The sequence below is a fragment of the Streptomyces sp. NPDC045431 genome, from assembly GCF_040646655.1.
Classification (GTDB): Bacteria; Actinomycetota; Actinomycetes; order Streptomycetales; family Streptomycetaceae; genus Streptomyces.
In genome coordinates this window covers 1-43607 of record NZ_JBEZAQ010000031.1, presented here as the reverse complement: position 1 = coordinate 43607, position 43607 = coordinate 1, and the positions used below count along the sequence as shown (strand labels likewise).

The window sequence follows — 43607 nt, the reverse complement described above, 5'->3', positions numbered from 1 at the left end:
CGAGGAGTTCTTGAACGCCGCGCTCGAAGAGGGCGGTTTCTGGGACAACGGCAAGATCATCACTCCCTCGATCGCCAAGCAGTTCGCGGAGCTCGCCTCCGCCGCCTGCAACCCGATCGACGACGTACGAGGCACGGCCAAGTACCGCCGTCACGCCGTCGGGATCATGGCCCGCCGCACGCTCGGCTGGACCTGGGAGCAGTACCGCGGCACCGGCCGCACCCTTGAAGGAGCTGCATAACCATGCGCGTCAATTTCACGGTCAACGGACGTCCCCAGGAAGCCGACGACGTCTGGGAGGGCGAGTCCCTCCTGTACGTCCTGCGTGAGCGCCTGGGCCTGCCCGGCTCCAAGAACGCCTGCGAGCAGGGCGAGTGCGGCTCCTGCACGGTCCGCCTGGACGGCGTCCCGGTGTGTTCGTGCCTGGTCGCCGCCGGCCAGGTCGAGGGCCGCGAGGTCGTCACGGTCGAGGGCCTCGCCGACTACGCCAAGCAGCGTGCCGAGCACAGCGGCGCGTGCGGCACCGGCGCGTGCGGCTCCGCCTCCGCCGACGGCAAGGAGGGCACCCCCCTCCAGGCCGCCCAGCAGTGGTCCGCCAAGGGCACCGACTCCCAGACCGGCGAGGGCGGCGAGCTCTCCCCGATCCAGCAGGCCTTCATCGACGCGGGCGCCGTCCAGTGCGGCTTCTGCACCCCGGGCCTGCTGGTCGCGGCCGACGAGATGCTGGAGCGCAACCCGTCGCCGTCCGACGAGGACATCCGCGAGGCGCTCTCCGGCAACCTCTGCCGCTGCACCGGTTACGAGAAGATCCTCGACGCGGTCCGCCTGGCGGCCGCTCGTCAGGGAGAGGCAGTCTGATGGCTCAGAACACCCGAGTCGCGTCCGCCCCGGCGGGCACTCCCACCAAGGTCACCCAGGGCGCCCAGACCAAGGGCGGTATCGGCGAGTCGACGCTCCGCCCCGACGGCACCCTCAAGGTCACCGGCGAGTTCGCCTACTCCTCGGACATGTGGCACGAGGACATGCTCTGGGGCCAGATCCTCCGTTCGCCCGTGGCGCACGCCGAGATCGTCTCCATCGACACCTCCGAGGCCCTCGCGCAGGCCGGCGTCTACGCCGTCCTGACCTACGACGACCTGCCCACCGAGGTGAAGAACTACGGCCTGGAGATCGAGGACACCCCCGTCCTCGCCCACGGCCGGGTGCGCCACCACGGTGAGCCGGTGGCCCTCGTGGCCGCCGACCACCCGGAGACCGCCCGCCGCGCCGCCGCGAAGATCAAGGTCGAGTACAAGGAGCTGCCCGTCGTCACCGACGAGGCCTCCGCGCTCGCGCCGGACGCCCCGCTGCTGCACCCGGGCCGGGACGACCACCACGCCGGCCACGTACCGCACCCGAACATCGTGCACCGCCAGCCGATCATCCGCGGCAACGTGGAGGAGGCGCGCAAGCGCGCCGACGTGATCGTCGAGGGCGAGTACACCTTCGGCATGCAGGACCAGGCCTTCCTCGGCCCCGAGTCCGGCCTCGCCGTGCCGTCCGAGGACGGCGGTGTCGACCTCTACGTCGCCACCCAGTGGCTGCACTCCGACCTCCGCCAGATCGCCCCGGTCCTCGGCCTGCCCGAGGAGAAGGTCCGCATGACGCTCTCCGGCGTCGGCGGTGCCTTCGGCGGCCGCGAGGACCTGTCGATGCAGATCCACGCCTGCCTGCTGGCGCTCCGCACCGGCAAGCCGGTGAAGATCGTCTACAACCGGTTCGAGTCGTTCTTCGGCCACGTCCACCGGCACCCGGCGAAGCTCTACTACGAGCACGGCGCCACCAAGGACGGCAAGCTCACGCACATGAAGTGCAAGATCGTCCTGGACGGCGGCGCCTACGCCTCCGCCTCCCCGGCCGTGGTGGGCAACGCCTCCTCGCTCTCCGTCGGCCCGTACGTCATCGACGACGTCGACATCGAGGCCATCGCGCTCTACACGAACAACCCGCCGTGCGGTGCCATGCGCGGCTTCGGTGCGGTCCAGGCGTGCTTCGCGTACGAGGCCCAGATGGACAAGCTCGCGGCGAAGCTGGGCATGGACCCGGTCGAGTTCCGCCAGCTCAACGCCATGGAGCAGGGCACGCTCATGCCGACCGGCCAGCCGGTCGACTCCCCGGCCCCGGTCGCCGAACTGCTGCGGCGCATCAAGGCCCGTCCGCTGCCGCCGGAGCGCCAGTGGGAGACCACCGAGGGCGCCGACGTCCGCGCGCTGCCCGGCGGCCTGTCGAACACCACGCACGGCGAAGGCGTCGTCCGCGGCGTCGGCTACGCGGTCGGCATCAAGAACGTCGGCTTCTCCGAGGGCTTCGACGACTACTCCACCGCCAAGGTGCGCATGGAGGTCATCAACGGCGAGGCGGTCGCGACCGTCCACACCGCGATGGCGGAGGTCGGCCAGGGCGGCATCACCGTCCACGCCCAGATCGCCCGCACGGAGCTGGGCGTCACCCAGGTGACGATCAACCCGGCCGACACCCAGGTCGGCTCCGCCGGCTCCACCTCCGCCTCCCGCCAGACGTACATGACCGGCGGCGCGGTGAAGAACTCCTGCGAGCTCGTCCGCGAGAAGGTGCTGGAGATCGGCCGCCGCAAGTTCGGCACCTACCACCCCGCCTGGGCCACGGCTGAGCTGGTGCTCGAAGCCGGCAAGGTCGTCACCGACGGCGGCGAGGTCCTCGCCGACCTGGTGGACGTCCTGGAGGACGAGGTCGTCGAGATCGAGGCCGAGTGGCGTCACCGCCCGACCGAGGCCTTCGACCTGCGCACCGGCCAGGGCAACGGCCACGTCCAGTACTCCTTCGCCGCGCACCGCGCGGTCGTGGAGGTCGACACCGAGCTGGGCCTGGTCAAGGTCATCGAGCTGGCCTGCGCCCAGGACGTCGGCAAGGCCCTCAACCCGCTCTCCGTCGTCGGCCAGATCCAGGGCGGCACCACCCAGGGCCTGGGCGTCGCGGTGATGGAGGAGATCATCGTCGACCCGAAGACCGCGAAGGTGAAGAACCCCTCCTTCACGGACTACCTGATCCCCACCATCCTCGACACCCCGACCATCCCGGTCGACGTGCTCGAACTCGCCGACGACCACGCGCCCTACGGTCTGCGCGGCATCGGCGAGGCCCCGACCCTGTCCTCCACCCCGGCCGTCCTCGCGGCGATCCGGAACGCGACGGGCCTGGAGCTGAACAAGACGCCGGTCCGCCCCGAGCACCTCACCGGCACCCTGTAGAACCCTCGGGGCCGCAAGGCCCCGGGGCCCCGCAAGCCCTCCGGGCGGTGCGTGCCTCCCAGGAACGTCACACTTCCCAGCCCGCACCGCCCGGAGTAGCAACCGCACCGCTCGCGGTTCCCCCCACGCTTCACCCCCCACCCATCCCCCGCCCCCCATCGACGAAGTACCCCCCACGCAGTACCCCGTTCGTCTCGGGCCGTCCCCCGGGTCGTGCAGCCAACGCACCATCCCAAATCCCGCAGCTTTATGCCCCTGTGCATGCGGGTGCCCCTTTGAACCTTGGGAGTAGGCACCATGACCCAGTCGTCAGTGGAGCCGAAGACCGTCGCCGAAGACGCGGGCTCCGGCTCTCGCGTCCCCGCCGGACGGTCTTGGCTCGACCGGTACTTTCACATCACCCACAGAGGATCCACGGTCGCGCGTGAGGTGCGCGGCGGCATCACCACCTTCATGGCGATGGCCTACATCCTCCTGCTCAACCCTCTGCTGCTCGGCGGCGAGGATTCGCTCGGCGACAAGCTGAGCCAGCCCGCGCTGATCACGGCCACCGCCCTCGCAGCAGCGGTCACCACTCTGGCGATGGGTTTCATCGGCAAGGTTCCGCTCGCCCTCGCGGCGGGCCTGAGCGTCGCGGGCGTCATCTCCACCCAGGTCGCCCCCGAAATGACCTGGCCCCAGGCGATGGGCATGTGCGTCGTCTACGGCGCCGTGATCTGTCTGCTGGTGGTCACCGGCGTCCGTGAAGTCATCATGAACGCCATACCGCTGGCGCTGAAGCACGGCATCACGATGGGCATCGGCCTCTTCATCGCGATGATCGGCTTCGTCAACGCCGGCTTCGTCGGCAAGGGCGAGGGCGGCGGTCCCGTCACCCTCGGTGTCGGAGGCTCCCTGACCGGCTGGCCGGTCGCGCTCTTCGCCTTCACGCTCCTGCTGATCTTCGCGCTCCAGGCCCGCAAGATCCCCGGAGCCATCCTGCTCGGCATCGTCGTCGGCACGGTCATCTCCGTCATCGGCACCGCGACCGGCCTCATCGATGAGAAGGCGTGGGGCGGCAAGGCGCCGATCCTGCACGGCAGCCCGGTCTCCATGCCGGACTTCTCGCTCTTCGGCGATGTCAGCTTCGGCGGCTGGGACAAGCTGGGCTACGCGGCCGTCAGCATGATCGTCTTCACCCTGGTGCTGGCCGGCTTCTTCGACGCCATGGCGACCATCATCGCCGTCGGCCAGGAGGCCAAGCTCGCCGACGCCCAGGGCAAGATGCCCGGCCTCAACAAGGCGCTGTTCATCGACGGCGCGGGCGGCATCATCGGCGGTGGCACCGGTGCCTCCGGCCAGACCGTCTTCATCGAGTCCGCCACCGGCGTCGGTGAGGGCGCCCGTACGGGCCTGTCCGCCTCGGTCACCGGTCTCTTCTTCGCCGCGTGCCTGTTCTTCACCCCGCTCACCCAGCTGGTGCCCGGCCAGGTCGCCTCCGCCGCCCTGGTCGTCATCGGCGCGATGATGCTGCAGAACGCCCGGCACGTGGACTGGACCGACTGGTCCGTCGCCGTCCCGGTCTTCCTCACGGTCGTGCTGATGCCCTTCACCTACACCATCACCACGGGTGTCGGCGCCGGCGTCATCGCGTACTGCGTCATCAAGGCCGCTCAGGGCAAGTGGCGCGAGCCGAGCGTCCTGATGTGGGTGCTCTCGGCAGTGTTCATCTTCTACTTCGCCATGGGTACCGGACACTGACAAAAGGCCGGGCCCTCCACACAGAAGCTCTCTCGAAGGAGGCCGACATGCTGGACATCGCCGAGGAACTCACCCGGTGGGTCGAGCAGGGACGCGACTTCGCCGTGGCCACCGTGGTGGCCGTCGGCGGCAGCGCGCCCCGGCAGCCGGGCGCCGCTCTCGCCGTCGACAGCGAGGGCACCGCGATCGGCTCGGTCTCCGGCGGATGTGTGGAGGGCGCGGTCTACGAACTGTGCCGGCAGGCGCTGGCGGACGGCGAGACCGTCCTGGAGCGCTTCGGCTACAGCGACGAGGACGCCTTCGCGGTCGGCCTGACCTGCGGTGGCATCATCGACATCCTCGTCACCCCGGTTCGCGGCGGGGTCTACCCCGCCGCGCTGGCGGCCGCCGCCGGAGGGGAGGCGGCGGCCCTCGCCAGGATCACGGAGGGACCGGCGGAGCTGCTCGGTACGGCTCTGCTGGTCCACCCGGACGGCTCGTACGAGGGCCGCCTCGGCGGCCACCCCGAGCTGGACCGCACAGCCGCGGGCGAGGCCCGCGCCATGCTCGACGCCGGCCGCACCGGCACGCTCGTCATCGGCGAGGACGGCTCCCGCTGCGGGCAGCCGCTCACGCTGCTGGTCGAGTCCAGCGTCCCCGCACCCCGCATGATCGTCTTCGGCGCCATCGACTTCGCGTCGGCGCTGGTACGGGTCGGCAAGTTCCTCGGCTACCACGTCACCGTGTGCGACGCCCGCCCCGTCTTCGCCACCCCCGCCCGCTTCCCGGAGGCGGACGAGGTGGTCGTCGAGTGGCCCCACACGTACCTGGAGTCCACCGAGGTGGACGGCCGCACCGTGCTGTGCGTGCTCACCCACGACGCCAAGTTCGACGTGCCCCTGCTCGAACTGGCCCTGAAGCTTCCCGTCGCGTACGTCGGCGCGATGGGCTCCCGCCGCACCCACGAGGACCGCAACAAGCGGCTGCGCGAGGTCGGCGTCACCGAACTCGAACTCGCCCGCCTGCGCTCCCCGATCGGCCTGGACCTGGGCGCCCGTACGCCCGAGGAGACGGCCCTGTCGATCGGCGCGGAGATCGTCGCCGCCCGGCGCGGCGGCAGCGGCGTCTCCCTCACCGGCGCCCACACCCCCATCCACCACGACGGCCCCGACGCCCCGGCGGGCCGCATCGGCTCCGTCGCCTGAGAGCCCGCCGCCTGAGATCCCGTCGCCTGAGATCCCTCAAGGCCCCCCGGAGGCCCCCGCCCGGCCGACCGCGTCCCGCGGAGGCACGTACGCCAGCTGCACCCGCCGGGACGCGCCGCGCCGGTCCGTCATCGTGCAGCGGCCCGGGCGGTCGCCGGAGAGCGTGATCTCCTGGGCGCCCTGCTCCCGCACGCCCTGCGTGAGCGGCTCGTACATCGCCCGTGAGGCCCGTACCGAACTGCGGCACAGCACCAGACGCAGCCCGAGGTCCCGGCCGAAGGGCAGGAACTCCAGCAGCGGGTGGAGCGGGTTGCCCGAGGCGGTGGCCACCAGCTCGTAGTTGTCCACCAGGACGAACAGGTCGGGGCCCGTGTACCAGCTGCGGTTGCGCAGCTGCTCCGCCGTGACGTCCACGCCCGGCATCCGCTCCCGGAGGACCGCCGCCAGCTCGGCCACCGCCTCCTTGAGCTGGGCGCCGCTCGCGCAGTAGTGCGTGCGGTCGGCGGGCAGGTCGTGCAGCAGCGAACGCCGGTAGTCCGCGACGACCAGGCCCGCCTGCCGCTCCGCGTACCGCGAGGTGATCTGCTGGGCGATCAGCCGCAGCAGGGAGGACTTGCCGAACTCGCTGTCCCCGACGACGAGGAGGTACGGGTCCGACTCGAAGTCGATGGTCACCGTCGACAGGCTCGCCTCGTCTATGCCGATGGTGATCTCCCGACCGGGGTCGTCCTCCCGCTCCCGCCCCAGCTCCTCCAGCGGCAGCAACGCCGGCAGCATCCGCACCGGCGGCGCCGGCGGACCCGCCCAGGCCTCCCCGATCGCGGTGACCAGGTACGTGGTGGCCGCCTCCGCCGACGCGTCCGGGCCGTCCGGGCCTCCGCTCAGGCGCGGTACGGCGGCGAGGAAGTGGTACCCGCCGGGACTCAGGCCGCGGCCGGGGACGCCGACCGGGACGGTCTCCGCCTTGCCCCGGTCGATCTCCGACTCCTTGGGTTCGGCGAGCCGCAGCTCGACCGCGGGGCCGAGCCGGTCGCGCAGGGCGGGCCGTACGTCGGCGTAGCGCGGTGTCGCGAGCAGCAGGTGGACGCCGTGGGCGGGGCCGCGCGCCGCCAGGTCCACGATGGTGTCCTCCAGCTGCTCGTAGTCGCTCCTGAAGGCCGACCAGCCGTCGATGACCAGGAAGACGTCGCCCCACTTGTCCTCGGCCCACTCGCCGGTGCCACGGGCCCCGCGGTACTCCTCCATGGAGCCGATCCCGTGGGCGCGGAAGAACTCCTCGCGCTCGGCGAGGACGCCGGCGACCTCGGCGACCGTACGGCGCACCTGCTCCCCGTCGAGCCGGGACGCCCGCCCGCCCAGGTGGGGCAGGCCGTCCAGCAGGCGCAGGGAGCCGCCGCCGAAGTCGAGGACGTAGAACTGCACCTCGCGCGGCGTGTGGACGAGGGCGAGCCCGCAGACCAGCGTGCGCAGCAGCGTCGACTTCCCGGACTGCGGCCCGCCGACCACGAGCGCGTGACCCGTCCCGCTCGCGAAGTCCGCGTACCGCACCTCGCGGCGCTGCTCCTCCGGCTTGTCGAGCAGCGCCATGGGGACGGAGAGCGCCGGCCCCTGGCGGCCGTCGGCGGTGCGCTGCGGGTGAAGTCCGCGCTCCGCGTCGGTGACCAGGGGCGGCAGCAGGTCGGCGAGCGCCGGGGGCGTGTCCAGCGGCGGCAGCCACACCTGGTGCGCGGGCGGTTCCTGGCCGCGCAGCCGCCGTACGGCGACGTCGAGCAGCGAGTCCTCCGACGGGCCGGCCGCGCCGGAGACGTACGCCCCCTTGAAGCGGACGAGTGTGTTCGTGCCGGACCGCAGGTAGCCGAGGCCCGGGTCGCTCGGCAGGTGGTACGCGTCCGCCACGCCGATCGCGGCGCGCGACTCGGCCGCCGAGAAGGCGCGCAGGCCGATGCGGTACGAGATGAAGGGGTCGAGGCCGCGGAGCCTGGCCTCCTCCAGGCGCTGCGAGGCGAGCAGCAGGTGGATGCCGAGCGACCGGCCGAGCCGGCCGATCCGCACCAGCAGGTCCAGGAAGTCGGGTTTCGTGACCAGGTCGCCGAACTCGTCCACCACGAGCACCAGCGACGGCAGCGGGTCGAGGGGGGTGCCGTCGGCGCGCGCCTTCTCGTACGCGGCGAGGTGCGGGAAGTTCCCCGCCTCGCGCAGCACGTCCTGGCGGCGGTGCAGCTCGCCGGTGAGCGCCTCGCGCAGCCGGTCCACCAGGGCGGGGTCGTCCGCCAGGCCGCTGACGACGGCCGAGACGTGCGGCAGATCCGCCAGGCCGGCGAACCCCGCGCCGTCCTTGGCGTCCACGAGGAGGAGGTTGACCGTCTCGGAGGAGTGGGTGACGGCGAGCGCCAGCACCAGGGCCCGCAGCAGCTCCGTCTTGCCGGAGCCGGTCGCCCCGACACACAGGCCGTGCGGGCCCATGCCGCCCTGGGAGGCGTCCTTCAGGTCGAGGTGGACGGGCCCGCCGTTGTCGTCCAGACCGAGCGGCACCCGCAGCCGCTCCTCCGCCCGGCGCCGGGGGCGGGCGCCGCCCTCCAGGCCCAGCAGTGCGGCGTAGGCGGTGACCGGGTCGGGCCGTGTGGTGGGGTCGCCGCCCCCTTGGGCGCCGAGCCACCGCTCGCGCATCCGCAGCGTCGTGTCGGCCAGGGCCCGCCGGGCCTCCGCCGTACTGGACGCCTCCTCCAGCCGGGGCACGGCCACGCGGAAGCGCCGGCGCCGGGCCAGCGCCCAGCCGACGCCGATGCTGGAGGCGAGACCGGCGTCGACGTACGACTCGGAGGGATCCTCCAGGGCGAGCTCGACCCGGGTGCCGAGCAGCCCCAGCAGACCCGAGCCGAAGTCGCTCCACCGGCGGGCGGAGACCAGGAGGTGGACGCCGTAGTTCAGCCCGGTGTTGACCAGGCGGTGGATGGTGGCGGCGAAGGCGGGGTTCTCCCAGTGGAAGTCCAGCCAGCCGTCGATCACCACAAAGATGTCGCTGCCACTGCCGTCCGGCAGCTCACCGGCGGCGCGCAGCTCGCGGAACTCCTCGACGGAGTCGATGCCCCGGTCCCGGAAGAGCGCGCGCCGCGCGGCGACCGCGTCCTGCACGGCCGAGAGGACCTGCTCGACCGCGCTGTGCTCGTGCGGCGCGGCCACCATCCGTACGTGCGGCATGGACCGCAGCACCCCGAGCCGGTTGACGGCCCCCTCCAGGAGGTAGAACTCCACCTCGTGCGGGGTGTGGGTGAGGGCCAGGGACATCGCGATCACGCGCAGCAGGGTCGTCTTGCCGCTGCCCAGCCTGCCGACCACCGCGGCGTTGCCCTCCCGCCCGGCCAGGTCCAGGAACATCGGCTCCCCGCCCGAGGTGGCCTCGGTGCGCCCGATGGGCACCAGCAGCCGGGACGCGCCCTCCCAGGAGTCGCAGATGAACCCCCGGTCCGGGGTGTCCACCGGCGGCGGGAGCAGCGCGCCGAGCAGCAGCTCGTCGACCTTCGCGGTGCGGGCGGCGAAGGGCCCCGCCGCGGCGTCGATGACCGGGGCGTACGCGAGCGGCACATGCCCCTCGTACTGGCCCGACTTGGTGGGCGTCTGCTCCGGGCCCCCCTGGTTGACCACCGCGTCGTGGACGTACGTGTACAGCTCGTCGGGCGTGATCACGCCGTCGCGGTCCAGGTCGGCCAGGCCCGTGCCGAGCCCTTCGTTGACCGCCGCCGTGAACCGGGAGCCCGGGCGGGCGTTGTCGAGGGTGAGCTGGTCGCCCTCGTACGCGTACTCCAGCGCGGTGGAGGCGGTGATCACGAAGGTGCCGCGGCCCGCCAGGGCCGACTCGACGTCGACGGGGGCGGGCGACATGGGGGTGCCGCGGTGGAAGAGGCCGCTGTAGCAGCAGTCCAGCAGCACGATCTTGGCACGGGCCTCGCACTCGTCGAGGAGGTGGTGGACGAGGTCGGCGCGGACGGCGGTGGTGTGCGGGCGGCCGAGGTCGGTGCCGATGGTGGCGAAGAAGAGCCGGCCCGTGTCGTTGCGGACGCCGTGGCAGGAGAGGTAGAGCAGCACCAGGTCGTCCGGGGCGCGGTGGGCGAGCAGCGCCTCCATCTCGCCCTCGATCTCCTCCTTGGGGCGGTTGGAGAGCGTACGGACGAAGTCGAAGCGGCCCACCGCCGGGTCCCTGAGCAGCGCCTCGAGCTCGCCGGCGCCGCGCGCGGGGGAGCGCAGCTGGTTCAGACCCGGGTCGACGTACCCGTCAGTCGCGACCAGCAGCGCGATTCTGCGTCCCGCCATCGCCGTCCCCCGTGCCGTTTCCCGTGCGGTCCGCGCCAGTGCGGTCCGTCCCCGTGTCGGCCGCGCTCGCGGCGGCCGTGCCCGTGCCGTCCGTCCCCGTGCCAGCCGTGCCCGTGCCGTCCGTCCCCGTGCCGTCCGTGCCCGCCGCGATCCGGGCCGCCACCACCTCGACGAGCGCCGCCTGGTCCTTGGCGGACAGCGCCTCGAAGGAGCCCTTGTGGCCGTCGAACTCCCACGCGACGGAGCGCGCCTTGGAGCGCTGGACGTACGCCACCAGCACATTGCTCACCGCCTTCACGGCGGCGGCCGAGAAGGCCCCGCTGATGACCAGGACCCCGAGCTCGTACCCCGCCGAGGCCATGGACCCGCCCGGGGCAGGGGCCGGCTTGCGCCGGACCTGGAAGTGCCCGAGCGCGCGCAAGTCCCGGTGGAGGGAGGTGACCTGTCGGTCGATCTGCTCGGCGGAGGCCGAGGGTCCGGCATCCACCCTCAGTTCCATCTCGTACATTCCGCCTCCCTGGGCCCCGGGGTCACGCCGATCGGAGTCGATCGTATAGCGGGGCGGTGACAGTGCGTCAGTGCTTCGCCACGGATGGGCGTCGACCGGGGCCAGGACCCGGGGCAGGAACCGGGCAGGACCGGGGCGGGCCCCGGGTCCGGGTTCAAGCCGGGTTCGACGGGAACTCGCCAGATCCCGGTGGGGGGCGGTGCGCGGCCTGCCCGGACCCGGGATGATGGGCGTCCCGCGTGGTCCCCGCCGGATGCGATGGAAAGGTGGTTTCCGTTGCGCACTGTCGGAGTGGAAGAGGAACTCCTGCTGGTGGATCCGTACAGCGGCGAGCCACGGGCGCTGTCCATGGCCGTGCTGGCCCTCGCCGCGAAGGAGAGCCGGGAGGGCAGGGAGCAGGCCTTCCAGAAGGAACTGCAGGGCCAGCAATTGGAGTTCGCCACGCACCCGCGCTCCGGCATGCGGGAGCTGCACGCCGAGGTGGAGCGCTGGCGCGCCGAGGCGGCCCGCCACGCGGCCAGGGTGGGTGGCGCCGTCGCGGCCCTGGCGACCTCGCCCCTGCCCGCCGGGCCCGCCTTCACCGAGGGCGACCGCTACCGCTGGATGCAGAAGAACTTCGGCCTCACCGCCCAGGAGCAGCTCACCTGCGGTTGCCACGTCCACGTGTCGGTCGAGTCCGACGAGGAGGGCGTCGCCGTCCTCGACCGCATCAGGCCCTGGCTGCACGTGCTGCTCGCGCTGAGCGCCAACTCGCCCTTCTGGCAGGGCCACGACAGCGGGTACAGCAGCTACCGCAACCGCGTCTGGGGCCGCTGGCCCTCGGCCGGCCCGGTCGAGCTCTTCGGCTCCGCCGACCGCTACCACCAGCAGGTCCGCGACCTCCTCGGCACCGGCGTCCTGCACGACGAAGGCATGATCTACTTCGACGCCCGGCTGTCCCGCGCCTACCCGACCGTCGAGGTCAGGGCCCCGGACGTCTGCCTGGACGCGTCCACCACCGCCCTGATCGCCACCCTCGCCCGCGCTCTGGTCGACACCGCGGCCCACGAGTGGCGCGCGGGCCTGCCCCCGGCCCGCCACACCGTCAGCCTGCTGCGCGCCGCGTCGTGGCGGGCGAGCCGCTCCGGTGTGGACGGCGAGCTGCTCCACCCCGTGACCATGCGGCCCGCACCCGCCGAGCAGGTCGTGCACGCGCTGCTCGCCCACGTCGAGGAGGCGCTGGAGGCCAACGGCGACCTGCCCGACGCCCGCAAGGGCACCGCCGAACTGCTCGCCCACGGCAACGGCGCGCGCGTCCAGCGCGAGCTGCTGCGCCGCACCGGCAGCCTGCGCGACGTCGTCCTCGCGTGCGTACGCCGTACCCAGGAGCACGTGTACTGAGGCCGCGTCCCGCGGAGCGAACGGGGTGGCATGATCCGCGGAACTCCGGGCAGGCGGCGGGAGCCCCGGCCGGGTCACGCCCCGGCCGCCGCACCGCTGCCCTGTCCCCGGTCCCAGGAGAACCGCTCATGAGCACCCATCCCTCCCGCCCCGGCTCGCCGATATACGACCAGCTGGTCGAGGAGCACGGAGACGTGATCAAGGAGGCGAGAAGACTGGCCGAGCTCACCCACCGGCAGGCCGACCGGGTGCTCAGGTGGGACACGCCGTCGCTGGGCTTCGCGGAGTGGGAGGATGCGGAGCGGACCTGATGCGCCGGGTTTGTCCGAGTTTGTGCCGGGGCACAAGTCCTGTCGTCGGGGGGACGGCTCGGTAGTGAGGAGTGCGACCGTGACCAGGAACAAGAAGACGCCCGGCAAGATCGAGCAGGTGAAGGGTGCGGTCAGGGAGACCCTCGGCCGCGCGTCCGGCAACGAGCGGACGACCGCGAAGGGGCGTTCGGAGCGGACCAAGGGCGATCTGCGCCAGATGGGCAAGAAGGCCAAGGACATGTTCAAGCACTGAAGAGGTGGCGAGCGGCAGCCGATGGCGGCGGGCCCGGCGGATCCTCCGCCGCGCCCGCCGCCCTGCCGCGCCCCCCGGCCCCGCCGCCCTGCTGGCGCCTCCCTGGTCCCGCCGCCCTGCCGGGGCCTCCCTGGTCCCGCCACCCCGGCCCCGCGACCGAAACCGCGCTTCGTGCCGTCGCGCCCCGTCGGCCCTCCGCAGCGCCGACGCCGGGGGTTTTGCGTCCCGCGCAGTGCCGCCGCAGGTTCCGTTCGCCGCAGCGGCCCGCCTTCCGTGCCGGCACCGCGGCCCGCCGCCGTGCAGGCCGCCGCGGCGCGGCGGCGCGTCCGCCGGGCCGCCGTCCCTCCCGGTGACCGGGCCCCCGCCGCTTCGTCCGGAATGCCGGGAGGTGTGACCTGTTCCAGTCTGGATACGCGATCAGGCGTAGCGCCTGACTTACGGATCAGGCCGGAGCAGGACAGGGGAGCCACGCCATGGGAACCGAAGAATCGATGGGGGACGAGGTCTACCAGCCCGTCGCCGAGGACCGGGAGGACACGGGCATCCTCGACCCCGAGGACACCCTGTCGGACCGCGAGGCCGACCCGTACGACGAAGGCTGGTCCCCGCCCGAGCGGCCGCTGGCCGTCGACCACACCGGCACCACGGCTCGCGAGCAGCGCGAGCGCGAGAGCCTGGACCAGCGGCTGGCCGAGGAGGTTCCGGATCCGGCGCTGCAGCCGGAGGACCCCGCGACCGCGTCCAACGGGATCGGGGACCTGCCCGGCGGGGACGGCGAGCCCTACGACGATCAGGTGGGGCGCGAGCGCTCCGGCCGGCTCGTCGCGCCGGACGAAGGCGCCCACCCCGACACCGAGAAGGACGTCGTCGCCCGCGACGTCGGCATCGCCGGTGCCGCGGCCTCCGCCGAGGAAGCCGCCATGCACACCGTCCCCGACGAGGGCGACGAGGTCTACTGATGCCGGCCGTGCCGTCCTCGAAAGCCCCCACCCACTCGCGCGTCACCCTCACGGTGAACGGCGCGCCGCACACCCTCGCCGTCGACCACCGCGCGACGCTGCTCGACCTGTTGCGCGAGCGCCTCGGCCTGACCGGCGCGAAGAAGGGCTGCGACCACGGCCAGTGCGGCGCCTGCACCGTGCTCGTCGACGGCCGGCGGGCCAACAGCTGCCTGCTGCTGGCCGTCGCCCAGGACGGCCGCGACATCACCACCGTGGAGGGCCTGGCCGCCGACGGCGACGGCGACGGCGAGCCGCACCCGCTGCAGCGCGCCTTCCTCGACCGGGACGCCTTCCAGTGCGGCTACTGCACCCCCGGCCAGCTCTGCTCGGCGGTCGGCGTCCTCGACGAGGCCGCCGCCGGCCACCCCTCGTACGCGACCGACCCCAGCGCCCCGCCCGCGCAGGGCCCCGTCCGCCTCACGGCCGACGAGATCCGCGAGCGGCTGAGCGGCAACCTCTGCCGCTGCGGCGCGTACCCGAACATCGTCGCCGCCGTCGAGGACGTCAGCAGCAGCACGTGAGGACGTGATCCGCGGATGAAGCCCTACGCGTACGTACGCGCCACCAGCGTCGAGGAAGCGACCGCCGCCCACGCCGGGAACCCCGGCGCCCGCTACCTCGCCGGCGGCACCAACCTCGTCGACCTGATGAAGCACGGCGTCGAGCGCCCCGACACCCTCGTCGACGTCAGCCGGCTCCCGCTGGACACCGTCGAGGAGCTCCCGGACGGCGGGCTGCGCGTCGGCGCGACCGTACGCAACAGCGACCTCGCCGCCCACCCCCTGGTGCGCACCCGCTACCCGGCCCTGTCGCAGGCGCTGCTCGCGGGCGCGTCGGGGCAGCTGCGGAACGTCGCCACCACCGGCGGCAACCTCCTGCAGCGCACCCGGTGCCCGTACTTCCAGGACACCTCCAAGCCCTGCAACAAGCGCGAGCCGGGCGCCGGTTGCGCCGCCCGCGACGGCGTCCACCGCGACCACGCCGTGCTGGGCCACTCGCCGCACTGCATCGCCACACACCCCTCCGACATGGCCGTGGCGCTCGCCGCGCTCGACGCCACCGTCGAGCTGCGCGGCCCCGACGGCGGGCGGACCGTGCCGGCGGCCGAGTTCCACCGCCTGCCCGGCGACCACCCGGAACGGGACACCGTGATCCGCCCGGGCGAGCTGATCACCGCCGTCGCGCTCCCGGCGTCGACGGCCGGACTGCCGTCCGCGTACCACAAGGCCCGCGACCGGGCCTCCTTCGCCTTCGCGCTCGCCTCCGTCGCGGCCGTCCTGGACGTGGACGACAGGGGGCTCGTACGCCATGTGGGGCTCGCCTTCGGCGGCCTCGCGCACCGCCCGTGGCGCGCCCGCCTCGCCGAGGCCGCGCTCCTCGGCCACCCGCCGAACACCGCGAACATCGGCCACGCGGTCAACGCCGAACTGGCCCTCGCCGAGCCGCTCGGCGACAACGCCTTCAAGGTGCCGCTCGCCCGCAACCTCGCCCGCCGCGCCCTGGCGGAGCTCGCCCAGGCCCGGGAGCTCGCCCACCGCTGACCGCTGCCGCAGCCACCGACCGCGACCGCAGCCACCGACCGCCGACACCGACCACCACCACGGACGGACGAACCCGACCCGCCGACCGGATCCGGAGAGCCGCGATGCGCCCCACCCAGACCACCTCCGGCGCCGCCGCCGCATCGACGACCGCCCTCGCGGGCGGAGGACTCGGCGCCCCCGCCGAGCGCCTCGAAGGCCGCGACAAGGTCACCGGCACCGCGCGGTACGCCACCGAGCTCGCGCACACCCCGCCCGACTGCGCGTACGCCTGGCCCGTCCCCGCCACCATCGCCCGCGGCCGCGTCACCGCCGTCGACACCACCGCAGCCCTCGCCACGCCCGGCGCCCTCGCCGTCCTGACGCCGTGGACCGCGCCCCGGGTCGCCGAGCCGGACGACCCGGCCCTCGCCGTGCTGCAGAACGACCGCGTGCCGCACCGCGGCTGGTACGTCGCCCTCGCCGTCGCCGAGTCCCTGGAGGCCGCCCGCGCCACCGCCGAGGCCGTCCGGGTCACGTACGCCGCCGAGCCGCACGACGTCACCCTCCGCCCCGACCACCCGGACGCGTACGAGCCCGACGAGGCCAACGGCGGCAGCGCCGCCCGCCGGGTGCGCGGCGACGCCGAGGGGGCCTGGGCGGCCGCGCCCGTACGCGTCGATGCCACCTACCGGATACCACCGCTGCACAACCACCCCATGGAGCCGCACGCCGCCTACGCCCGCTGGGACGGCGCCGACGGCTCCGGCCACCTGACGGTGTACGACTCCAGTCAGGGCGCGGGGCCGGTGCGCGCCGTCCTGGCAGGGATGTTCGGCATTCCGGAGGAACGGATCACGGTCGGCTCCGAGCACGTCGGCGGCGGCTTCGGCTCCAAGGGCACGCCCCGTCCGCACGTCGTGCTCGCCGTCATGGCCGCCCGGCACACCGGCCGCCCCGTGAAACTGGCGCTGCCCCGCAAGGACCTGCCGACGACCGTCGGGCACCGCGCGCCCACCGTCCAGCGCGTCCGGCTCGCCGCCGACCGCGACGGCACGCTGATCGCCGTGGCCCACGAGGTCACCACGCAGACCTCGCGCGTCAGCGAGTTCGTCGAGCAGGCGGCCGTCCCCGCGCGGGTCATGTACGCCTCGCCGCACAGCCTCACCAGCCACCGGGTCGTGCCCCTCGACGTGCCGTCGCCGTCCTGGATGCGCGCCCCGGGTGAGGCGTCCGGCATGTACGCGCTCGAGTCGGCCATGGACGAGCTGGCCGACGCCCTCGGCCTCGACCCCGTCGAGCTGCGCGTCCGCAACGACCCCGCCACCGAGCCGGACACCGGCCTGCCCTTCTCCAGCCGCAACCTCGTCGCCTGCCTGCGCGAGGGCGCCCGCCGCTTCGGCTGGCACGACCGCGACCCGCGCCCGGCGGCCCGCCGCGGCGGCCCGAAGGGGCGGTGGCTGACCGGCACCGGGGTGGCCGCCGCGACCTACCCCGTGCTGCTCTCGCCGTCCACGGCCACCGCGACCGCCCTGCCGGACGGCACGTACGCGGTCCACGTCAACGCCACCGACATCGGCACCGGCGCCCGGACCGTCCTCGCCCAGATCGCCGCCGACACCCTCTCCACCGACCTCGGCTCCGTCCGCATCGGCATCGGCAGCACCCGCCTCCCGCGCGCCCCCCTCGCCGGAGGCTCGTCCGGCACCGCCTCCTGGGGCTCGGCCGTGCACCAGGCGTGTACGCGGCTCGCCGAGCGGATCGCCCGCCACGAGGGCCCGCTGCCCGCGGGCGGCCTGACCTCCACCGCCGACACCACCGAGGAGGCCGAGCGCACGCCGCCGTTCGCCCGGCACGCCTTCGGCGCCCACTTCGCCGAGGTCGCGGTCGACACCGCCACCGGCGAGGTCCGGGTGCGGCGGCTGCTCGGCGTGTACGCCGCCGGGCGCATCCTCAACCCGCGCACGGCCCGCTCCCAGTTCATCGGCGGCATGGTCATGGGGCTCGGCATGGCGCTGACCGAGCACTCCACCGTGGACCCGGCCTTCGGCGACTTCGCCGAGCGCGACCTGGCCGCGTACCACGTACCGAGCCACGCCGACGTGCCGGACGTCGAGGCGCACTGGGTCGAGGAGGAGGATCCCCACCTCAACCCGATGGGCAGCAAGGGCATCGGCGAGATCGGCATCGTCGGCACCCCCGCCGCCATCGGCAACGCCGTCCACCACGCCACGGGCGTCCGCTTCCGCGAGCTGCCCCTCACCCCGGACCGGGTGCTTCCGCGGCTGGGCTGACCCGTACTGTGTGGGCGTGTCACCGCGCTTCGCCTCCGTCCTCGACCGCATCGCCGCCGAGATCGCCGCCGTCCCCGACCGGGACCGCGGCCGCCCCGCCGACTACATCCCCGCGCTCGCCGAGGCGGACCCGGGCCGCTTCGGGATGGCCGTCGCCGAGCTCGACGGCACGGTGTACGGCGTGGGGGACTGGCGCACGCCCTTCTCGGCGCAGTCCATCACCAAGGTCTTCACCCTCGCCCTGGTGCTGTCGGCGGACGGCGAGGCGCTGTGGGAGCGGGTAGGCCGCGAGCCGTCCGGCAACCCGTTCAACTCGCTGGTGCAGCTGGAGTACGAGAACGGCATCCCGCGCAATCCGTTCATCAACGCCGGCGCCCTCGTCACCACCGACCGCCTCCAGGCCCTGACCGGCGGCGACGCCTCCGGGGCGCTGCGGGACCTCCTGCGCGCCGAGAGCGGCAACCCCGGGCTGGACTTCGACGAGAAGGTCGCCGCCTCCGAAGCGGCGCACGGCGACCGCAACGCCGCCCTCGCGCACTTCATGGCCTCGTACGGCAACATCACCAACCCGGTCCCGGAGCTCTTGGAGCAGTACTTCCGCCAGTGCTCCGTCGAGGCGTCCTGTGCCGACCTGGCGCTCGCCGCCGGGTTCCTCGCCCGCCACGGCATACGGGCCGACGGCTCGACGCTGCTGACCCGCAGCCAGGCCAAGCAGATCAACGCCGTGATGCTGACCTGCGGCACGTACGACGCCGCCGGGGACTTCGCCCACCGGGTCGGCCTGCCCGGCAAGAGCGGTGTCGGCGGCGGCATCATCGCGGTCGTGCCCGGCCACTGCACCCTGTGCGTCTGGTCCCCGGGCCTGGACCGGCGCGGCAACTCGGTGGCGGGCGTGGCCGCCCTGGACCGGTTCACCACCCTGACCGGCCTGTCCGTTTTCTGAGCCCCCGCGGACTCACTCCAACGGGACGCGCGTGAAGCGCCCCACCACCGCCAGGTCCGCCTCGATCCGGTCCGCCGCCGCCCGCAGCTCGGGCAGCACCTGCGCGACGCACTCCTCGGCGCTGCGCCGCACGCTGTGCATGGCGACGTTCGCCGCCGCGACCACCGTCCCGGCCCGGTCGCGTACGGGGACGGCGATGGACCGCAGGCCCTCCTCCAGCTCCTCGTCGACGAGCGCGTAGCCCCGGGCGGCGACCCCGTCCAGGACCGCGGCGAGCTCGGCCGGGTCCGTGACGGTGTACGGGGTCAGGGCGGTGAGCTCCGCCCGGGCGAGCCGCTCCCGGCGCTCCCCGCCCGGCAGCCCCGCCAGCATCACGCGGCCCATCGAGGTCGCGTACGCCGGGAAGCGCGTACCGACGGTGATGTTGACGCTCATGACGCGGCTGGTGGCGACGCGCGCCGTGTACCGGATGTCGTCCCCGTCGAGCACGGCCAGCGACGCCGAGTCGTGCACGCGCGTGGCGAGCGCCGCGAGGTGCGGCGCGGCGATGGCGGGCAGCGTCGTGCGGGACAGCGGGGGATACCCGAGGCCCAGCACGCGCGGTGTCAGCCGGAACGTCCGCTCGTACGCCGTGACGTAACCGAGGTGCTCCAGCGTGATCAGCGCCCGCCGGGCGGTCGCCCGGGCCAGGCCCGTCGCCTCGGCCACGGCGCTGAGCGTCAGCGCGTCGCGGCCCTCGCCGAAGGCGGTCAGCACGGTCAGTCCCCGGGCGAGGGACTCGATGAAGCCGCGGCCCAGCTCTTGCTTGGAGCCGCCCGTCCAGGCGGCGAGCGCGTCCGGGTGGGGCCCCGGACGCGGCGGCGGCGCCTCACGCAGGGCGCGCTCCATGCCGTCCACCGCCGCGCGCAGGCGGGGGAGCGTGGCGTCGCGCAGCGAGGAGGCGCTGTGCCGGCTGGTGTGGCTCACCGCGCTGAGCGCGCACGCCACGCCGCCGTCGGGGGCCCGCACCGGCACGGTGACCGCGACCAGGCCCGGCTCGATGAGCTGGTCGTCCAGCGCCCACCCCTGCTCGCGGGCCCGCGCCACCCGCTCCTCGAAGTCCACCTCGCGGTGGCGCGGCGGTACGGCGGGAAAGCCCCGGTCCTCCGGGTCGGCGGCGCGGCGCTCGCGCCACCGGGCCCACTCCGCCGCCGTCCACTCGGCGGCGAACAGCGGCCCGGGCCCGGTGCGTTCGACGGGCAGCAGGTCGCCGATGCGGAAGCTCAGGGACATGGCGCGGCGCCGGGTCGCCTGGTGGACGAAGCGGATGCCGTCGCCGTCGCCCACCGCCAGCGAGACCGACTCGTCCAGTGCGTCGGCGAGCGCGTCCGCGTGCGCCCCCAGCAGGTCGGGCAGCCGGATCGCGGCGAGGTAGGCGTTGCCGAGTTCCATCAGGCGCGGGGCGAGCGTCGCGTCGCGGCCGTCGAGGCGTACGTACCCCATGCGCGCCAGCGTGGCCGCGACCCGGTCGACGGTGGCGCGGGCGAGGCCGGTGGCGCGCTCCACCGCGCTGAGGCTCAGTGAGCCTCCGGCGTCGGTGAGCCCGCGCAGGACGGCGATACCGCGCATGAGCGGGGCGACGGCCTCGGGCGGCGGGCCCGGAGGCGGGGCGGAGGGGCTGGTGGAAGGCATCGGCTCTCCGTCGTACTCAGGGCGGTGACGCGGGCGTTGACAGCGTCGGGCGGCGGGCGCACACTCGGCGCACCCGATTCCGTGAAGTTTACTTCACCACGCGAACAGGAGAGCGCATGCACACCACCGTCGGGATCATCGGCGGCGGCCCGGCCGGACTGCTGCTCGCCCGGCTGCTCCACCGCGCCGGTGTCGACAGCGTCGTGCTGGAGAGCCGCGACCGCGCGTACGTCGAGCGCCGCCAGCGCGCCGGGATCCTGGAGCAGGGCACCGTCGACGTGCTGCGCGCCGCCGGCGCCGGGGCGCGCCTCGACCGCGAGGGCCTGGTCCACGACGGTATCGAGCTGCGCTTCGACGGGCGCGCCCACCGCCTCGACTTCCCCGCCCTCACCGGCGGGCGCAGGGTGACGGTGTACGCCCAGACCGAGGTCGTCAAGGACCTCATCGCCCTCCAGCTCGCCGACGGGGGTCCGCTGCTCTTCGAGGCCGAGGTCCACGCCGTCGACGGCGCCGACACCGACCGCCCCGCCGTCCGCTACACCCACGAGGGTCGGGAGCAGACCCTCACCTGCGACTACGTCGTCGGCTGCGACGGCTTCCACGGCGTCGCCCGCACCGCCGTACCGGAGCACCTGCGCACCACGTACGAGCGGACCTATCCCTACTCCTGGCTGGGCATCCTCGCCGAGGCGCCGCCCGTCTACGACGAGCTGATCTACGCCCATTCCCCGCGCGGCTTCGCCCTCGCGAGCATGCGCACCCCGGCCGTCAGCCGCCTCTACCTCCAGGTCACGAACGGCACCGACCCCGCCGACTGGCCCGACGAGCGCGTCTGGGACGAGCTGGACGCCCGCTTCGCGCTCGACGCCGAGCCGGACTGGCGGCTGGAGCGCGGTCCGGTGACGCAGAAGGCGGTGCTGCCGATGCGCAGCTGGGTCACCGAACCGATGCGTCACGGGCGGCTCCTCCTCGCCGGGGACGCCGCGCACATCGTGCCGCCGACCGGCGCCAAGGGCCTCAACCTCGCCGTCGCCGACGTGGTGGTGGTCGCCCGCGCCCTCGCCCACCGGGTGGACACGGGCTCGGACGAGCTCCTGGAGGCGTACTCCGCCACCTGTCTGCGCCGGGTGTGGCGGGCGGAGCACTTCTCGTACGCCATGACGACGACGCTGCACGCCGACCCGGACCAGTCGCCGTTCGACACGCGCCTCCAGCTCGCGCAGCTCGACCGGATCACCGCCTCGCCGCACGCCGCCGCCGAACTGGCCGACAACTACACCGGTTTGCCGATGGGCTGAGCGGGCCCGGTCCGCGGGGCGCGCGCGGCGAGCGGGACGCACGCGATGGCGGCGGCGCCCACCAGCCCGGCCAGGGCGAACGCCGTGAAGCCCCAGCCGTCGTGGCCGCTCGCCGCCAGCACCCCGCCCAGCCACGGGCCGAACACCGCGCCCGTACGGCCCACGCCGGTCACCCAGCCGAGGCCGGCGGCGCGCTCGCTGTCGCGGTAGACGGTGTTCGTGGCCGCGTACACCATCACCTGCGCGCTGAAGAGCACCACACCGGTGAGCGCCACGACCACGTACGTCCAGCCCAGCGGCAACCGCGCCCCCAGCAGCAGCGCCCCGGCGGCGGTGAGCACGAACCAGATCGCCGACACGCGTACCGGGCCGAACCGGTCGGCGGTGCGCCCGGCGACAAGCATGCCGACGATGCCGCCCGCGTTGATGACCAGCAGGAAGCTGACGGAGGACCCGACCCCGTAACCGGAGGCGCGCATCATCTGCGGCAGCCACGTCGACACCCCGTACACCAGCAGCAGTCCGCAGAAGGCCGCCAGCCACAGCAGCGGCGTCGCCCACCGCGACTCCGGCCGGAACAGCGCCCGGACGGCCTCCAGGCGGCCCTTCGCCCCGGCCGCCGGCGCCTCCACGGGCGTCGGCCGCGCGAGCCCGTACCGGTCCGCGACCGCGTCCGCCCGCTCCCGCTCGCCCCGCGCGAGGAGCACCCCGGGCGACTCCGGCAGCAGCCTCAGCAGCAGCGGTACGGCGATGACGGCGGGCACCGCGCCCGCCCAGAACACCCAGCGCCACCCGAAGGCGGGCGCCAGCGTCAGCCCGAGGCCCGTCGCCGCCATGCCGCCCGCGTGGTACGAGGTCATCAGCAGCCCCGTCGTCAGGGCGGCCCGGCGCGGCGGCGCGAACTCCATCACCATCGCCAGGCACAGCGGCATCAGCCCACCGAGCCCGAGGCCCGACACGAACCGTCCGAAGCCGAAGGAGGCCGGGCTGCCGGCGAGGGCGCAGAGCGCCGAGCCGAACGAGAAGAGCGTGATGCTGGCGACCAGCAGGGGCCTGCGCCCGAGCCAGTCGGTGACGTTCCCGGCGGCGAGCGCGCCGATGAGCATGCCGAAGGTGGTCCAGCTGCCGATGGTGCCCGCGCTCCCCTTCGTGAGGCCGAGGTCCGCGTCGTCGAGCATGTGCGGCATGACGGCGCCGTAGATGTTGACGTCCATCCCGTCGAAGAAGACGGCCAGCCAGCACAGGGCCAGCACCGGGAAGACCGTGCGGAAGGTGCGGGGCGGGCGGAGCCCGGGGGTGGTGCGGGAAGAGGTCATGACCGTCCCTGGGGAGCTCGTTCGCGTGGTGAAATCAGTTTCACTCGCATGGCGGCGAAAAGTCTCGGCGCGCGGCCCACGGCTGTCAACGCATCGGACGTCCACCGGGCGGACGTGCAGCACAGAGGGGAAGGTGGAAGGACGCGCACCACCGCCACGGACGCGCACCCCCGACTCCCAGGGAGCCCCATGAACCGCCCCGACGGCCCGGCGCTCTGCCTCGTCACCGGCGCCACCGGCTACATCGGCGGCCGGCTCGTCCCCGAGCTGCTGGCCGCCGGCCACCGCGTCCGCTGCCTGGCCCGCTCACCCGGCAAGCTCCGCGACCACCCCTGGGCCGACCGGGTCGACGTGGTCCGCGGCGACGTCACCGACGAGGAGTCGGTGCGCGCGGCGATGAGCGGCGTGGACGTGGCCTACTACCTGGTCCACGCCCTGGGCGGCGAAGGGGACTTCGAGCGGACCGACCGCGCGGCGGCCCGGATCTTCGGCCGCGCCGCCCGGGACAGTGATGTACGGCGCCTCGTCTACCTCGGCGGGCTCACCCCCGCCGGCGTACCCGAGCACGCCCTCTCCCCGCACCTGCGCTCCCGCGCCGAGGTCGGCCGGATCCTGCTCGACTCCGGCGTGCCCACCGCCGTCCTGCGCGCCGCCGTCGTCCTCGGCTCCGGCTCCGCCTCCTTCGAGATGCTGCGCTACCTCACCGAGCGGCTGCCCGTCATGGTCACCCCCAGCTGGGTCCGCACCCGCATCCAGCCGATCGCCGTACGCGACGTCCTGCGCTACCTCGTCGGCAGCGCCGGCCTGCCCGCCGACGTGCACCGCAGCTTCGACATCGGCGGCCCCGACGTCCTGACCTACCGCGACCTGATGCGCCGCTACGCCGCCGTGGCCGGGCTGCCCCCACGGCTGATCCTGCCCGTGCCCGTGCTCACCCCGCGCCTCTCCAGCCTCTGGATCGGCCTCGTCACGCCCGTACCCCCCGGCATCGCCCGGCCGCTCGCCGAGTCGCTGCGCCACGAGGTCGTCTGCCGGGAGCACGACATCGCCGCCCACGTCCCCGACCCGCCCGGCCACCCCATCGGCTGCGACCAGGCCCTCGCCCTCGCCCTGCGCCGGGTCCGCGAGGCCAGGGTGACCACCCGGTGGTCCTCCGCGTCCGTACCGGGCGCGCCGAGCGACCCGCTGCCGACCGACCCCGACTGGGCGGGCGGCAGCCTCTACACCGACCGGCGCGCCCGGCCGGTCGACGCCTCACCCGACACCCTGTGGCGGGTCATCGAGGGCATCGGCGGCGAGAACGGCTGGTACTCCTTCCCCCTCGCCTGGGCGGTGCGCGGCTGGCTCGACCGGCTCGCCGGAGGCGTCGGACTGCGCCGCGGCCGCCGGGACGCGCACCGCCTCCGGGTGGGCGACTCGCTGGACTTCTGGCGCGTCGAGGAGATCGAGCGCGGCCGACTTCTGCGGCTGCGCGCCGAGATGCGGCTGCCGGGCCTGGCCTGGCTGGAGATGTACGCCGAGGACGACGGCGAGGGCCGCAGCCGCTACCGCCAGCGCGCCGTGTTCCATCCGCACGGCCTCCTCGGGCACGCCTACTGGTGGGCCGTGTCGCCCTTCCACGCCACCGTCTTCGGCGGCATGGCCCGCAACATCGCCCGCGCCGCGGAGGACGAGGAGCGCGCCCGCCGCCGGTCCCGGCCGCGGGCGGCCCGGACCCCCGGAGCGGCACCGTGAGCGGCGCCACCGGCCCCGCCGCCGCCACCGCCGCCACCGCCGTCTCCGTCGTGCTCTTCACGGGCGACCTGCGGCTCCACGACCACCCGCCGCTGCGGGCCGCCCTCGCCGCCCGCCCGGACGCGGCCGCCCGTGACTGCGCCCCGGCCGCTGCCCAAAACGAGTGACGTGGCCACGGCCGCGCGAGCCCAAACCGTCCGTGCAGCGCGGCACTGCGTAGCGTTGCGGCCCATGGTGACTTCGACCGAGCCCGTCGCCCCGGCACCGGTCTCCTCCTCCGCCTGGCGCCGCCGGGGCCGCGCCCTGGTGGGGTGGCTGACCACGACGGACCACAAGAGGATCGGGCACCTGTACCTGGTCACCTCGTTCGGCTTCTTCCTCTTCGCCGGGGCGCTGGCCCTGGTGATCCGCGCCGAACTGGCCCGCCCCGGCATGCAGCTGGTGACCAACGAGCAGTACAACCAGGCGTTCACGCTCCACGGGACCGTGATGCTGCTGCTCTTCGCCACCCCCACCTTCGCCGGGTTCGCCAACGCCATCATGCCGCTGCAGATCGGCTCGCCCGACGTGGCGTTCCCGCGCCTGAACATGCTGTCGTACTGGCTGTTCCTCTTCGGCGGCCTCATGGTCGTCGGCTCCCTGCTGACCAACAACGGCGCCGCCGACTTCGGCTGGACCGCCTACGCCCCGCTCAACCGGCGGGAACACACCGCCCAGGTCGGCGCCGACCTGTGGATCATGGGCCTGGCGCTCTCCGGGTTCGGCACCATCCTCGGCGCGGTCAACTTCGTCACCACGATCATCGGGATGCGGGCCCCCGGGATGACGATGTTCCGGATGCCGATCTTCACCTGGAACGTCCTGCTGACCTCGGTCCTCGTACTGCTCGCCTTCCCCGTGCTCGCCGCCGCGCTCCTCGCCCTGGAGTCGGACCGCGCCTTCGGCTCCCACATCTTCGACCCCCGCAACGGCGGCGCGCTGCTGTGGCAGCACCTGTTCTGGTTCTTCGGACACCCCGAGGTGTACATCCTCGCCCTGCCGTTCTTCGGCGTGGTCACCGAAGTCCTGCCGGTCTTCTCGCGCAAGCCCCTCTTCGGCTACATCGGGCTCATCGGCGCCACCATCGCCATCACCGGCCTGTCGGTCGTGGTGTGGGCGCACCACATGTTCGCCACCGGCGCGGTGCTCCTGCCCTTCTTCTCGCTGCTCAGCTTCCTCATCGCGGTGCCGACCGGCGTGAAGTTCTTCAACTGGATCGGCACCACCTGGAAGGGTTCCATCAGCTTCGAGACCCCGATGCTGTGGGCCGTCGGCTTCCTCGTCACCTTCCTCTTCGGGGGACTCACCGGCGTCGTCCTCGCCTCGCCGCCGATGGACTTCCACGTCACCGACACGTACTTCGTCGTCGGTCACTTCCACTACGTGCTCTTCGGGACGATCGTCTTCGCGATGTTCTCGGGGTTCCACTTCTGGTGGCCCAAGATGACCGGGCGCATGCTCGACGAACGGCTCGGCAAGATCCACTTCTGGACGCTGTTCGCGGGCTTCCACCTGACGTTCCTGGTCCAGCACTGGCTGGGCGCCGAAGGCATGCCACGCCGGTACGCCGACTACCTCGCCGCCGACGGCTTCACCGCGCTCAACATGGTGTCGACCATGGGCTCGTTCCTGCTGGGCCTGTCGACGTTCCCGTTCCTCTACAACGTGTGGAAGACCGCCCGCCACGGCGAACGGGTCGACGTCGACGACCCCTGGGGCTACGGCCGCTCCCTGGAGTGGGCCACCTCCTGCCCGCCGCCGCGCCACAACTTCACCACCATGCCCCGCATCCGCTCCGAATCGCCCGCCTTCGACCTGCACCACCCCGCGATCGTCGAGCGGGAGCGCGAGGAGACCCTCGGCCGCCGCCGCGACGTGGTGGAGCCGGGGCCGGGCGAGCAGTAGGCCGGGCGAGCAGTAGGTCCACGGGCGGGGCCGCCCGCCGGGGCGTGCGGACCCGGGCCCCGGTGGCTACCGTAAGGACAGGGTGCCCTTCGACCGAAGGGACGGTGCCTCATGTCCGAGAAGCATTCCGAGGGCCACGGCCACTGCTGCGGGGACATCGGCCGCCGCGTGGCCGCCCGCCGCCAGGAGCTCGGCCTCAGCCGTGAAGAGGTCGCCCTCCGCGCCGGCTCGGCGCCCGGCTACATCCAGTACCTGGAGGAACAGCCCGCCACCCCCGGCATCGGCTTCCTGCTGCGCCTGGCCGACGCCCTGGAGACCAGCGTCATCGAGCTGGAGGGCGGCACCACCGACCTGCCACCCGGCTTCGGCGTCCCCGCCCAGCGGCCGATCCTCACCGAGCTGAGCTCCGACGAGTGCGGCGTCCTGCTCGGCACGCACGGCGTCGGCCGGGTCGCGGTGACCAGACACAGCCACCCCGCGATCATGCCGGTGACCTACGTCGTGGCCGACGGCGAGGTGGCGTTCCGGACACCGCCCGACGCCCTCCCGGCCACCGCGCCCGGCGGCGAGCTCGCCTTCGAGGTCGACCACATCGACGACGTCGTGGGCCGTGGCTGGAGCGTCCTGATCGTCGGCCGGCCCCGCCCCGTCACCGACGCCGAGGCCGTACGCCGTCTCGACCGGCAGGCGTACCGCGCCCCGTGGCCGGACTCCGAGGGCGCGCGGTGGGTCGCGCTCACGCCCACCGAGGTCACCGGCCGCAGGGTCGACGTGTGGGACGCCCACCGGCACGTACGCCGACGCCTCGAACAGGCCTGATCGGGCTCGGCTTGATCCGGCTCACCGCGCCACCGGCAGCGGCAGCTCGCATTCCTCGCCCGGCTCCACCAGCACCGCCCGCTCCGGCAGCAGCTCCACGTTGATCGGGTCGCGCCCGGAGCCCGGCACGGCGATGTGCAGGCTCCCCGGCGCCATCCGCAGCGACACGCCCCAGTGGCCCCGGTAGCGCAGGGTGAAGCAGAACTCGGACAGCTCCGGCAGCGGCACCGGGTCCAGCCGCAGCGCCCCGCCCCGCGTCTCCAGGCCGGTCAGACCGCGCTGGACGAGGTCGAGGGTGCCCGCCATCGCGCCCAGGTGGATGCCCTCGCCCGTCGTACCGCCCTGGATGTCGGCGATGTCGCCCTCCAGCGCCTCCTGGCAGAACCGCCATGCCTCCGACCGCCGCACCCGCGCCAGCACCCAGCCGTGGACGAGGCCGCTCAGCGTCGAGCCGTGGCTCGTGCGGTGCAGGTAGTAGTCGACGGTGCGGCGCCACATCTCCTCGTCGAGGACGTAACCCAGCCGGCTGAACAGGGTGCGCAGCTCGGCCGGCGAGAACAGGTAGCCCAGCATCAGCACGTCGGCCTGCTTGGACGCCTTGTAGCGGTTGACGCTGTCGCCCTCCGCCTCCAGGATCCGGTCCAGCCGCCGGATGTCGCCGAACCGGCGCCGGTGTCCCTCCCAGTCGAACTCCGCCAGCTCGCCGAACCCCTCGAACTGGCTGATCACCCCGGAGTGGAACGGCACGTGCAGCATCCGCGACACGTCCTCCCACAGCTCCAGCTCCCCGTGGTGCAGCCCGGTGCGCTCCACCAGTTCCAGCCGGCGCGGCTCGGGCAGCGAGCGCAGCAGGTCCAGCGTGCGGGCCAGCACCCAGGCGGCCGTGACGTTGGTGTACGCGTTGTCGTCGAGCCCCGGCTCGGTCGCGCCCGGGTAGGCGTCGTGGTACTCGTCGGGCCCGACCACCCCGCGGATGCGGTAGCGGCCCAGCGCCGGGTCCAGCTCGGCCCGGCAGGCCCAGAAGCGGGCGATCTGGAGGAGCATCTCCGCGCCCTTGGTGTGCAGGAACTCGCTGTCGCCGCTCGCCTCGCAGTACTGCCACACGTTGTACGCGATCGCCGAACCGACGTGGTGCTGCAGGTGCGAATGGTCCGGCACCCAGCGCCCCGAGCGCGGATTGAGGTGCAGCCGCTGCGCCTCCTCACGGCCGTCGCTGCCGCTCTGCCACGGGTACATCGCCCCGGTGCACCCCGCGTCCAGGGCGCTGAAGCGGGCCCGCTCCAGACGCCGGTAGCGGTAGGTGAGCAGCGCCCGGGACACCTCCGGGAAGTGCAGGTTCAGGTAGGGCAGCACGAACAGCTCGTCCCAGAAGATGTGGCCCCGGTACGCCTCACCGTGCAGCCCGCGCGCCGGTACGCCCACATCGAGGTCGGCGGTGTGCGGGGAGAGGGTCTGCAGGACGTGGAAGAGGTGCAGCCGCAGGATCCGGCCCGCCTCGTCGGGCACCTCCAGCTCGGCCCGGCGCCACAGCTGCTGCCACGCGGCGCGGTGCGAGGCCAGCAGCTCCTCGAAGGGCCCGGCGCGCCGCACCCGGTCGACGGCCGCGTGCAGCGGGTCGCTGATCGCCGGGTCGCGCGAGGTGTGCAGGGCGACCGTCTTGTCCACGACGGCCGGCCGCCCCGGCTCCAGGGCCAGCCGCATCCGCTGCACCGCGCGCCGCTGCGGGTGGTGCGACGCGGCGTCCACGCCCGGCGGCGCGGCGGTGCGGGCCGCCATGCCGACGCGGATGTCGGAGGTGCTGGTGCGGCAGCGCAGCCACACCGTGCCGGCGGCGGCGTCACCGGTGTGCACGTGGATGAGGTGGCGGGTGGTCAGCTGCCGGTAGCGGGCCACGCCCGTGTTCTCGACCGACCCGTCGAGGGCGGCCTCCACCTCCAGCGTGCCGGCCCAGTTCTCGGCGGTGAACACGGTCCGCAGGGCCGCCAGGTGCGGGTCTCCCATGTGCACCAGCCGGTGCTGCCGCACGGTCAGCCGCCGCCCCTGCTCGTCCTCGTACCGCGTCACCCGCTCCAGCGTGCCCTGCCGCAGGTCGAGCGTCTGGTGGTGGTCGAGGAGCCGGCGGCTGTCCGGGGTGAGCCACGGGCCCGGCCGGCCCTCGCCGTTCAGGCGGTAGCGCAGCACCAGCCAGTTGGGCAGGTTGACCAGGTCCTCGTTCTCGACCGTGCGCCCGGCCACCTCGGACGTGAGGCGGTCGTAGCACCCGGCCACGTACGTACCGGGGTAGTGGGTGCCGTCGGCCGCGCACTCCGTGGCGGCACCACGGGTGGCGAAGTAGCCGTTGCCGAGGGTGCACAGGGACTCCCGGAGGCTCTCCCGTTCCGGCAGGTAGCCCTCGTACTCCCACATCCAGTCGGTCACGTCCGTGCTCCCTCTTCCGTGGGCAGGAGCTCCGCGAGGTCGCGTACGACGAGGTCGGCGCCCGCGCGCAGCAGCGCGTCCGCCGTGCCTGGGCCGGCCCGCCGGTCCACACCCACGACCAGGGCGAAGCCGCCGCGCCGCCCCGCCTCGACGCCCGCCAGCGCGTCCTCGACGAGCGCGCACCGCCCGGGCGGCACCCCCAGCCGTCGGGCCGCCTCCAGGAACAGCGCGGGCTCCGGTTTGCCGGGCAGCCCCAGCCGCGCCGCCTCGGCCCCGTCCACCACCGCGTCGAAGAGGCCGATGACGTCCGCACGCGCCAGCACCTCGCGGGCGTGCCGGGACGCCGACGCCGCCGCCAGTGGCACCCCGGCCGCGCGCAGCGCCCGCAGCAGCCGCACCGTGCCGGGGTAGGCGGCGATGTGCCGCTCCCGCAGCAGCCCGGTGAAGAGCCGCTCCTTCTCGGCCGCGACCTCCGCCACCGCGGCGGCGTCCGCCGGCAGGCCCCGCGAGGCCAGGAACGCCGCGGCTCCGTCGGCGCGGGACCTGCCGTCCACGTGGCGCGCGTAGTCCTCGCCGGGGTCGAAGGGGCGGCGCTGCTCCGGGTCGGGCGGCGGATGGTCGCGCAGGAAGGCGTCGAAGGCCCCCTGCCAGGCCGCCGCGTGCACCCGGGCCGAATCGGTGATCACCCCGTCGGTGTCGAGCACCACGCCCCGCACCGTGCCCAGCGCCGGCACCCCTGCGGTCATGGCACCTCCCTCGGCCGGTGTGCTCCCGGGAGATGCGAGTCCCCAGGAACGCCCGCCGTACCCGTCCCGGCGCGGCCCGCCCGCCGCCGGGTGGGTCAGGGCCCTGTCACAGCGGCGCGAGGCGGGGCAGCGTCCCGTTGAGGTAGTGGTCGCCGATGTCGCGCAGGCGCCGGGCCGGCGAGGTGTGCGCGGTCAGCACGCGGGCGTTGCGCCAGAAGCGGTCGAAGCCCGCGCTGTCGGTGAGTTCCAGGACGCGGGTGGTGATGTGCAGGGCGGACCTGCTGGTGACGGCCTCCGCCGCGGCGACGAGTACGGCGATGTCGGCGTGGCCCTCCACGTCGAGCGCCGCGCCCGCCCGCAGTCCGCGCGCCAGGGCGTCCGTCGCGCCCTCGACGACCGCGGCCGCGGTGTGTGCGGCGGTCGCCAGCTCTCCGTAGGCGAGGAGGAGGTACGGGTCCGCGCCGTCCGCCGCGGGCGGCCGGGCGGCCTGTGCGGCCCGGCTGACGTCGCGCGCCTCCGCCAGCGCGCCCTCCGCGACGCCCAGGGCCACGTGGACGCGCAGCAGCCGCAGCGCGAGCGGGGCCAGGGCGGTGAACGGCGCGACGGCGTGGTCGTCGCGCGGGACCGTTCCGAGGACGTCCGCCGCACCGATCGGCACGCCGTCGAAACCGACGGTGCCGCCACCGGACAGGCGCTGTCCGACGCGGTCGGCCGCCGGCTCGACGCCCACCCCGGGGTGCGCCGGGTCGGCCAGGACGACGAGTAAGTCGCCGGTCCCGCCGCACCGGGCGCCGACGACCAGCCGGTCGGCGACGGTCACCCCGGCGTCGAACCGCCGCCGCCCGTTCAGGACGTACGCTCCGCCTCCGCGCGGTACGAGGGTGAGGCCGGGCCCGGTGCCGTCCGAGCCGTCGCCCTCCCCTTCGGCCTCGCCTTCCGTTCCGGGCAGGTCGATGCCGCCGCCGAGGAGCCACCGGCCGCGGGTCACGCGCCGTTCGAAGCGCGCGGCGGCGGCGCCGGAGCCGAGGAAGCGGCCGCTCCAGGCCAGGACGTAGTGGTGGGCGAGGAGTTCGCCGATGGAGCCGTCGGCCGCCGCGATCTCCTTCACCGCCGCGCAGGCGGCCCGCCAGTCGGCGCCGCCGGGCCCCTTCGCCGCGGGGGGTGTGAGCAGCGCCGGCAGCCCGGCCTCGCGCAGCCGCGCCGCTTCGTCGGACGGCGGGCCGCCCGCCCGGTCGCGGGCGAGCGCGTCGGCGGCCAGGTCGTCGGCGACCTCCCGGGTGACGCGCGGCCAGTTCACATCGTCCGCCGGAGTCGGCGCTGTCGCGGTCGCCACGGTCACCTCACAGGAGTTCCGGTTTCCCCACTGATTCAGTAGGGATAGTGGCAGAGGTGACTCCCCGCGCCCAAGGGGCAGTTCGAGGCGTGGACACGTCCGGCCCACCAGGTGAGACCGGCAAGCGCGGGGAGGGTCAGGGGTTCGTCCAGGCGGCCGGGTCCTCGGTCAGCGCCGACACCTCGGCCGGCAGCCTGGCCGAAGCGACGTCGGCCAGGCTCACGCCCTCCAGGATCTGCCGCACGTGCGCCCGCAGCGCGACCCACAGCGGCAGCAGCGACTCCGCCGCGCCCGAGTACGACAACTCCGGCGGCCGCACCCCGCGCACCGACACGAGCGGCCCGTCCGCGACCCGTATGACATCGGCGACGCTGATCGACGCGGCGGGCCGCGCCAGCCAGTAGCCGCCGTTCCCGCCGCGCCGGCTGTGCACGAGCCCCCCGCGGCGCAGGTCGTTGAGGATGGACTCCAGGAACTTGTGGGACACGCCCTGCGACGCGGCGATCGCCTCAGCCTTGACCGGCCCGGTGTCCTGCGCGGCGGCGAGCTGGAGCGCGGCACGCACCGCGTAGTCGGCCCTGGCTGAAATGCGCATGCCCGGCATTATCCCGTACGCGGTCCGGGGCGCCCCCGGCGTGAACCGGCGGCGCCCCGGGGCCCGTGCTCAGACGCGCTGCCAGAGCGCCGGCACGTTCGGCGGCTCCCAGCCCGGCTGCGCCTGGTGCCCCTGGAGGCAGCGGTAGGTGGCGCCGCCGTAGGTCACCTGGGCACCGGCCGCGTAGACCGTGCCGGCCGCCCACGTACCACCGGGCTCGCCCGGGTCACCGGGGTCGCCGGGGTCCCCCGGGTCGCCGGGGCCCGTCGTCGTCTTCAGCGTCAGCCCGTACGTCTGGAGCAGCGGGTTGATCGGCTGGTGGTACGTCGTGCCGCCGCTGCGGCAGTCGCCCGAGCCGCCGGAGGTGACCCCCTGCGCCTGGCTGCCCGAGATGTACGAGCCGCCCGAGTCGCCCGGCTCGGCGTACACGGACGTGCGGGTCACACCGGTGATGGTGCCCTCGGGGTAGGTGACGCTGGTGTTGTGCTGCTGGATGGTGCCGCAGTGCCAGCCGGTGGTGGAGCCCGACCGGCAGATCGAGGCGCCGACCGGCGGCGAGCCGCCCCGCCGCGGGCTCGGGCGGAGCGCTCTCGCCGCAGGCGCCGACCAGCGCGTAGTCCAGGCGCCCCTCGGCCACCGCCGCGGCGATCTCACGCTCGGACCAGGAGGTGTGGGTGGTCACCGACGCGCCCGGCTCGGCGGCGGCCAGCCGGTCCACCAGGCCGCCCAGCAGCGGCCCGTGGGTCCCGCCGAGCCGGAAGGCGGGCCCCCGCGCGGGCCCGGGCTCGCGGTTGCGGGCGAATCGCACGGCCTCCTGCTGGAGCGCGCACACCGCGGGCAGGACGACCCGGGCCCGCTCCAGCACGAGCTCACCGAGCGCCGTGGCCCGCACTCCGCTGCGCCCACGCTCGAACAGCGCGCCCCCCAGGGACCGTTCGATCCTGCGCAGCTGCGCGCTGAGCGCGGGCTGGGCGAGTCCCAGCTCCGTGGCGGCCCTGGTGAGACTGCCCGCGTCGGCGATGGCCCGGATCGTCTTCAGGTGGCGCAACTCCAGTTCCATGAGGGCAGCTTGGCCGCCGCCGCCACCCCCGGGCAATAAGCAGGTCCAGACCAAAAGTAGGCCGGAAACGGGCCGCGGCGGTCCGCGTGCACGCCCGCCCACCCGGGCAGAATCGCGCACGGCGGACCGCAGCGGCCGCAGGACGGCGGCCACGAGGCGGACGCCCGAGGACAGCGGCCACGAGGACAGCGGCCACGAGGACAGCGGCCACGAGGACAGCGGCCACGAGGACAGCGGAGAGCGGAGACACGCATGGCGACCACCGAGACGCCCCTTCCCGGCCCGGCGGGCCTGCCGCTCCTCGGGTCCCTGCTGGACCTCAAGAACGACTCACTCGCCACCTACCTGCGGGCCCACCGCACGTACGGGGACGTCGTCCGCATCACGGCCGGCCCGCCCGGGCTGCGGGCCCAGCTGTACGCGGTCTTCTCGGCGGAGGGCGCCCAGCGGGTGCTCGCGACGGAGGCGGCCAACTTCCGCAAGGACAACACCTTCTACCAGGAGGTCCGCGAGACCTTCGGCAACGGCCTGCTGACCAGCCAGGACGCCGACTACCTGCGGCAGCGGCGGCTCGTCCAGCCGCTCTTCACCCGCCGCCGCGTCGACGGCTACGCATCGGCGCTCACCGACGAGACGTCGGCCATGCTCCACCGCTGGAACGCCGCGCCCGGCGCCGCGCCCGGCCCCACGGTGGACCTCCTCGACGAGATGACGCGGCTGACGCTGCGCGCCGTCGCCCGCATCCTCTTCGGTGTCGACGTCGACGCGGCCGTCGACGTCGTGGAGCGCTCCTTCCCGGTCATCGGCGAGTACGTCCTGCGGCGCGCCTACTCGCCCCTCACCCTCCCGCGCGACTGGCCGACGCCCGCCAACCGCCGCGCCGCCACCGCGGCGAACGAGCTGTACGCCGTGTGCGACCGCATCATCCGGGAACGCCGCGCCCAGGGCGCCGAAGCCGACGGCGAGGACCTGCTGACCCTGCTCACGCACGCCGGAAGCGCGGAGGACGACGGCCTCGACGCCGCCGAGATCCGCGACCAGGTGCTGGTCTTCCTGCTCGCGGGCCACGAGACGACCGCGACCTCCCTCGGCTTCGCCCTGCACTTGCTGGCGCTCCACCCCGAGGAGCAGGCGCGGGCCCGCGCCGAGGCCGTGCGCGTACTGGACGGGCGTACGCCCACGGCCGCGGACCTCGACGCGCTGCCGTACCTGACCATGGTCCTCAAGGAGGCCATGCGCCTGTACCCGGCGGGCCCGGTCATCGGCCGCAGCGCCGTCGAGGCCACCGAGATCGACGGCTACACCATCCCCGCCGGCGCCGACGTGATCGTCGCCCCCTGGGTGACCCACCGCCACCCGCGCTACTGGGAGGACCCGGAGCGCTTCGACCCCGAGCGCTTCACCCCCGAACGCGAGAAGGAACGGCCGCGCTACGCCTGGTTCCCCTTCGGCGGCGGCCCGCGCGCCTGCATCGGCCAGCACTTCTCCATGCTGGAGTCGGTGCTCGCGCTCGCCATGGTCCTCCAGGAGTACGAGCTCACCGCCGTCGACCGCACGGTGCCGGTCAGCGCGGGCATCACGCTGCGCGCGACCGGCCCGGCGCGCTGCGTCCTGCGCCGCCGCCGCTGATCGGGTACTCGGCGGGCCGGGACCGGTAGCGCGGGGCCGGGAGCGGGTAAAGCCGCGCCCATGACCGGTATTGACCTCAGCAGCGCGGCGTTCGGCGACCACCAGGCGATCCCCCGCCGCTACACGGGTGAGGGGGAGGACATCTCCCCGCCCCTGACGTGGTCGGCCCCGCCGGACGGCACCGCGGAGCTGGTGCTGGCCTGCGAGGACCCCGACGCCCCGAACGGCACGTTCCTGCACTGGCTGGTCACCGGCATCGACCCCGGCAGCACCGGTGTCGAGGAGGGCGAGACCCCCGCCGGCGGCCGGGAGTGGCCCAACGACTTCGGCCGCACCGGCTGGGGCGGCCCCCTCCCGCCGCCGGGCCACGGCCGCCACCGCTACTTCTTCCGCCTGTGGGCCGTCTCCGAGCCGCTCCCGCTCGACGACACCCCCTCGGCCGACACCGTGCACCGGGCGCTCGCCGGCCGCGAGCTCGCGAGCGGCGCCCTCATGGGCACCTATCAGCGCTGACGCCCGGCCCCCGGCGTGGCCGCGTCGGTGTACCGCAGCAGCGCGCCCACACCGTCGCGCAGCGGCAGCTGCCCCTCCGGTACGACGACGAGCTCGGCGCCCGTGCCCACCACCGCCCGCACCAGCGCCTCGTCAGCCCGTTCGCGGCGCGGTGACCGGACGCCGAAGGAGAGCAGCTCCTCCTCGGAGAGCGCCAGCTGCGCGGGCCCCGGGCCGATCCACAGCAGGTCCGCCGGCTGCCACGGGCCCGGCGGGTGCAGCAGCAGCGCCGTGACCTGGCCCCGCTGCAGCGCGGCGACCGTGTCGGCGAGGCCCTCGGCCGTCGTGGCTCCGCCGCGCCCCCGCCGGGCCAGGAACGACCCGACCAGGGCCCGGTCGTGCGCGGCCATGCGCCCGCGCAGGACGCTCGCCACCTGCGGTTCCAGCAAAGCGCGGGCCGTGTCCGCCGGAGTGGGCCCGCCGACCCGTACCACCCGGTCGCGCAGCTCGCGCGGCAGGCGGCGGATGAGGACGTTGCCCGCCCACTCGTCGCCGCCGACCACGACCGCGTCGGCGCCGCCGCGGCCGACCCGGGCGCCGAGCTCGCGGCCCAGCCGCACCGCCGCGGCGTGCCACTCGGCCACCGGTACCCGCCGCCGCAGCCGCTCGCCCGGGGCGACGTGCGAGGCGGGCCACCTCCCGGCCTCGGCGGCCACCGTCACGTTCCCCTGCGCATCGGCGGTCGGCAGCCCCCGGTAGTGCACCACCACGGCGAGGTATGGGATCTCCGGGACGTGCTGCGTCACCAGCGGCATGGCGTCGGGCAGCAGCCCGTACCGCGCGACGTCGTACGCCGGCGGGCTCGGCAGCTCGTCGTCCAGGACGAGCGAGCCGTGCGCGGTGAAGATCGCCTGCCCGTGCAGCCCGGGCACCTCCGCGTCCGCGCCCACCACCTCCTCCACGGCCGCGAGGGACTCCTGGTCCGCGCCCTGCCGGGCCAGCCGTTCGTGCAGCCGCCGCCAGCGCAGCGCGATCGCCCGCTCGGGGTCGTCGACGTCCCGCGAGGTGTCCAGGTACACCGAGGTGAACGGGCCCCGCTCGGCGTAGAGGGGCTCCAGGAACGAAAGCCTCATACCTCCGATGATGCGTCAGGCGCGGGCGGAGGGGGACGGGTGGGACGGGCGCGGGTAGACCCGGGACTGCTTGACGCTGCCGAAGGCGAAGCTCGACTCGATCGACGCGATACCGGGGATGGCGTGGATCCGCGTGCGGACGAGCACCTCGTACGCCTCCAGGCTCTCGATGACGACGCGCAGCAGGTAGTCGCTGCTGCCCGCCATGAGGTAGCAGTCCTGGATGTGCTCGATGAGCCCGACGTGCTCCTCGAAGGCGTTGACGGCCTCGGCGGTGTGGCGCTCCAGCCGGACCCGGACGAAGACGGTGATCGGCAGCCCGAAGGCCACCTGGTCGACCATGGCGGTGTAGCCGCTGATGAGCCCGGAGTCCTCCAGGCGGCGGACGCGCCGCAGACAGGGGGAGGGGGAGAGCCGGACCCGGTCGGCGAGGTCCTGGTTGGACAGCCGCCCGTCGGCTTGGAGCTCCCGGATGATGTGCAGGTCGACGGCGTCCATGATTCCTCGCTGTTCCGGCGTTCTTCCGCGTTCTTTGGCAGATCCTGCCCCCATGGTGGTCGTACGGGGCGGAAGTAGCAATCGGCTGCCCCGGCCCAGGACCTAATGTTGCTCATCGCCGGATCGGAGCAAGCCTGCTGGAGGAACGCGTGACGCCGACGAACACGAGCGGCACGGCCCCCGCCGCGACGGCCCCGCCCGGCCCGCACGCGGCCTCCGCTGCGGCGATCGCCCCCGGCCCGCGCACTGCGGCAACCGCGCCCGCCCCGCACGCTGTGGCGACCGCGACCGCGACCGCGACCGCGACCGCGACCGCGACCGCGCCCGGCCCGCGCGGGTGGGCGTCCCGTGCCGCGTCCCCCGACGCGCTCGGCATGCTCGCGCTGCTCCTCACGGTGGGCATCTGGGCCGCCTTCGCGCTCAGCGCCCGCGCCCTGAGCGCCTCCACCCTCCTGCCGGCCGACGCCGCGCTGTTGCGGTTCGGCGTGCCGCTGCTGGTGCTGGCGCCTGCGCTGTGGCGGCGGCGGCACGCCCTGCGGGCGGTGCGGCCCGGGCCCGCCGTGAAGATCGTGTGCGGGGCCGGAGTGCCGTTCTTCCTGGCCGCCATGCACGGCGGCTCCCTGACCTCCGCCGCGTTCGTCGGGTCGATCATCCCCGGCATGGTGCCGCTCTTCGTCTCGGCGCTCATGGTCGCGGGCGGCCGGGGCGTGCCGCGCGGTACGCAGGCCGCCGGGCTGGTCCTCATCGCGGTCGGCGTCGTCGCCCTGGTGTGGCGCCACCTCGTCCCGGTCGACACCGGCGTCCTGGCCGGCGCCGGCACGCTGCTGGTCGCCAGCGGGCTGTGGGCGCTGTACACCGTGGGCCTGCGCGAGGTCGACCTCGACCCCGTCGGCTCGATCGGCCTGCTGTGCCTGCCGTCCTTCGCCGTGATCGCGCTCCTCGCCCTGACCGGCGTGCTCCCGACCGGCCTCTCCGACGCCGCCGCGGGCGACATCGCGCTGTTCCTGGTGGTGCAGGGCCTCGGCGTCGGGCTGTGCGCGGGCCTGCTGTACGCGTTCGCCATCCGCAGGCTCGGCCCGGAGCGCGCCTCCGTCGTCGGCAGCCTCAGCCCCGTCGCCGTCGTCCTCCTCGCCGTCCCGCTGCTCCACGAGACGCCGACGCTGCCCGTGCTCGTCGGCGTACCCCTGATCACCGCGGGCGTCGTCCTCGCCAACCGCCGCCGCACCGGCACCGGCACCGACGCCCGTACCCGCACCCGCTCCACCCGACCCGAGGTTCCCACCGATGCTTGAGCTGCTCCCCGCCCCGCCCGCCGACCCCCTGTGGGACCTGGCCGCCGCGTTCGCCGCCGACCCGCGCCCCGAGCGGCTGAACCTCGTCCTCGGCGTCTACCGCGACCACACCGGCGCCACCCCCGTGATGGGCGCCGTCCGCGAGGCCGAGATACGCCTGGCGGAACGGTCCGCCTCCAAGGAGTACCGGGGCCTGTCCGGCAACACGGCCTTCAACCGCGCCATGCTGACCATGGTCCTCGGCGGGGCCGACGGCGCCGACGGGCCGGCCGGCCGGGCCACCGCCGTGCAGACCGTCGCCGGCACGGGCGCGCTGCGCCTGCTGGCCGACCTGATACGCCTCACCCGCCCCGGCACCACCGTGTGGATCAGCGACCCCGCCTACGTCAACCACCGGCCCATCCTGGAGGCCGCCGGCCTGACCGTACGGACGTACGCCTGGCCGGACATGCTGGACGACCTGCGCGCCGTGCGCCGCGACGACGTCGTGCTGCTCCAGGGCTGCTGCCACAACCCCACCGGCGCGGACCCGTCTCCCGAGACCTGGGAGGCGCTGGCCGACCTGGCCTGCCGCAACGGCTGGATGCCCTTCGTCGACCTGGCGTACCACGGCCTCGGGGACGGCCTGGAGGCCGACCTGTGGGCCACGCGGATGCTGGCGGCGCGGGTGCCCGAGATGCTGATCGCCGTCAGCTGCTCCAAGAACTTCGGTCTCTACAGCGACCGCACCGGCTGCGCCGTCGTCCTCGGCCCCTCCCGCACCGCGCTGCGGCACGTCGAGACCGCCCTGCAGAACGCCGCCCGGACGCTGTACTCGATGCCGCCGGAGCACGGTGCCGCCGTCGTCACCACCATCCTGGAGGACGACGGCCTGCGCGCCGCCTGGCGGGCGGAGCTCGACGTCATGCGCGGCCGCATCACCGCCAACCGCGCCGACCTGACCGCCCACCTCGGGGCCCTGGGCCGGGAGGACGAGGCGCGGGCGCTGGCCCGGCAGAAGGGCATGTTCTCGACGCTGCCGCTCGGCCCCGAGCAGATGCGCCGCCTGCGCGACGAGTTCGCCATCTACGGCACGGCCTCCGGCCGGATCAACATCGCCGGCGTCCCGGCCCACCGCATCCCCTGCCTGGCGCGGGGCGTCGCGGCAGTGCTGGAGCAGCCGTACGCGGTGGCCGGGTAGGCACCCGTCACGCCGGCCGGGGAGGGCCCCAGGGGCGTTCCAGGGTGGCGCGCAGCGCGGCCACGGTGGCCCCGCCGAGGCGGCGGGCCAGTTCCTCCTCCAGCCCGGCGATCATGGACTGCGCGAGGAGGTGCACGCGCCGTCCCTCGTCCGTCATCACGATGAGGCGGCTACGCGCGGACGCCGGGTCCGGGACCTGTGCGAGCAGCCCCATGCCGATCAGTGCGTGCACGGCCTGGTGCGCGCTCTGCCGGGTGACGCCCATGCGGCGGGAGAGGTCCGAGATCGTCGTACCGTCGGGCGCCAGGTGGGCGAAGACGTTCTGCTGGGCCAGGGTGACGGGCCTCTCCCCGGCGTCCTCCATGGCGGCGGACACGGCCGTGTCGAACCAGTACTTCGCCTGGGCGAGCAGCTGCGGCAGGTTGGGCGACTCGGGCTGTCCGTTCTTGTCCATACGGGGCGAGAGTCTAGGGTCTCCGGGAGGCCGGCCTTTGCCCTCGGCCGGATCATGTCTGCAATGTCAGGCGACATGACAATCGACGGGCGACCGGAGAAGCGCATGTTTCTACGTCACCGACGGCGCGGTGCGGGTATGACGTGCGCTTCCTGCCCGGCCACGAGTGGCGCATCGGCGGCTGACCGGGCTCCTGTCCGCCATTAGGTCTTTTGACGTACGTATGTGTCCATAGCTATGGTGGGGGTGTGCCCGAGACCAGCGCGCCCACCACGCAGACCGACCGCGTAGCCGACGTGCTCGTGGCGTGCCTGCCCGCGCTGAACCGGGCCCTCGACCGGCGCGTCGCCCGGGACCTCCCGTTCCCGAGGCTCCCCGAGGCCCAGCTCGCGCTGTTGCGGCTCGTCGCCGAACGCGAGGGCGCCACGGTACGGGAGTGCGCCGAGGCGCTGCTGATGAAGCCCAACAACGTCAGCGCGCTCGTCTCCGCGCTGACCGACCAGGGGCTCCTGGAACGCCGTCAGGACACCGCCGACAAGCGGATCGCGCACCTCTACCCGACGGACACGGCGAAGAGCCGCCTCGCGGAGGTCCGGAACCTGAAGTCCCGGCACGTCACCGAGGCGCTGGAGGCCCTCACCGACGGCGAACTGGACGCGCTGGGCTCGGCCCTGGGCGCGCTCCAGGCACTGACGCACAGGCTGCACCCCGCGTCCACGCGCTGACCGCGGCTCCCGTTCCCGGCTCCTGCCCCCGGCTCCTGTCCCGGACGCGTCCCGTTGCGCGCTCGTCGCTCGCGCCTTCCCGCACGGCGGACGCTCCCGCGTCTGCCTATGCGCGTATGCGCGTTCACGTGGTCGCGCCGGGGCCTTCCCCGCCATGGCGCGTGAGGGCGCGGTGGCGGGGCGGCAGTCGCCCGGGCCGCACACCGTCGGCGGAGCCGCCCCCGTATCCGTACACCCCACACCCCTCAAGGACACGCACCCCCATGCCCTCCACTCCCGTGGACCACCTCACCATGCCGCCCGCCGCCCACCCCCCGGCGGCGGACACCGCGCCACCGCGCGGGCGCCGCGCCAACCCCTGGCTGACGCTCGTCGCCGTCGCCTTCGGCCTGTTCATGGTCGGTCTCGACGGCTCCGTCGTCTCCATCGCCAACCCGGAGATCGGCCGGGACCTGCACGCCTCCACCGCCGACCTCCAGTGGGTCACCAACTCCTACCTGCTGGCGCTCGCGGCCGCCCTCATCCTCGGCGGCAAGCTGGGCGACCGCTTCGGGCGGCGTACGTACTACCTCGTCGGTGTCGCCGGCTTCACCCTCTCCTCGGTGGCGATCGGCCTCGCCGGCTCCATCGAGGGCGTCATCGTCTTCCGGGCGCTCCAGGGCTTCTTCGGCGCCCTGCTGATGCCCAACACGCTGGGGCTGCTGCGCGCGGTCTTCCCGCCGAAGAAGTTCGGCATGGCGGTGGGAATCTGGGCCATGGTCTCGTCCGTGTCGACCGCGCTCGGGCCCATCGTCGGCGGCCTGCTGGTCCAGCACGTGAACTGGGAGTCCGTCTTCTACATCAACGCCCCCATCGGCGTCGCCGCGCTCGCCTTCAGCGCCTTCGTCCTCCCGCAGAGCCGCAACACCGCCGCGGCGGACGAGACGTTCGACTTCCCTGGCGTGGTCCTGCTCGCCGCCGGGCTGCTCGCCGTCGTCTTCGGCGTCGTCAAGGGCGAGACGTGGGGCTGGACGTCCGGCGGCACACTGGCTGCGATCGGCGCCGGGCTGCTGCTCCTGCTGCTCTTCGGCTGGTACGAGACGCGGGTGGCGCACCCGCTGCTGCCCATGCGGCTGTTCCGCAACCCGGCCCTGACCACCGGGACCGTCATCACCGCGCTCAACTTCTTCGTGCTGCTGGGCGTGATCTTCTTCGTCATGCTGTACCTGCAGAACGTCCGCGGCTTCACGCCGGTCGAGGCGGGCGTGCGCACCCTGCCGCTGAGCCTCGCCTCCGTGGTCGCCTCGCCGCTGGGCGCCGTACTCACCGAGCGCCTCGGCGCGCGGTTCACGATGCCGCTGGGGATGCTGCTGCAGGCCGCGGCGTCGTTCGGGATGCTCACCTGGGGCGTGCACTCCTCGTACGCGGTGATGTGGCCGCCGTTCCTCGCGCTCGGCCTGGGCGTCGGCATGGTGATGGCCGCCTCGTCCGACGCCATCGTCGGCAACGCGCCGGTGAGGGACGGCGGCGTGGCGGGCGGCCTCCAGGCCACCTCCCTGCAGATCGGCGGCGCCCTCGGCACCTCGGTCCTGGTCTCCCTCATCAGCGGCCGCGTCGGCTCCACCCTCACCGGGGAGCTGACCGGCGCCGGAGTGCCGGCCCCCGTGGCGCGGGGGCTCGGCGAGGCCAAGGACGCGGTGGCGATGGGCGTCGCGCCGGTCTCCGACGGCATGGCCGGACAGGTGAGGAGCGCGGTGGTGGAGGGCAGTGGCCAGGCGTTCATGAACGGCGTCCACACGGCCGTCCTGGTCACCGGGGTGCTGACCCTCGCCGGAGCGGTGCTCGCGGCGGTCGGCGTCCGGCGCCGCCGGACGGACTGACCGGGGCGCCGGCGAAGAGGGCGGCGCTGTTCAGCTCTTCGTGGCCTTCTCCGTCAGCAGGGAGTAGGCCAGCTGCAACGCGTCCGCCCCCGCCGTCGCCGCCAGGCCCGCCATCACCGTCCGCGCCCCGCGCGGCCACAGGACCTGGCTCGCGGTGAGGGCGGTCGACACCCAGACGCTCATGCAGAAGGGGCAGGTCAGCAGCTCCGCCGCGGCCTTGTGGCCGCCCTCCCGGGGCGACTCGCTCAGCTCGGCCGGCCCTTGCGGGCCTTCGTACGTCGTGAAGGCCGCCCGCAACGGGCTGGTCACGGAGCTCTTGGTGAGGAGCCGGCTCAGCCGGAACGTCGCCACCGCCGTCAGCGCCACGTCCCACGGCTCCGGCCGGACCGGCGGCCGCGCGCCGCGCCGGCGGATGGCCGCGGCCCACGCCGACGCGTAGAGCCCGTACCCCGCCATGGCCGCGAGGTAGCCGCCCAGGGGGCGGTCCTCCTCGCCGGAGTAGCGCCGACGCGTACGTCGCAACAGTTCCACTCTGCGTCCCGCTTTCTCAGGGGCCCGCCCGCCACGCGGCGGCGGGCCGTGCCGACTCCACGGCCGCGCCCACCGCACCGCGGTGCGACATCACCTCGTCGTACATCGAGCGCAAGTACGGCACGTGCGACGACGACGGCCAGACCGACAAGTTCGACCTGTGCTGGAAGTA

At 74.2% G+C, this 43607-nt stretch carries 35 protein-coding genes and 3 pseudogenes; 24 read left to right on the top strand and 14 right to left on the bottom strand.

Annotated elements, in window-relative coordinates; all coding sequences use genetic code 11:
* The 5 genes and pseudogenes from AB0A69_RS32915 to AB0A69_RS32895 all read left to right on the top strand — a co-directional run.
* A pseudogene (locus AB0A69_RS32915) lies at positions 1 to 241 on the top strand (xanthine dehydrogenase family protein subunit M); the annotation flags it as partial.
* A 2-nt stretch (positions 242 to 243) separates the two neighbouring features.
* Positions 244 to 858, top strand: coding sequence for a (2Fe-2S)-binding protein (locus AB0A69_RS32910; RefSeq protein WP_361429631.1), 615 nt, complete (start codon positions 244 to 246; stop codon positions 856 to 858).
* A complete protein-coding gene (gene pucD, locus AB0A69_RS32905) occupies positions 858 to 3266 on the top strand; it encodes a xanthine dehydrogenase subunit D (protein WP_361429629.1) in 2409 nt (802 codons plus the stop codon). Before AB0A69_RS32910 ends, pucD begins: the two co-directional genes overlap by 1 nt.
* A 297-nt stretch (positions 3267 to 3563) precedes the next feature.
* Entirely contained in the window at positions 3564 to 5006 is a 1443-nt protein-coding gene (locus AB0A69_RS32900) for an NCS2 family permease (protein WP_361429627.1), read from the top strand.
* Positions 5007 to 5053: 47 nt separating this feature from the next.
* Positions 5054 to 6190 carry an XdhC/CoxI family protein gene (locus tag AB0A69_RS32895; protein WP_361429625.1) on the top strand — a complete coding sequence of 379 codons (1137 nt, stop codon included), beginning with the start codon at positions 5054 to 5056 and terminating at the stop codon, positions 6188 to 6190.
* Positions 6191 to 6226: 36 nt separating this feature from the next.
* Here the strand turns inward: AB0A69_RS32895 and eccCb are convergent, their stop codons facing one another.
* Both eccCb and AB0A69_RS32885 read right to left on the bottom strand, forming a co-directional pair.
* Entirely contained in the window at positions 6227 to 10498 is a 4272-nt protein-coding gene (eccCb, locus tag AB0A69_RS32890; RefSeq protein WP_361429623.1) for a type VII secretion protein EccCb, read from the bottom strand.
* Positions 10461 to 11006 (bottom strand): hypothetical protein, encoded by a 546-nt coding sequence (locus AB0A69_RS32885; protein ID WP_361429621.1) that lies wholly within the window; start codon positions 11004 to 11006, stop codon positions 10461 to 10463. The genes eccCb and AB0A69_RS32885 overlap by 38 nt, the downstream gene beginning before the upstream one ends.
* A 276-nt stretch (positions 11007 to 11282) precedes the next feature.
* On the opposite strand from AB0A69_RS32885, the gene AB0A69_RS32880 reads away from it, so the two are divergent.
* The 8 genes from AB0A69_RS32880 (at position 11283) to AB0A69_RS32845 (ending at position 18708) form a co-directional block, all read left to right on the top strand.
* Positions 11283 to 12386 (top strand): glutamate--cysteine ligase, encoded by a 1104-nt coding sequence (locus AB0A69_RS32880; RefSeq protein ID WP_361429619.1) that lies wholly within the window; start codon positions 11283 to 11285, stop codon positions 12384 to 12386.
* 128 nt (positions 12387 to 12514) lie between these two features.
* Positions 12515 to 12697: a hypothetical protein gene (locus AB0A69_RS32875; RefSeq protein WP_361429617.1), complete on the top strand. Its 183-nt coding sequence runs from the start codon at positions 12515 to 12517 to the stop codon at positions 12695 to 12697.
* Between the two features lie 79 nt (positions 12698 to 12776).
* Positions 12777 to 12950, top strand: coding sequence for a CsbD family protein (locus AB0A69_RS32870; RefSeq protein WP_361429615.1), 174 nt, complete (start codon positions 12777 to 12779; stop codon positions 12948 to 12950).
* Positions 12951 to 13423: 473 nt separating this feature from the next.
* Positions 13424 to 13909 (top strand): DUF5709 domain-containing protein, encoded by a 486-nt coding sequence (locus AB0A69_RS32865; RefSeq protein WP_361429613.1) that lies wholly within the window; start codon positions 13424 to 13426, stop codon positions 13907 to 13909.
* A complete protein-coding gene (locus AB0A69_RS32860; RefSeq protein WP_361429611.1) occupies positions 13909 to 14472 on the top strand; it encodes a 2Fe-2S iron-sulfur cluster-binding protein in 564 nt (187 codons plus the stop codon). Before AB0A69_RS32865 ends, AB0A69_RS32860 begins: the two co-directional genes overlap by 1 nt.
* A gap of 15 nt (positions 14473 to 14487) precedes the next feature.
* Entirely contained in the window at positions 14488 to 15492 is a 1005-nt protein-coding gene (locus tag AB0A69_RS32855) for a xanthine dehydrogenase family protein subunit M (protein WP_361429609.1), read from the top strand.
* 104 nt (positions 15493 to 15596) lie between these two features.
* Positions 15597 to 17765 carry a xanthine dehydrogenase family protein molybdopterin-binding subunit gene (locus AB0A69_RS32850; protein ID WP_361429607.1) on the top strand — a complete coding sequence of 723 codons (2169 nt, stop codon included), beginning with the start codon at positions 15597 to 15599 and terminating at the stop codon, positions 17763 to 17765.
* 10 nt (positions 17766 to 17775) lie between these two features.
* Positions 17776 to 18708 (top strand): glutaminase, encoded by a 933-nt coding sequence (locus AB0A69_RS32845; RefSeq protein ID WP_361429605.1) that lies wholly within the window; start codon positions 17776 to 17778, stop codon positions 18706 to 18708.
* Between the two features lie 12 nt (positions 18709 to 18720).
* Here the strand turns inward: AB0A69_RS32845 and AB0A69_RS32840 are convergent, their stop codons facing one another.
* Positions 18721 to 20379: an IclR family transcriptional regulator C-terminal domain-containing protein gene (locus tag AB0A69_RS32840; RefSeq protein ID WP_361429603.1), complete on the bottom strand. Its 1659-nt coding sequence runs from the start codon at positions 20377 to 20379 to the stop codon at positions 18721 to 18723.
* Positions 20380 to 20495: 116 nt separating this feature from the next.
* Between AB0A69_RS32840 and AB0A69_RS32835 the strand changes: the two genes are divergently transcribed.
* Positions 20496 to 21677, top strand: a complete 1182-nt coding sequence (locus tag AB0A69_RS32835; RefSeq protein ID WP_361429601.1) for a 4-hydroxybenzoate 3-monooxygenase — start codon at positions 20496 to 20498, stop codon at positions 21675 to 21677.
* Here AB0A69_RS32835 and AB0A69_RS32830 read toward each other — a convergent pair.
* Positions 21653 to 22993 (bottom strand): aromatic acid/H+ symport family MFS transporter, encoded by a 1341-nt coding sequence (locus AB0A69_RS32830; protein WP_361429599.1) that lies wholly within the window; start codon positions 22991 to 22993, stop codon positions 21653 to 21655. The two genes, AB0A69_RS32835 and AB0A69_RS32830, sit on opposite strands and share 25 nt — an antisense overlap.
* A gap of 189 nt (positions 22994 to 23182) precedes the next feature.
* Between AB0A69_RS32830 and AB0A69_RS32825 the strand changes: the two genes are divergently transcribed.
* From AB0A69_RS32825 to AB0A69_RS32810, 4 genes are all read left to right on the top strand, one after another.
* Positions 23183 to 24727 (top strand): SDR family oxidoreductase, encoded by a 1545-nt coding sequence (locus tag AB0A69_RS32825; protein WP_361429597.1) that lies wholly within the window; start codon positions 23183 to 23185, stop codon positions 24725 to 24727.
* On the top strand, positions 24724 to 24894 hold the full coding sequence (locus AB0A69_RS32820) for a hypothetical protein (protein WP_361429595.1): 171 nt from the start codon (positions 24724 to 24726) through the stop codon (positions 24892 to 24894). The genes AB0A69_RS32825 and AB0A69_RS32820 overlap by 4 nt, the downstream gene beginning before the upstream one ends.
* 64 nt (positions 24895 to 24958) lie before the next feature.
* Positions 24959 to 26671 carry a cytochrome c oxidase subunit I gene (ctaD, locus tag AB0A69_RS32815; protein ID WP_361429593.1) on the top strand — a complete coding sequence of 571 codons (1713 nt, stop codon included), beginning with the start codon at positions 24959 to 24961 and terminating at the stop codon, positions 26669 to 26671.
* Positions 26672 to 26782: 111 nt separating this feature from the next.
* Positions 26783 to 27490, top strand: coding sequence for a pyridoxamine 5'-phosphate oxidase family protein (locus AB0A69_RS32810; RefSeq protein WP_361429591.1), 708 nt, complete (start codon positions 26783 to 26785; stop codon positions 27488 to 27490).
* 21 nt (positions 27491 to 27511) lie between these two features.
* Here the strand turns inward: AB0A69_RS32810 and AB0A69_RS32805 are convergent, their stop codons facing one another.
* From AB0A69_RS32805 to AB0A69_RS32780, 6 genes and pseudogenes are all read right to left on the bottom strand, one after another.
* Entirely contained in the window at positions 27512 to 29908 is a 2397-nt protein-coding gene (locus tag AB0A69_RS32805; protein ID WP_361429589.1) for a glycosyl hydrolase family 65 protein, read from the bottom strand.
* Entirely contained in the window at positions 29905 to 30654 is a 750-nt protein-coding gene (locus AB0A69_RS32800; protein WP_361429587.1) for an HAD-IA family hydrolase, read from the bottom strand. Before AB0A69_RS32800 ends, AB0A69_RS32805 begins: the two co-directional genes overlap by 4 nt.
* A gap of 106 nt (positions 30655 to 30760) precedes the next feature.
* A complete protein-coding gene (locus tag AB0A69_RS32795) occupies positions 30761 to 31987 on the bottom strand; it encodes an acyl-CoA dehydrogenase family protein (RefSeq protein ID WP_361429585.1) in 1227 nt (408 codons plus the stop codon).
* Positions 31988 to 32123: 136 nt separating this feature from the next.
* Positions 32124 to 32582: an Rrf2 family transcriptional regulator gene (locus AB0A69_RS32790; RefSeq protein ID WP_361429583.1), complete on the bottom strand. Its 459-nt coding sequence runs from the start codon at positions 32580 to 32582 to the stop codon at positions 32124 to 32126.
* 69 nt (positions 32583 to 32651) lie between these two features.
* A pseudogene (locus AB0A69_RS32785) lies at positions 32652 to 33134 on the bottom strand (carbohydrate-binding protein); the annotation flags it as partial.
* A gap of 22 nt (positions 33135 to 33156) precedes the next feature.
* A pseudogene (locus AB0A69_RS32780) lies at positions 33157 to 33642 on the bottom strand (LysR family transcriptional regulator); the annotation flags it as partial.
* A gap of 252 nt (positions 33643 to 33894) precedes the next feature.
* Between AB0A69_RS32780 and AB0A69_RS32775 the strand changes: the two are divergent.
* On the top strand, positions 33895 to 35271 hold the full coding sequence (locus AB0A69_RS32775; protein WP_361429581.1) for a cytochrome P450: 1377 nt from the start codon (positions 33895 to 33897) through the stop codon (positions 35269 to 35271).
* A gap of 60 nt (positions 35272 to 35331) precedes the next feature.
* On the top strand, positions 35332 to 35784 hold the full coding sequence (locus AB0A69_RS32770) for a YbhB/YbcL family Raf kinase inhibitor-like protein (RefSeq protein ID WP_361429579.1): 453 nt from the start codon (positions 35332 to 35334) through the stop codon (positions 35782 to 35784).
* On the opposite strand, the gene AB0A69_RS32765 is transcribed toward AB0A69_RS32770, so the two are convergent.
* Positions 35775 to 36896, bottom strand: a complete 1122-nt coding sequence (locus tag AB0A69_RS32765; protein WP_361429577.1) for a hypothetical protein — start codon at positions 36894 to 36896, stop codon at positions 35775 to 35777. The two genes, AB0A69_RS32770 and AB0A69_RS32765, sit on opposite strands and share 10 nt — an antisense overlap.
* Before the next feature lie 15 nt (positions 36897 to 36911).
* A complete protein-coding gene (locus AB0A69_RS32760) occupies positions 36912 to 37394 on the bottom strand; it encodes an Lrp/AsnC family transcriptional regulator (RefSeq protein ID WP_361429576.1) in 483 nt (160 codons plus the stop codon).
* A gap of 149 nt (positions 37395 to 37543) precedes the next feature.
* On the opposite strand from AB0A69_RS32760, the gene AB0A69_RS32755 reads away from it, so the two are divergent.
* Positions 37544 to 38686 carry a DMT family transporter gene (locus tag AB0A69_RS32755; protein WP_361429574.1) on the top strand — a complete coding sequence of 381 codons (1143 nt, stop codon included), beginning with the start codon at positions 37544 to 37546 and terminating at the stop codon, positions 38684 to 38686.
* The gene (locus tag AB0A69_RS32750; protein WP_361429572.1) at positions 38679 to 39866 is read left to right on the top strand and encodes an aromatic amino acid transaminase; all 1188 of its coding nucleotides are present in this window, start codon (positions 38679 to 38681) and stop codon (positions 39864 to 39866) included. The genes AB0A69_RS32755 and AB0A69_RS32750 overlap by 8 nt, the downstream gene beginning before the upstream one ends.
* Positions 39867 to 39873: 7 nt before the next feature.
* Here AB0A69_RS32750 and AB0A69_RS32745 read toward each other — a convergent pair whose 3' ends face one another.
* Positions 39874 to 40320: a MarR family winged helix-turn-helix transcriptional regulator gene (locus AB0A69_RS32745; RefSeq protein ID WP_361429570.1), complete on the bottom strand. Its 447-nt coding sequence runs from the start codon at positions 40318 to 40320 to the stop codon at positions 39874 to 39876.
* 248 nt (positions 40321 to 40568) lie between these two features.
* Here AB0A69_RS32745 and AB0A69_RS32740 point away from each other — a divergent pair, with 248 nt between their 5' ends.
* Together AB0A69_RS32740 and AB0A69_RS32735 are read left to right on the top strand one after the other, a co-directional pair.
* Positions 40569 to 41045 (top strand): MarR family transcriptional regulator, encoded by a 477-nt coding sequence (locus tag AB0A69_RS32740; RefSeq protein WP_361429568.1) that lies wholly within the window; start codon positions 40569 to 40571, stop codon positions 41043 to 41045.
* A 293-nt stretch (positions 41046 to 41338) separates the two neighbouring features.
* The gene (locus AB0A69_RS32735; protein WP_361429633.1) at positions 41339 to 42904 is read left to right on the top strand and encodes an MFS transporter; all 1566 of its coding nucleotides are present in this window, start codon (positions 41339 to 41341) and stop codon (positions 42902 to 42904) included.
* Positions 42905 to 42934: 30 nt separating this feature from the next.
* On the opposite strand, the gene AB0A69_RS32730 is transcribed toward AB0A69_RS32735, so the two are convergent.
* Positions 42935 to 43435, bottom strand: coding sequence for a DUF1360 domain-containing protein (locus AB0A69_RS32730; protein ID WP_361429566.1), 501 nt, complete (start codon positions 43433 to 43435; stop codon positions 42935 to 42937).
* Positions 43436 to 43607: the final 172 nt, after the last annotated feature.

Coding starts and splice junctions, on each gene's coding strand:
- AB0A69_RS32910 (WP_361429631.1), top strand. CDS start 244: ATGCGCGTCAATTTCACGGTCAACGGACGTCCCCAGGAAGCCGACGAC.
- pucD (WP_361429629.1), top strand. CDS start 858: ATGGCTCAGAACACCCGAGTCGCGTCCGCCCCGGCGGGCACTCCCACC.
- AB0A69_RS32900 (WP_361429627.1), top strand. CDS start 3,564: ATGACCCAGTCGTCAGTGGAGCCGAAGACCGTCGCCGAAGACGCGGGC.
- AB0A69_RS32895 (WP_361429625.1), top strand. CDS start 5,054: ATGCTGGACATCGCCGAGGAACTCACCCGGTGGGTCGAGCAGGGACGC.
- eccCb (WP_361429623.1), bottom strand. CDS start 10,498: ATGGCGGGACGCAGAATCGCGCTGCTGGTCGCGACTGACGGGTACGTC.
- AB0A69_RS32885 (WP_361429621.1), bottom strand. CDS start 11,006: ATGTACGAGATGGAACTGAGGGTGGATGCCGGACCCTCGGCCTCCGCC.
- AB0A69_RS32875 (WP_361429617.1), top strand. CDS start 12,515: ATGAGCACCCATCCCTCCCGCCCCGGCTCGCCGATATACGACCAGCTG.
- AB0A69_RS32865 (WP_361429613.1), top strand. CDS start 13,424: ATGGGAACCGAAGAATCGATGGGGGACGAGGTCTACCAGCCCGTCGCC.
- AB0A69_RS32860 (WP_361429611.1), top strand. CDS start 13,909: ATGCCGGCCGTGCCGTCCTCGAAAGCCCCCACCCACTCGCGCGTCACC.
- AB0A69_RS32855 (WP_361429609.1), top strand. CDS start 14,488: ATGAAGCCCTACGCGTACGTACGCGCCACCAGCGTCGAGGAAGCGACC.
- AB0A69_RS32850 (WP_361429607.1), top strand. CDS start 15,597: ATGCGCCCCACCCAGACCACCTCCGGCGCCGCCGCCGCATCGACGACC.
- AB0A69_RS32840 (WP_361429603.1), bottom strand. CDS start 20,379: ATGCCTTCCACCAGCCCCTCCGCCCCGCCTCCGGGCCCGCCGCCCGAG.
- AB0A69_RS32835 (WP_361429601.1), top strand. CDS start 20,496: ATGCACACCACCGTCGGGATCATCGGCGGCGGCCCGGCCGGACTGCTG.
- AB0A69_RS32830 (WP_361429599.1), bottom strand. CDS start 22,993: ATGACCTCTTCCCGCACCACCCCCGGGCTCCGCCCGCCCCGCACCTTC.
- AB0A69_RS32825 (WP_361429597.1), top strand. CDS start 23,183: ATGAACCGCCCCGACGGCCCGGCGCTCTGCCTCGTCACCGGCGCCACC.
- ctaD (WP_361429593.1), top strand. CDS start 24,959: ATGGTGACTTCGACCGAGCCCGTCGCCCCGGCACCGGTCTCCTCCTCC.
- AB0A69_RS32810 (WP_361429591.1), top strand. CDS start 26,783: ATGTCCGAGAAGCATTCCGAGGGCCACGGCCACTGCTGCGGGGACATC.
- AB0A69_RS32800 (WP_361429587.1), bottom strand. CDS start 30,654: ATGACCGCAGGGGTGCCGGCGCTGGGCACGGTGCGGGGCGTGGTGCTC.
- AB0A69_RS32790 (WP_361429583.1), bottom strand. CDS start 32,582: ATGCGCATTTCAGCCAGGGCCGACTACGCGGTGCGTGCCGCGCTCCAG.
- AB0A69_RS32775 (WP_361429581.1), top strand. CDS start 33,895: ATGGCGACCACCGAGACGCCCCTTCCCGGCCCGGCGGGCCTGCCGCTC.
- AB0A69_RS32770 (WP_361429579.1), top strand. CDS start 35,332: ATGACCGGTATTGACCTCAGCAGCGCGGCGTTCGGCGACCACCAGGCG.
- AB0A69_RS32765 (WP_361429577.1), bottom strand. CDS start 36,896: ATGAGGCTTTCGTTCCTGGAGCCCCTCTACGCCGAGCGGGGCCCGTTC.
- AB0A69_RS32760 (WP_361429576.1), bottom strand. CDS start 37,394: ATGGACGCCGTCGACCTGCACATCATCCGGGAGCTCCAAGCCGACGGG.
- AB0A69_RS32750 (WP_361429572.1), top strand. CDS start 38,679: ATGCTTGAGCTGCTCCCCGCCCCGCCCGCCGACCCCCTGTGGGACCTG.
- AB0A69_RS32745 (WP_361429570.1), bottom strand. CDS start 40,320: ATGGACAAGAACGGACAGCCCGAGTCGCCCAACCTGCCGCAGCTGCTC.
- AB0A69_RS32735 (WP_361429633.1), top strand. CDS start 41,339: ATGCCGCCCGCCGCCCACCCCCCGGCGGCGGACACCGCGCCACCGCGC.